This window comes from Ohessyouella blattaphilus (assembly GCF_024721265.1).
In the GTDB taxonomy this organism is placed as follows: domain Bacteria; phylum Bacillota; class Clostridia; order Lachnospirales; family Lachnospiraceae; genus Aequitasia; species Aequitasia blattaphilus_A.
Genome location: NZ_JAMXOC010000019.1, coordinates 1 through 57,671, shown reverse-complemented (window position 1 = coordinate 57,671; position 57,671 = coordinate 1). Strand labels below are relative to the sequence as shown.

Below are 57,671 nucleotides of genomic sequence, written 5' to 3'. Positions count from 1 at the left end.
AATTAAATGTATATCACTACTCTTATCTTCCATTACACCTTTGCCTGACTGTCCGTAATTAATTATGCTTATTACGAGGGGGTGCCGCTATGTTCAAACGCAAATACCACATCCAATATTCCTACGAAGATCTAAAGCGTATTATTGAAGGCCTTATTGAATTCAAAAATCACCTTATTAGTCAGGGGCGCTACACCGATGCCGTTGATGAACTTATCTTGAAACTTTATAAGCAAATGAAATAGCAATACCTTACATAGTCATCGGCAATTACGCCGGTGGCTTTTTCTATGAAAGAAGGTGATTAATTGAAACAAGCAAAAGTAATAGCCGTCTGTAATCAAAAAGGCGGCGTCGGCAAGACCACCACTACTATTAACCTCGGTATCGGTCTTGCAAATCAAGGTAAGAAAGTCCTTATCTGTGACATGGATCCACAATCAGACACGACCGCCTCTCTTGGCTGGAAGCAACCTGATGAACTTGACTCCACTTTAGCAAATCTTCTTATCTCAGATACTTCTCAAGCTACTACGATCGAGTCCGCAATTCTTCATCACGAAGAAGGCATTGATCTCTTACCGGCAAACATTGACTTAAGTGCTACAGAGCTACACTTAGTAAATGCTATGTGCCGGGAGGCTATCCTAAAGAATACGATTGCTGATGTTAAAGACAATTATGACTATGTCTTAATTGACTGCCCTCCGGCTCTTGGAATGCTGACCATCAATTCACTTGTAGCCGCTGACAGCGTCATTATCCCAGTACAGGCTCAATACTTGCCGGCCAAAGGAATGACTCAGCTCCTACGAACCATTCATGATGTAAAACGAAACATTAAACCTAACTTATCCATCGAAGGAGTGGTCCTAACATTAGTAGACGGGCGTACTAATCTTTCGCGTCAAGTAATCGGATTCTTGCGTGAGAATTACGGAACGCATATTCATATCTTTAATTCCCAAATTCCAATGGGCGTAAAAGTTGCTGAAAGCGTCAGCCAAGGTAAAAGCATCTACGCTTACAAAGCTTATAGCCCCGTCGCTATAGCTTATGAATCTTTGACAAAGGAGGTCCTTCATGGCAGAGAAAGAAGCAAAGAACAAGAACGATGATTCCTTAGGACTCCCTTCCTTCAATGACCTCTTCAGTTCTCAGGAACAACGCGACGATGACAAGCTCAGTAAAATAAAGGATATCCCTCTCGAGCTAATCGATGACTTTCCAAAGCATCCCTATAAAGTAAAGGACGATGAGGACATGCTAAACCTTGTTGAAAGTGTCAAGGAGCATGGCGTTCTTACTCCTGCTACTATCCGGCCGAAAGAAAATGGGCGGTTTGAGATCATCTCCGGGCATCGAAGAAAAAGAGCCTGTGAACTTGCTGGCTTTAGCTCATTACGTTCAGAAGTGGTAGAACTTGATAAAGACGCTGCTACGGTTCTTATGGTAGAAAGCAATTTTCAGCGCACCACTATTCTCCCAAGTGAAAAGGCCTTTGCTTATAAGATGCGTCTTGACGCTATGAAAAGACAGGGTAAGCGAGTGGATTTAACTTGTGCAACAGTGTTGCACAAGTTAGAAAACAAAAAATCTCGGCAAATACTCGCTGAACAAACCGGCGAAAGCCATGAACAAGTCAGAAAGTATATCCGCCTTACAGAACTCATCCCCGAGCTTCTAAACCTTGTTGACGAAGGCCAGATTGCTCTTCGCCCGGCAGTAGAGCTGTCTTATCTCCCTATGTTTCGGCAACAAGATCTTCACCAGTGTATTGACATCTACCAATGCACCCCGTCTCACGCACAAGCTCTCAAGATGCGTTCTTTATCCACAGAAGAAAAGCTCACACCGGAAGTTATCAACTTAATTATGTCGGAAGAAAAACCCAATCAAAAGGAAAAACTTATTCTGCGAGATGAACGGATTGCCAAACTCCTTCCGCCGGCTCTCACTGCGTCCAAACGAGAGGAGTATATCATCCAGGCTCTCGAGCATTATGCAAAACATCGAGCTCGCAGTTCTCCGGATCGAGAACGATAAGGTTAAGAGCTGCTTTTTTAGCTTTCCCTTCCCCACACCCCAACCCTTAAAGATTACCAGCTAACTTAGCCGAAGAAGAAAACTTCGGCTGGTATATAGGTATCTACAACTTTAATAAGCAACGTAACTGTCCTCACTATTAGTGAAGGGCTTTTTTCATGTCCAAAAATGGAGGTAACTCAATGAATCAAGTATTATCAACGAGAAAAAGACGCATCCTCTCAGTTCTACTGATTATGGCGATCTTCTTCTCCATCTTTTCAACTACTAGTATTGATACAAAGGCTGCTAATACGGTAAGTATTTCTTTCACCTATGTACCAAAAACAGGTGGCGGTAACATCAAGTGGATTCGAGGCTTTAGTGTTAACGGTTATCATGACGCTTATGGTGACGCTGCCGGCAAACAGATTATGCGAATGTATGCCAGTGGCTCTACTGCCTTTTGCATTCAACCGGGAACTCCCGTTAATCCCGGTGATCAGCTAACCCTTAATTCCTCAGAAGCTTGGAACAATTTAAGCGAAGGACAAAAGCAAGGTATTCGCCTCGCTCTTCTTTATGGCTACCAAGGCAACTATGGTGCCCTTACTGGTACCGATGGTGAACGCTGGGTTGCCACTCAATTCATTATATGGGAACTTGTTGCCGGTTGTCGCTATACCAGTGGTAACTATGCTTGTCATAACGGCACCATTATTGATGCCATCTGTTCCAACAACTATAATCCGGAAATCAGGGAAAACTACAACCGCATTTCCGGCTATATGGCAAATTACGGTCGCACACCTTCGTTTACCGGCAGCGTCCAAGAACTCACTTGGGATGGCAGCAAATATTCTAAAACCATTAGTGATACCAATACTTGCCTTAATAACTTTAATGTCACTAGCACTGATAATCGCATCGCAATAACAAAATCAGGGAACAACTTAACCTTAGCTTCGACGGAAGGCTTTAACGGTGAGATTGCTATCAATATGACGAAACACAACATCCCTAAAGTTACTGAAAGCTCCAAGTTGATTGCTTGCGGTAGTCCCTATGTACAAGACGTCGTAATCGGTGTTGAGAATGTTGCAGGTATCAGTGCTGGCTTAAAAGTAAAAGCTCCTTACGGAAAGCTCAAACTTCTAAAGACTTCCGAAGATGGCATTGTCTCCGGTCTACGTTTTAAACTCACCGGTAACGGTATAGATAAGATTGTTACTACAGATAAAAACGGCCAAATCTTTTTAGCCGACTTAAAACCGGGAGCCTATACCATTACCGAACAGATGGAAGAACGCTACGCGAATAACGAAGCAAAAACCATTCAGATTGTCGCCGGTAAAACCACTACTGTTTCTTTTGAAAATCGCTTGAAAAAATTCCGCGTAGAAGTAGCGAAAAAAGATAGTGTAACCGGTTCTTCACAAGGCGATGCCACTTTAGAAGGTGCTATATACGGAATCTACCAAGGCGAAAAGCTAATAGATACCTACACTACCGATAAGAACGGTAACTTCACAACAAAATATTATATCTGTGGTGAGAATTGGAGCATTAAGGAAATTACTCCTAGTGAGGGTTATCTCTTAAATTCCACCAGTTATAAGATCGGTTCCGAGGCAAAGCTTTATACCATAGAATATAACAATACTAAAAACACCGTCGTCGAAGAAGTCATTCTTGGTCGCGTCGCCATTGTCAAGCATGCCGATGATGGTAAGACGGGAATCGACACTCCAGAATCTAACGCCGAATTTGAGGTGTTCCTTAAAAAATCCGGCTCCTATAAAGATGCTAGAGACAGGGAGCGTGATCATCTTACCACTGATGAAAACGGCTATGCTATCACCAAAGACTTGCCTTACGGCATCTATACGGTTCATCAGATCAAGGGGCTTGAAGGACACGAATTTGTCCCTGACTTCGATGTTTTTATCTCTGCCAACGGAAAAGTATATCCGTATATCTTAAATAATGCCCTTTTCAAAAGCTATGTAAAGATTATTAAGCAAGATGCTGAAACCGGTAAGCCGATACCTTATGCCGGTGCTGGCTTTAAGCTTTATGATAGCGACGGTAATCTCATCACTATGAAAACCACCTATCCAAACCTTACTATAATTGACACCTTTTATACCGATAGCACCGGACAACTTTTAACCCCGGAAGAATTACCATATGGCTCTTACACGCTTGTAGAAGAACAAGCTCCTTACGGTTATGTTCTTGACCAGACACCGGTTCCGTTTACTATCACAGAGGACGGAAAAGAAAGTGAAGGCGATCTGACTATCACTAAAGTTGTTAAAGAAAATGCCCCACAAAAAGGCAAAATCAAGATTACTAAAATCGGCGAGCTCTTTGCTGGTGTATCGAATGATAACGACATCTATCAGCCCATCTATAACCTTGACCTCCTTGAAGGTGCGACTTTTAATATCTTTGCCGATGAAGATATCATCACTCCAGATGGAACAACGAGATCCGGGAAAGATGAACTTGTTGATACTGTTACCGTTCCTAAGGGTGGCTGTATACACACTAAAGAACTCTATCTCGGTGCTTATCGCCTCGAAGAAGTAACTGCCCCTAGTGGCTTTGTCCTACAAAACGAACCAATCCACGTGACTCTTTCGTATGCCGGACAAGAAGTTGCTGTTACCGAAACTGCCAAACTTGTTGAAAATATAAGGCAAAAAGTCGAAGTGTCTCTTAAAAAGATTCTTGAGAAAAATGAGGACTTTGGCATCGGCATAAATGAAGAATTACAAAATGTTTCTTTCGGCTTGTACGCTGATGAAGATCTTGTCGCCGCCGACGGAAATATAATTCCAGCAGATGGACTCCTCGAAATTGCATATGTTGAGATCAACGGCCTCGCCACCTTTAAAACAGACATTCCTTTTGGCAAATACTATGTAAAAGAAGTGGCTACTGATAACCACTATGTTATTTCCGAAGATGAATATCCCTTCGAATTCGCTTATGGCGAGCCGACACAAGATGTAATAAAGATTTCCCTTAACGATGATAAAGAGATCGAAAACAAACTAATATACGGATCTGTAAAAGGACTAAAAGTCGATGCCAAAGATAAGCCTCTAGCTGGTACTCTATTTGGCCTTTTTAAACCGTCCGAAGAAGAACTGACAAAAGAGAATGCTATCCTCCTGTCAACATCCGGAAAGGATGGCCGTTTTGGCTTTGAAAACGTTCCTTATGGAACCTGGGTTATTAAAGAGCTAGAGGCTCCGGAAGGCTATGTGCTTCTAAAGGATCCTGTTTCTATTATCATTGATAAAAACGAGCAAGTCTTCGAAATAACCATTGATAACACCATGATTATCGGTATCGTTCAGCTCCACAAAGTATCGGCAAGTAATCCAAAAACATCTCTTGGTGGTGCTATCTTTGAAGTCTATCGCGATACCAATAAAGATAAGATACACAATCAAGATGATGAGCTAATTGGCACTATGCAAGAACTAAACGATGGCCTTTACGAAATGAAGAGCCTTGAATATGGCGGCTACTTTGTTGTTGAAAAGAAAGCTCCAGATGGTTATAAACGGGACACCAGCTCTTATTATTTTGAAGTCATAAAAGACGGGGAAACAATTACCGTCGAGAATTCAGCCGGAGTCGGTTTTACCAATGAAGAGTTACCGGAGACACCAAAGACAAAGAAAAAGGTTGAAACCGGTGATAGCAACAATCCACTCCCGGCAATCCTACTGCTCCTTTCGTTCGGAGCTATTGCCGGCACGATCATCTATAAAAAGCGAACAAAAAAGAAAACTGAAACCAAAGATTAATTCTACTGAGAAGGGCGGCTACTTTATGGCCGCTCTTCTCTTTGAGGTAAACCCAGATGACGAAAAAATATGATTGTAAAACCTGTTGCTACCGAAATCGCTATGTACCTTTTTGCGGGTTCTGCATGCGAAAAATCTTAGATGAGCAAAAAAAGAAAGGAGAAACCTTTGATGAAACGCGGAAAAATAAATCAAAAAGCCATTAGAGCTTTATCACTTCTTTTCGAGGCTGGTTATTCCAATGAAAAAGATATTTTGGCTTTAACACTTGATCAAATCCTTCAGATTACCGGTCAGAAAATGACTGAGGTCTGCACGATTAACGAGCTACAAAAAGCTTTAAGAGAACGGCGGTTTTTTGCTTACTTAATGCTGGAAAGTAAAGCCGATACCCTAAAGGAGGATCATTCATGAGCGAAGTAATCGAAATGACCTTAGAAGAATTAAAAGAATATATTGAGGCGATGCCACCGGAAACAATCCTAAATATCGAGATTGGAGGTGGTGAAAATGGGAGCGAATGAATTAGAAATCGTCAATATAAGACTTATTAAAGAACCGTCTCTTTATAGCGAAGAGCTCCTTACAACCCCCGAAGCTGTTCTTCGACTAATGTCAAAAGAACTTTCAACCTATGATAGAGAAGTCCTCTGCGTCCTTAATATGAAAACGAATAACCAGGTCATCAATATGAATGTAGTTAGTGTCGGATCCCTAAATGCCGGACTGGTGACGCCAAGGGAAGTCTTTAAAAGCAGTATCCTCTCAAATGCTGCCTCGATTATCGCAATCCATAATCATCCCTCCTCAAATACCCAACCTTCAAGAGAAGATTTCAGGGTAACTGAGCGTTTAGCCAAATGCGGCGACCTCCTCGGGATAGAGCTACTCGACCACATCATTATTGCCGGCGAAACTGGACAGATGTACAGCTTTAAACAAGAAGGAAAGCTTGGCAAAAACGGTCGTGTGAACGATGACTTGTGCCGTTAGAATACGTTAAAAGAGCCGGTGCAATAAATCTTGCACCGGCCATTACATTCGTCTTATTCTAAATGACTATTAGCCTCTTCATATGTCTGATAAAGCCTCGCCTTACTTAAACGAATGCTCTGATCATCATCGTAAAGCACGGTATAGTTCTCACCGTATCTGGCTAACACCTTACCTTCAACAACTTTCTCTTGATAAGTAAAAAAAAACAATATCACTTTTCTTGTACTTCATAATATAGACCACCTCTCACAATCATTATTATAGCTAATATCCTTTGCTCTTACCACCATTTCAGGTATAAAATTGACCCAATTTTTTTCGAAATATTTAGCACAGATCCTCTAAAATGCATTTCAGTACATCTTTAATGCCTCTCGCTACATACTCTATTGCAACCCCCTTTGGAACACCATATAATTACATCATAAGGAGGGCAGGCCAATGGAAATAAGGATTTTCGAAAATGTAAATGGCGAAGAGCATATAGACATCTATTGTCACCAGTCGAATTCTCCAGAAGTAACTCATCTTCTACACTTTTTAAAAGAGAACAAAAGACTACCCGCAAAAGATGGCAATGACCTCGTTTATATTAATTCGTTAGATATAATGTATGCTGAATATATTGACCGAAAGGTGTTCATATATACTTCTGAGAGCGAATTAATAACAAACCAATCCTTAGGATCTCTAGAGGACAATATCCCCCACTTATTTCGTTGCTCAAAAAATACACTACTTAATATTAACTATATTAAAAGGCTACAAAGCTTTGGGGGCGGACGAATACTTGTTACTTTAGTAAATGGTGAACAGTTGGTAATTTCCAGACGATATGCGGCTGAGTTTCGCAAACTCTTAAATGAAAGTGAGGTGTAAAACATGAACGAATTCAAATCTACTTATCTTTGGGGTATTAATTTTAAAGCAAACTGGGGTCTATATTTTTTAGCAACAACTTTTTTTCAGGGAGTTTTTAGATATTTTTCAGGAGATGTTTCCATTCCATTATTGGAGATATTGCAAGGGCTAATTCTTGCACTTATAATGGCAATTGGGCAAGCAATAATATTGCCTGAACATAAAGATCTCTCAACAAAGTCATTATGGTTACGAACTTTATTATGGGGTTCTATCACTGTAATGGCAATCGTATTCATTGCTTTGATTGGAAACTGGTTTCAAGGTCTTCCAAGTTTCTGCTTGCCACTTTTCTGCCTACTAATGTTTTGTGGTTGCTTTTCAATTATGATTGGAAGACGCTTTGAAAATGATAAAGATACTTTATGGCTTAACAAAAATCTTGATAACTTTAAGAAAACCAAATAATACTTTTCCACTAACCTTTACTAGGCGGTCCCTTTGGGGCCGCCTTTTTCATTTCCTAAAGGAGGTCTTACTTATGCCCTATATCCCGCCAGAACTTATTATTAAAGCCAAAGAGCTTGACCTATTATCTTTCCTTCAAGCTCACGATCCAGGCGAGCTTGTTCGCTTTTCTGGAAACACTTATACCACCAAAACGCATGACAGTCTGAAAATCTCCAACGGTAAGTGGATGTGGTGGTCAAAAGGAATCGGCGGCAAATCCGCCTTAGACTACTTAATAAAAGTAAAGGGACTTAGCTTCCTTGATGCCGTAGAAACTATTTTAGGGAATAATATCACCACTGTTCCTCCGATAGCAAATATTCAAGAAACCGAGCCAAAGAAATTGCTTCTTCCTCAGCGAGCAGATAATAACAAACGTGTAGTGGATTATCTATATAATCGTGGCATCGACCTCGAGATCATCTGCCACTGTATTGACAAAGGACTCCTTTACGAGAGCCTCCCATATCATAATTTGGTGTTGCTTGGACTTGATGAGCAAAAAATTCCTCGTTATGCATTTTATAGATCAATAAATAAAAACCGACTACTTGGAGAAGCAACCGGCAGTAACAAACAATATTCTTTTCGGCTGGTAACGGATTCATCTGCTGACTTACACGTATTCGAAAGTGGTATAGATTTGCTTTCATTTGCCACTTTGGTCAAACGCTCCGGTAGGGATTGGCACTGTCTCAATTTATTATCTTTAGCCGGTGTTTACTCTCCAAAAAATGATGAAAAGTTACGTCTTCCTGTCGCGCTCTCTCACTTCTTAAAGCAAAAACGCGATATCAAAGAAATCCATTTACACCTTGATAATGACAACACTGGCAGAAGTGCTACCTTGGCACTAATCAAGTTATTAGAAACAGATTTCACAATCATAAATTCACCGGCTCCTTACGGAAAAGACTTCAATGATTATCTACGTTCTGAGATGAAGCTATCACATTATGAGCGTTAGCAATTACTTACTTTTAAAGAATTGCACTTTCTTAACCTGCTCTTTTCTTAGCTCCCAAAATACTGCTTGAATATAATCTCCGTCGGAATTAACGTGCTTGGTTCCCGGCACCACATCAAAGATATTTGACCATGAATCTCTAGTAACTCGATCTCTTGTATCGGTATCTAAACTCTCTAACCATGCATCTTCTTTATCATAATCCTCATCCGTTTCAAGCGGAAGTTCACTTATATAGTGTTTTCCAAGAACCAGGTGCCAGAGATCAAAATCACTTAGCAAAACTTGCTCATCCGGAATCTCAATTGTAAGACAAACACATTCCGTACCTGGAGCTGTTTGTCTTTGACGAAGGTCTGGTTTCTTATGTTTCCCATCCCATGTGTGATAGGCCCATATCGGATATTTGACACCCTTCGGTGCCGGTCCGATCCATTTCATCATCTCTTCAGCTATCCACTCATATGCATCAAGGAACTGTTCGTAACGGTCAATACCTATTTCCGGGTGATCACTATCACACCGAAATACCCCATCAACAAATCCTTTTTCCCAGACTTCTTTTGGCTGAATTGTCCATAACATCATTGACTCATTTTCCTCCGCAATTAATCACTATTGAGTTAATTATAGCCCTAAAAGATTACAAAAACCACACCCACTTATGCTGCGTCTACAAATCTGCATAAGTATAACAAGCAGTGCATTTATACTCCTCCGAGTATAAACACAAGTTTTAGGGGCCTCCCCTAATACCCCTGAAAGAACTGGTATCATCTTATGATAATATAATTATGGTTACTTGATTTTTTGTCCCGAATATTATATAATAAACGGGACAAAAGGAGGTGGCTAATATGGAGCTTTCCTACGCTAGAAAAATCGAAGAACGAATTGAGAATGTTGATGACGGGACTATCCTTAAAAATGCTGACTTTATAGACATCGCTAACCAAGAAACCATACGCAGAACTTTAAATCGATTGGTTCAGGCCGGTCGCATACGTCGCGTACTAAACGGTCTATACGAAAAACCAAAGTACAGCAAGCTGCTCGATGAATATGTGGCTACCGATCCTAATGCGGTTGCTCATACCTTGGCGAAAATGTATCGTTGGACCATTGTTCCGAGTGGAGATACCGCTTTAAATATGCTTGGCTTATCTACACAAGTAACATCTTCTTGGTCCTATATTAGCGATGGACCTTATCGTAACTTTGAATGGGATAACACCAAACTAGAATTTAAGCATCGAACAAATAAAGAAGTAAGCGGCCTTTCGTATAAGACGGCTTTAATTATTCAAGCACTAAAGGCACTAGGCAAGGACAATATCACTACAGAAGTAATTAACAAGATTGCTTCAAAACTTACCGAAAATGAGAAACAAGCTTTACTCGATGAAGGGATAACCTCAACTCGCTGGGTTTATGATGTTATACGTAAGATCTGTGGAGAATAATGAAATGAAACGAATTGTAAAGCTAACAAATGAAGAAAAGAGAGAATTATTTAGAAATACGGCTAACCGCATGGGACTAACAGACGCTATAATTGAAAAGGATTTTTGGGTTTGTTATGTTCTCGACTATTTATTTAGTCGTAGCCCTTGGAAGGACGCTCTCGTTTTTAAAGGTGGAACTAGTCTTTCTAAAGTTTATCACATAATAAGTCGCTTTTCTGAGGATATTGACTTGATGATCGATTGGCGACTTCTTGGTTACACTACCGATGAGCCCTGGGAAAATCGGAGCAAAACAAAGCAGGATAAATATAGTAAACAAATGCGAGCAGATACCAACACGTTCCTAGAAGAAGTTCTCGTCCCCCATTTAAGAAAAGGCTTTCACGAAGAAATGGGAACTATCCCGGAAATCTATATAGAAAAGGACGGATTAGAAAGTATTGTAAACTTTGCATATCCACATCTTTATGACGATATCTATTTACGTCCCGAGGTTCGGCTCGAAATAGGTGCCCTTGCTGAGTGGTCTCCTAGCCATTATGAGGAAATTATCTCTTATAGTGCTGAGCAATACCCTGAACTCTTTGAAGAAACCATTTCAAAGGTTAGAACAACGGATGTAGAGCGTACCTTTTGGGAAAAACTTACAATCTTACATAAAGTTGCAACCCAAGAAGGAAAATCCTTGATCCCGCGCTACGCCAGACATTATTATGACGTCTATTGTATGGTAAACACTGATGTAAAAGGAAAGGCTCTAAAACGAAATGATCTTCTAAAAAAAGATATCAATTTTAAAAGCAAGTTCTACTATGCCAAGAGTGCTGGGTATGAAACTGCAAAAATTGGATCCTTAAAATTGGTTCCTTCAGAAAGTACTATTTCTCAACTTGCAGACGACTATGAACATATGAAAAATATGATTTATGGAGACATTCCAGAATTTAATGAGATCATTAGGGAAATAGCTATCTTAGAAAAGGAAATAAACACACTTTAATTACACCCACATATGCATTGTTACTAAGGGCTATCGTATTGACGATGGCCTTTTTATTATGCAAAGAAAGGAGCTCCACATGAAGCGAACAATCAAAAAACAGTTCTGGCTCAATCAAGAGGAGGATATTGAATTAAAACGCAAGGCAAAGTCTACTTGCCTTACCGAAGCCGCACTTATGCGGCTTTTGCTTCGTAATTATGAACCTAGAGCAAAACCTGACGAAACTTTTTATAAATGCATGAGGGAGTTCAATACCGTCTGTGATTCTATGGAAGAGTTTTGCAATCTGATTTATTTAAACGGTACAGTTAGTCCGACACTAATTGAAGATGAGCTGAAGCGTATGCGGAAAATGCAAATGGATATTGAACGAAAATTCCTTCAACCGGAAAAGAGCGAGAAAAAATGGCAGTAACTAAAATATGGCCAATTAAAGGTCAGCTTCATCACTCCATTAACTATATCGAAAATCAAGATAAAACTAGTAGCGCTCTCGTAAGCTTTGAAGATCAATCTCTTTTAGCTGTCATGCATTATGCTGCCGATAATGCCAAAACCGAAAAACGTTTTTATGTTTCCGGAATTAATTGCAATCCCGATTATGCCAACGATCAGTTTATTACTGTTAAAAAGCAGTTTGACAAAGAAGGAGGCATCGTCGCCTATCATGCCTATCAGAGTTTTGCCCCAGGCGAAGTCACCCCGGCTCAAGCACACGCTATTGGCTTAGAGCTTGCCAAAGAACTATGGGGAGACAATTTTCAAGTAGTAGTCGCTACGCACCTCAATACCGACTGCTACCACAATCACCTCGTAGTAAATTCTATTTCCTTTAAAGATGGGCACAGGTGTCGTCAAGCAAAGTGGTATGAACTGCAAGCATTCTCCGACAGAATATGTTTGGCTCACGATCTCAGTACGGTTGAAAATAAAATCAGAAAATCACGCTCTCAGCATGAGACTTCACTCTCTGAAGCCGGAATGCCTACCCGCTACAATTTGGCAAAGACAGCGATTGATGAGGCCATAAGTAAAAGTTGTAATCTTCAAGAATTCAATTCTCACCTTAAAGCACTTGGCTACTCCACTCAATTCAATCCTAAGAGGAAATATTGGACCGTAACCTTACCCGGTTGGGAAAAGTCAATCCGCCTCGCCCGCCTTGGTGATGAGTATACTAATGAGCGTATTCTGGAGCGCATAACAGAAAACTCTCCCCTTGTTCGCATAAAAGCTTTTCAAGAACGAAAGACCAAGAGTCAACTTTCTCACTATCACGTCAAGAAACCTAGGCCTTTAATCTATGGCTCTCTTTACAAGCTTTATCTCCACTATTGCTACCGACTTGGAATCATTTCGAAAAGACGACAAAATCCAAATCGTCTTTACTATTTACTCCGTGATGACTTAATTAAAGTCGGCCAATTAAGCGCCGAATTTCGTTATCTCGGTCAAAACAAAATCGGTACCATCGGGGAACTTGGAATTAGAAAAAATAAGTCTCAGCAAAGTCTCGAAGTTCTTATTATTAACCGAGATAACTTACGTAAGAAGTTACGAAGAAAAGTTCCTGATAATCAAAAGGAGCGTATTAAAGCTCAGATATCTGCTACTAGTAACCAGATTAAATCTTTGCGGAGGGAGGTGAAACTCTGTGAACGAATTGAAGAACGCTCGATTAAAATGCGGGAGAATCTACAGACAATTAACAAAGAAGAACGAAGAAAGGAGTACTACAAATCATGAATAATGGCGGAGATGCTGCTGAACAAATTGTCCACATGTCTCTTGAAGGTGTGGAAGTGGCTGCAAAGATTACCGGTACCGGTGCAAAAAATATTGCCGTGCTATTAATTGCAGCTTTAAATGAAACCCAAAAAACAAAAGGTAAATCAAGACTAAGCAACATGCTTAAGTCCGGCAAGGAATTAAAAGTCTTTTCCATTCAAAATCAGGATCAGAAAAAATTTGTAGCTGAGGCTAAGCGCTACGGGGTTTTGTACTGTGTCTTACGAGACAAGAATAAAAAAGAGCCTACTGCAGAAGTTGATATCATTGCCAGAGCAGAAGACGCCTCAAAGATTCAGAGAATTATGGAACGTTTCTCTCTTGCTACCGTCGATAAAGCTTCGGTTGTACAAGAACTAGAACGCGACCCTTTTGTCAAAAGGGCAGACGAAAAACCTCTGTCCGAGAAAAACTCCGCGTCAACAAAGGATTCTAGAAAGCCCTCTGTGAGAGAAAAGCTTAAGTCCTACGATCAGACCAAGACAAAGAATGGACCTACTCCGGAAAAAACCAAAGCGCCCAAGGTACCGGTCAGAAAGGAGCGTTAATTTATGTTTAAGGAATCCTATCAATTAAAGCTTAAACCAGAAGAAGTAAATATCCTGATAAACAGTCTTCTGGAACTACGTAATCTGTACCGGGATAAAAATCGTCCCTTTGAAGATCTCGACTCCATTATTTTAAAAGCGGCAAAGGCGCAAAAACGAGGCTTGATGATCCGGGAAGAAAGCAATGCCTATGAACGATAATACTAAAGCCACCTCTATTCTTATCTTCCTTGGCATCATTCCCATTCTCTGGCTTGCACTTCTTTTTGCTCCATATATGGAGCAAGGGTTACCTTCTCTATTGCAAAATATCGATAAGGTTATTGCCGATCCATTTACCATCACTCTATGTAAAGACAGCCTCCGTAGCGTCATGCTCTTTCTCCTCCTATATGCTTTTGGTATCGGTATATACTTTTCTACAAAACGTAATTACCGAAAGGGTGTTGAGTATGGATCTGCCCTGTGGGGCGTTGCTAAGACTATCAACCGGAAATATGAACAAAAGCCACCAGACAATAATAAACTCTTAACCGATAATGTCCGCCTAGGATTTAACGGAAAGAAACATCGTCGCAACCTTCATGTGCTTGTCTGCGGTGGCTCCGGTGCCGGTAAAACGAGATTTTATTGTAAACCCAATATCATGCAAGGCAACACCTCTTTTGTCGTCCTAGACCCCAAAGGAGAGATCCTTAGAGACACCGGACACTTGCTAGAGAAGAAGGGTTATAAAATTCGGGTCGTTGATCTCATCAATATGGACAAAAGCCATTGTTATAATCCCTTCGCTTATCTGCAAACGGATAACGATGTGCAAAAGCTAGTAACAAATCTTTTTAAAAGCACCACCCCAAAGGGCGCAGTCTCCAATGACCCTTTTTGGGATACGGCCGCTTCTATGCTCCTTCTAGCTCTCGTCTTTTACCTAAAGTACGAAGCTCCGGAAGAGGAACAAAACTTCCAGATGGTAATGGAGATGTTAAGGGCCGGTGCCGTTAACGAAGAAGATTCTTATGCCCTCAGTCCTCTTGATAATCTCTTCTATGATTTGGAAATGGTTAACCCTGAGCATATCGCACTAAAGTATTACAAAGATTACCACTCTGGCTCAGCTAAAACCCTAAAGAGTATCCAAATCACTTTAGCCTCTAGGCTTGAGAAATTCAATTTAAGTACCCTCGCTGCTCTTACTGCTACAGATGAGCTGGAGCTCCCACGACTTGGTGAGGAAAAGATTGCACTCTTTGCTCTCATCCCGGATAACGATAGCTCCTTTAATTTCCTTGTCAGTATCCTTTATACACAAGTATTCCAACAACTTTTTTATCTGGCCGATCATAAATATCAAGGACCTCTCCCCGTTCACTGTCATTTTGTAATGGATGAATTTGCAAACGTCGCTCTCCCGGAGGAATTTGAAAAAACTCTTTCAACCATGCGAAGTCGTGGAATCTCTGTAAGTATTATTCTTCAAAACCTTGCTCAGTTAAAAGCACTCTTTGAAAAGCAGTGGGAATCCATTATTGGTAACTGTGACTCCTTTCTCTATCTTGGCGGAAATGAGCAGTCCACCCACAAATATGTAAGCGAACTACTTGGTAAGGCCACCATCGACACTAACACCTATGGTAAATCTACAGGGCGTAGCGGAAATTATTCTACCAACTACCAACTAGCCGGTAGGGAGCTTCTAACCCCTGACGAGGTACGCGTCCTTGATAACGAATATGCGCTACTTTTAATCCGTGGGGAAAGGCCTATCTATGATAAAAAATATAACTTGCTCAAGCACCCAAGTCTTTCTCTCACTGCCGATGGCAAGGCCCCGGCTTATGAGCACGGAAAAGACAGTGCTTCCGTTGCCACAATTTCCTTTTCAACCGAAGATGCAAATCTTTCCACTTCGGAAAATATACCTAGTTCCTATGAATTACTCACCGAAACAGAACTTGAAACTATTGTCAGCAACTCCAAGGAGGAAATCACAAATGAATCGATTCAAGAAAACTAAGTCAAAAATCATCTTCTCGCTTTACGCAACCATTGTTATGGTACTTACCGTTTTCACAATCCCAGTTATGGCTTCCGGTGATCCTATCGCGGTTGTAAATAACCTCTCTACTTTTATCTTCGGACTTATCCGGGCTCTTGGCCTAATCCTACTAGGCTTTGGCATCGTACAGGTCGGATTATCCCTTAAATCTCACGACCCTTCGCAAAGAGCTAATGGGTTCTTAACCCTTGCCGGCGGCATTATCATTACCTTTGCGAAGGAGATTTTGACACTGATTGCTGGATAAGTTTTTGCTGAGGGACAATATCTTTATGATATCCTTCAGCTACATTAGGAGCTCGTAAATGGCTATTCCACGAATGTAACAAATCATATACTTGACTTTCTCTCTGAATTGCCATATAATCAGATTATCTGAATTGCCATATTTTCAGAATAAAGTTAACAGTCTTATTTTTAAAAGGAGAGGCCTTTTACTAGGCGAAAACAAATATGAGTAAATCTATTTCCGTAACACTTACTAATGATGAATACGAAAACTTCAAAAAGGAAGCAGATGGACTGGGTCTTACGCTCGGCAAATTAGCCCGAATGCGCTTGATGTCAGACACTAGCTTTGAAGAGACTTATGACCGTCTAAAGCACCTCGCAAGTATTGCTCCACCGTCTATCCCTTTTACTGTAATGTCACTATTTGATGAAGACGATTGGCGAAACAACTTTGATACTGGATTAAAACTTTCTTTAGGACGAACCTTTTATAATTACGTGCGCGGAAACAAAATGACTTCTGTAGTTATCACTAAAAAAAATAGCTCCAATGTACAACAATATCAACGTGACGTATTACGACCAATTCGCTTTAAAATAAAACAGTGGATTAATTATAAGGACACTGAGCCGAAAATAGATTATTTAGGAAACCAATCTATTTTCGACGATTTCCGAAAGCAAAATGATTGGGATTGCGTTTTAACTGATGGGGATTTACACGCAGACACCATTGTTAGTATGAAATTCCTTTTACGGCAGGTCATTTATTATCTGGCCGATGGAAAAATCATTTGGAACAATACTAGCTATATTCCTAGCATGAAAGATAAAGATTTCTGGCCGTTTTTAAACTACTTACTTGATAACATCGAAATTCTTCTTCCACCTAATAATCCCATTGTTGATAAACTCAGCCAATTGTTTGAATTATCACTAACTAGAGCAAATGTCATGATTTTGCCAGCTCGAAGTTTGCAAGAGAGAGGAGCTGCTCCTTGGTATGATTATATTCCCGCGTTTCTATCTGAAATTCTTAAACTAAATAAATCGCGTTTCAGATACAAGTTTGATTCAACTGAAGAAGTTATAGATTTCATTAAAAATCAACACCTAGAAACTTTTTTCATAGGGGAAGAAATATCGTATGATAATATAATTGATATTCATGAGACACAAGACGTAGAAAAGAATTTTGAGCAAGGCAAAGCTCTTAATCTCTCTAAAATAATTGATTCTTATATTGATATACTAAAAGTTAGATCGAAGTATTTTTAGTTAGTTAACGCTCAAAATGCTGGAGCTCGTCAGAATATCTGACAAGCTCCAGCATTTAAATTTCAATATTCAACTTTTCCAGTTCATCTTCAAAATTTTTATTTACTTCTGCCTCGATAAATTCTTGCTTTATCTTTGTTATGAAGCGAATGTCCAAAAATAATCTCGATATGGTCACAAGTAATCCGCCTATATCCAAACTCTTAGGATTCTGTGTGATTCCGGCATAAATAATATTACTTGCAGATCCTATAGTATTGGATATCAAAAGTATCTTCTTCGTGCGAACTTTATATAAATCCAAAGAGTGGTCCTTCTTCTCATCATAAAATAAGCTGTGAGTAAGACTAATTATTAAATTAAAAAAAATGGATATTGCAGCCGATCCAGCAATTACACCGGCATCTCTTGCTAAACAATTGAAGTCATATCCGTATTCTTTGTATAATTTGCCCGCAAATTCTTTTATTTTCTCATTGCTAAGAGCCTGAATAATTGGAACTGGTAATCCTAATTTAGTATCCTTGTCTGATTTAATATGCATTGCTTGAGCAAAAAGGGCCGCGATCAAATAAAATGGGTCATCCTTTACAATATTTATGCTATCCCCAAACATATTTAATGTGCTAATTGGCCTTTCTTGATTAACTTTAAGTACAGGTATTCGGTCAACTTCAAATGATCTAAAGTCATCCAAAGTCATAACATCTGTTAATATATTTGCCGTTCCAAATACCCATCCTAATATCGGATCATGCCCCAATGTATGGAGCCTATGATACTTACCTTCTAGACCTAAATTAGCCGTACCATTCATCGCATCATAAGCTGGTGTTTTAAAAATCAATTCTATCCAGTCACCAGTTCCGCGTTTTTCTTTATTCTTATCTCTAAATTTCTCTTTCTCCTTTTTTACGCTGTTTTGCATTGACTTATCGTCATGATCTACTCGAGCACCTTTATCTGCTCCTTCTCCATAGCCAACTTTTTCTGCAACAATAGGAAAAATAAGGCCTTTAGCAACGTGTAAAGCAATTGCAATTGCTAAAAAGGAAAGATCCTTTTTATTTGTTATGCCTGTCTTCTTTTTAAACTGATCATCAATCTCCTTTTTCCTACGGTCTATCTCTGCTATTTCTTCTGATGATAGAATATCTTCAACTCTGACGTATGTGCTGTACCCTTTGCTTTCTGCTAAGTTTGCTAGCTCCTCAAAATTAGCAATCAGCTCACGCTCAGGTAATATATACTCTGTTTTCTTTCCTACTTTCATGTCCTTGACGATTTTACCGGCTTCTTCTAAGGAACTAATTGATTCATCCTGTAGCATCTTTTGAGCCATGAGCAGTTGTTTTTCTCTGTATGAAATCATAAATCATTCTCCTTTCGAAACAATTGCCATAGATACATTCGCTAACTCCATCAATTCCTCAGCTTCTCCTAGGTTTTTAATCAGTGTTTCGTTTTCATTAAGAAGCTCATTGTATCTTGTTACCATCCTATCCATTAGGCCTTCTAGTTCCGCTTGCCGATTATATTGATTTAAACATATTTGTTGGTATTGCATAATTCTTTTGTTGGTGTCTTTATTAGCAAAGTCATCAATATTTATTTTTATCTTTTTGCCAGTTTTTTTCATTTTTTCAAGCGACTCTGCTAAATCGACACCAAACAAAGCAGCTGTTTCCTCGGCATTCTTTTTAAGTTTATCTGTACACTTATTAATAAAATCTTTGCAGTTGTTGATTGTTTCTTCTGCGTATCCAAGGGTTTCTCCCTTTGTTTTATCCTTTCCATTTTTCAACTTTTTAAATAGCTTTATGGCTGCAGGAGCTCCAAGCAAACCAATTCCAAGTGGCCCCAATAAGGGCATTACTCCAATCCCGCCAGCAAAAAGTGCTGGTGCACCTAGACTTGTTGCTGCCAGAGCACCTAGGCCCATACCTGAGCTACCAAGTGTCATTGCCAATGGAGCGGTTGCTCCCGCCACAAACGATGCTTTCTTATATTCATCACTTTCTAATATTTTCTTATATCTACTTTTTGTTTCCGTATCAAATTTCTTTATTTTATCTGTGTTTTTTGTTAACACACTATAGAGAACAGGTTCTTCTTTTACCTTTTTATTCGTCGTAACCGTCAGTTCTGTCTTTACATCCGACTGTTTGATTTTTTTGCTCCTATCTCTTACCCACTTAGATAATTCTAAAGCATCCTGGTCCAGTTTCTTTTCGTTTTTTCCCATGTTGATTTCTCCTCATCCTTGTTATGATTTCTTCTTTTAATTTTCAGACAATTGCCTGTTAATTATATCATTATTTTTCAACTTAGTCTCCACTTTTACATACACCACCAACCAGCATCATCTACTGGTCGGTGGTGTTTTATTATAAAGAAACTCTCAAAGAAAGGAGGATTTTCATGTCTGACAACTGGGTTGTCCAGAACCTACAAAACGCACTCAACACTTGGAACGATAAGCTTTCGCAAGTCTGGCATCTGATAACACAGACGCCGGAAGGATTCAAAGGTGGCGGTATCTGGGGCGTCATTCTCAATATCCACGATGCTCTAAGAGCAATCGGTTTCGCCTTATTAGTACTCTTCTTTGTAATGAATGTCGTAAAGACTTGCTCAAGTTTTACCGATGTAAAGAAACCAGAGATGGCTGTAAAGCTCTTTGTCCGCTTTGCTATTGCCAAGGGTATTATCACTTATGGGCTTGAGCTGATGCTCGCCCTCTTTAATATCATTCAGGGTATTGGTAAAAAGATTATGGCTACCGCTGGCTTTAACCAGCAAAATGACCTAACGCTCCCCGGAGAAGTCGTGACCGCCATCGAGGACTGCGGCTTTTTCGAAAGTATTCCCTTATGGGCCGTTACCCTAATTGGCTCGCTCTTTATCACCGTTCTCTCGTTCATCATTATCACGTCCGTCTATGGCCGCTTCTTTAAGCTCTATATGTACACGGCCATTGCTCCTATTCCACTTTCTACCTTTGCCGGCGAACCTACTCAGCGTATTGGTATCAGCTTTATGAAATCATACGCTGCCGTTTGTCTTGAAGGAGCCATTATTATTCTCGCTTGTATCATCTTTTCTCTCTTTGCTACGACGCCACCCGCCGTTGATACCTCACTAAAAGCCGCCACAATGGTCTGGCGATACGTTGGGGAACTGATCTTCAACATGCTTGTCCTAGTCGGCACCGTCAAACTAGCCGATCGCATTGTCCGAGAAATGATGGGACTGTAACCAGATAACCACTTTCAAACAATGGAGGAACTCACATGACAAATCAAGAATTTTACTCACAGGTAAAAGAAAACATCTTAAGCCACTTGCCGGATAACTTAAAAAATGTCAATGCCGAGCTAGTCACCGTCACTAAGCATAATGATACCAAGCAAGTCGGCCTAAAACTCATTCAGGAAGGAGAAAAAGCCTCACCACTTCTTTATCTCGAACCCTATTTTGAGCGTTACGAAAACGGCGAAAGTATGGAATCGTTAATGAACGATATTTCCGAAGCTTATCAGCACACTAGAGAAACCACTATTTCGACTCCCGAGATGGACTACGACAAAATCAAAGATCGTCTTGCGGTTCAGCTTGTTAGTATCGACCACAATAAAGAGCGCTTAAAAGATCTTCTCTATAAGCCCCTTGGCAATGGTTTTGCCTTCACCTATTCCATTATCCAAAATGTTATTAGTGGTAATGATGCCAGGCTTTATATCACTAGAGCAATGGCAACTAATCATCACTATGATTTACAGTCTCTTAGCGTGGATGCATTAGAGGCGACTGCCAAACGCTCTCCGGCCGTCTTTGCTGACATGGAAAGCATAATGGAAGAAATGACCGGGGAAAGAGAAAAAGATTCTTTACCGGAACTTAGTGATGACTTGAGCTTTGGCGATAATACCGAGCCGATGTTCGTCCTAAGTAATCCCGAACGCGTTCATGGTGCTACTTGCCTTTATTATCCCGAAGCTCAAGAACAGATTGCTCGGGCAATTGGCGATAGTTTCTATGTATTACCTTCGAGCGTCCATGAGCAAATAATTGTCCCTGAGGGAAAAGCTCTTTCACCAGAAGATTTAAAGCAGATGGTGAAAGAAGTAAATGACTCTCAGCTATCTCCTGACGAACTTCTTTCCTACGATGTTTTGCATTACGACAAGAATTCGAAAGAATTAACTATTGCCGGAGCAAAAGAGAAAAGCTTAGGTACAAAAGATATGGAGGTGCGCTAGCTTTATGGAAGTAAAAATCAACCGAGAAATCCGAGAATATACGGAATCCATGTTCTTTGGGCTGTCGCTTAGACAGCTTCTTTTTTCGGTGGTGGCAATCGGTGTCGCAGTAGGGTTATATTTCCTACTGCGTCCCTTTTTCGGGCTGGAGACACTTAGCTGGCTTTGCATTTTAGCTGCCGCTCCTTTTGCCGCCATTGGCTTTATTAAATATCATGGAATGACTGCAGAAAAATTCACCCTGGCTTTTATCCGGTCAGAATTTGTCATTCCTAAAAGGCTTTTATTCAAACAACAAAATATCTACCATCAGTTACTCGTTACTTTTCTAAACACTAAAGAAAGTGAGGCAGTGCATACCCATGATTAAAACACTCCAAGCAATCCTTAAACAAGATAAAGAAAAGTTTGCTATTCCTAGAGGCGTGCAAGATATTATCCCCATCAAAGCTATTTATAGTGATGGTATCTTTATGGTCGGCCGGAATAAATTCTGCAAAAGCTTTCGCTTCGAAGATATTAACTATGCCGTTGCCTCCAAAGAGGATAAGGAAGGAATGTTCCTTGAATACTCCGAACTTCTTAATTCCTTGGATAGCGGAGCCACTACGAAGATTACAATTAACAATCGGCGTCTTAACAAGCGAGATTTTGAAGATAAGATTCTCATTGAAGAAAAAGAGGATCATCTAAATGGTTATCGTACAGAATATAATGCCATGCTCCTTGAAAAAGCAACCAGTGCCAATGCCATTGTCCAGGATAAATACCTTACTATTTCCATCAGCAAAAAGAACGTCGAAGAAGCAAGGACTTATTTTTCCCGCGTCGGTGCTGATCTTATCAGCCACTTTAATCATCTGGGTTCTCGTTGCTCAGAGATGGAACTTGATGAGCGTCTCCGTATTATTCACGACTTTTTCCGCACCGGCGAAGAGATTTCTTTTCGCTTTGATATTAAAGACTTCATGAAAAAAGGTCATCACTTCAAAGACTATATTGCTCCCGATACTTTTGAAAATGAAAAAGATCATTTCCGTATCGGCAATCGCTTTGGTCGCGTTCTTTTCCTACGAGACTATGCTGCCTATATCAAAGACAGTATGGTTGCCGAGCTAATGGATCTTAACCGCAATATGATGCTCTCTCTTGACGTCATTCCCGTTCCCACTGACGAGGCCGTTAGAGAAGTGGAAAACCGCCTCCTCGGTGTGGAAACCAATATCACCAATTGGCAACGCAAGCAGAATCAGAATAACAACTTCTCTGCGGTTATCCCCTACGATATGGAGCAACAACGAAAAGAAAGTAAAGAATTCTTAGATGATCTGACTACTAGAGATCAGCGAATGATGTTTGCTGTTATAACCCTCGTTCATACAGCGGATACTAAAGAAGAGCTTGATAACGATACCGAAACTCTATTAACCACCGCCAGAAAACACCTCTGTCAGTTCGCTACTCTCAAATACCAGCAACTAGATGGCCTTAATACAGCGCTCCCTTTTGGTGTTAGAAAAATCGATGCTTTTAGAACCTTAACGACGGAAAGCCTCGCGGTACTTATTCCTTTTAGAGTACAAGAGATCACTGATGAAGGCGGCATTTATTATGGGCAAAACGTTATTAGCAAAAATATGATTATCGCTGATAGACGAAGGCTCCTTAACGGCAACTCTTTTATCCTTGGTGTCTCCGGCAGTGGTAAATCTTTTGCCGGTAAAAACGAAATCACCAATCTCGCTCTTTCTTCTGATGCCGATATTATTATCATCGACCCGGAACGAGAATACTCTCCTCTTGTAAAAGCGATGGGCGGTGAAGTCGTGACCATCTCTGCTACTAGCAATAACCATATCAATGCGATGGATATGAACAAAGAATATGGTGACGGTGCCAATCCGATAATCCTAAAATCGCAGTTTCTTTTGTCTCTTTGTGAGCACGTTATTGGTGGCAAAAATCTTGGTCCCAAACAAAAATCTATTATTGACCGCTGTACCGAGTCGGTCTATCGCCATTACCAGCAAGGAAATTATCAGGGCACACCGCCAACACTTCAGGACTTTCGCGAAGAACTTTTAAAACAAGATGAGGCTGAAGCCAAAGCTCTTGCTCTAGACTTGGAACTCTTTACTCGTGGTTCTCTTAACACCTTTGCCAAGCAAACCAATGTTAATACCGATAATCGCCTGACTTGTTATGACATCCTGGATCTTGGTGAGCAGTTAATGCCAATTGGTATGCTAGTTGTTCTCGATAGTATCCTAAACCGCATAACCGCTAACCGTAGTATTGGCAAACAGACTTTTATCTTCATTGATGAAATCTATCTGTTATTCATGCACGAGTACTCTGCTAACTTCCTCTTTAAGCTTTGGAAGCGGGTAAGAAAATACGGTGCTTTTTGTACCGGCATTACGCAAAACGTCGATGACCTTCTACACTCTCATACGGCCAGAACTATGCTCGCCAACTCCGAGTTTATCGTTATGCTTAATCAAGCATCTACTGACCGAACAGAACTAGCAAAGCTCCTAAATATCTCTGACCTTCAACTCTCCTATATCACCAATGTAGATGCCGGCCACGGACTCATAAAAGTCGGCAGTGCCTTGGTGCCATTTTCTAATAAATTTCCAAAGAATACCAAACTCTATCAACTAATGACCACCAAACCGGGAGAAGGGGCCTCATAAGCCTCTTTTCCTTTTTCGAAAGGAGGTTTTCCCTTGAGTAAAATCAAGACTCGTGATGTTAAAAAAGACATTAAGTCCTTAAATAAAAGTCCCCAAACTATTAACCGGATGCAAAGTCTCTATGATAAATCTAGGCGTTACCAAAAGGAATTTGATACACCTACAGAACAATCCTCTGATGAATATGCTACTAATCACTTAAGCGAACTAGGAAATGACCTTGCCTCTCAAGGCAAACAAGGTGCTGAAACACTACTGCGACGAGCTTCTGACCACCGACAAAGAGTTAAGAGCCGGAAAGATGCCCAGACCATCGACTTCCAAGAATATAGCAAAAAGGGTGCAAAACAGAGGCACGCGAAGGATCAATTTCGCCGCTCCAAAGTAAAGCACGGGAAATTGGACAGTCGTTTTCATAATATGGGAATCGGTAGCGAGAGTAACCATAATAAGTCGCCTCTTTCCAAGGCTCAAAAACGACGTTTTAAGGTGGTTCGCAAATCCACCGTCAAAACCTCTGCTCACGCAGCCAAAACCGCCTACAAGACCAAACAAGCCACTCAACAGGCAGCCAAACAAAGTGCAAGAGCTGTAAAAGCTGCCGCTAAGACCGTTACGGAAGTTGCAAAGAAGATTGCTCAGGTGGCTTATGCCGGAGCTAAACTTGCCGTTGCCGCTATAAAGTCATTGGTGTCTCTTCTTATAGCTGGCGGTTGGGTGTCAGTAATTGTCATCCTTATTATTTGTCTCTTTGGATCCGCGCTTTATGTCTTTGGTGATTCAAGTAGCAATTCTTATACTCCGATTAGCGCCGAAGTTGAGGCTTACACACCGATAATCAGGATCTATGCGAAAAATCATGGAATACCGGATTATACCGAACTGATTAAAGCCGTGATGATGCAAGAATCCGGTGGCAAGGGAAACGACCCCATGCAAGCTTCTGAAAGTGGCTTTAATACTAAATATCCTAGGACTCCTAATGGCATTACTGATCCGGAATATTCTATCGATATCGGCATTCAGAATCTCGCCAGTTGTCTTTCTTCGGCTGGTGTTACTAACCCGGTTGACATGGATCATATCCGCCTTGCCCTTCAGGGCTACAATTTTGGCAATGGTTATATCTCATGGGCACAAAAAAACCACGGTGGCTATTCCGTGGCTAATGCTGCTGAATTCTCCGATATGATGGCAACTAAAAATGGTTGGACCGGTTATGGTGATAAGCAATACGTCGCTCATGTCCTTCGCTATTACCCTTACGGACATATCAACCAAGGCATTGGTAATACAGTTATCACACAAGTTGCCCTCTCCCAACTAGGAAATGCCGGCGGCCAACCTTTTTGGAGCTGGTATGGATTTAACGGTCGCGTAGAATGGTGTGCCTGCTTCGTCTCTTGGTGTGCCGACCAAGGCGGATATATCGAAAGTGGCATTATCCCTAAGTTCGCCGGCTGCGTTAACGGTGCGAATTGGTTTAAGGACAGAGGCCAATGGCAAGAGCGGTCCTACACGCCTTCTCCTGGAGACATTATCTTCTTCGACTGGCAAGGTGACGGCGTCACCGACCATGTCGGCATCGTTGAGAAGTGTGAAAATGGCATGGTCTACACCGTCGAGGGTAATAATAATAATTCAGTTAGGCAAGCGACATATTCTGTTGGGAGCGGAATCATATATGGATATGGAGTGCCGAAGTATTAAATCTTATTCATCTCCTTATATCCACTTCTCCTGGCATGTTGCCATATTTCACCTAATTCCCTTACTCTATATGATGTAAACTCCTCTATAAATGGGCTCTCTTTTTGCTTTCTTCGCAACTCGTTTCTTTTTATGATTTTTTTTATATATTCATGAGGTGGTAACTTATCCCGCTTCATGATATTACATCTTGGACATGCCAATACAAGGTTCCATATTTTATCATCTTTTATAAAAGACCAAGGAATAAAATGATCTACGTGAGCTGTCTTAGAAAGCTCTTTCTCACAATAAAAACAGTCTTTTTCTCCTTGAATATCTCTTAAATATTCCCTATATTTCGCTAAATTATTTCGTTTAGGTGTTGCCAGTTCCAACTTCGCTAGTAGACGTATTGTAGCTTCATCACTATTGATCTTCTCTAGAAATTTTGCCCAAGAATAATAATTTAACTTCTCTAGCTCTACCTTGTGACTGGTTATATATATATAAGCAGATGGTGAAATCGTAATACCGGTTCCCTTAATGTCAAAGCCATACACCAGCCCTTCAAAATCTTCATAAAGTGCTCCTAGTACAGTACGGCTGCACTCTTTCATAACTTGCTTTATCATTTCATCCTTTAAAGATTTTTCTAAAGAATGAAATTCTATTTGCGAAAGTTCACTAGATCCCTTGACCATATTGTTTATAATCACTTCTATTCTTGAATACTCCGACTTATTATCTCTTCTCATTTGCTTTATTGAGTACTTTGCAACTAGATTCCAATAGTTTTCTGCGAATTTAGAAAACAGCTCTAAGTAAGAAATATAAAATCCTTCTGGGATTTCTTTGCTATTAAATATATTATCTAGAATAGCTTTGATAAAACCATATTTATATGTATTCCTTTTCATACTAGACTCTGAAAACACAAAATTAAATATAGACCATAGTTTGCTTTCACTTACATTGGACTCTCTGATATTTCCATTTTTAAGCTTTCATCCTGCCATAGTTAATTCCTTATTCCCTCTAAAAGACCAATCCTTTAGCTACTTCCAATGTTTTTTTAAATTGCTTTTCTACTTTTCGAGAATCAATATTTGGCCCCCAACTTATGCGTATCGAGCTTTCAATTTCATCTATTGGCACCTTCATTGCCTTTAAAACATAACTTGGCTCATACGATTTAGTATTGCATGCAGAACCGTTAGATATACTACAATATTCCTTAGTGGCTAGCATCAGGGCCTCTGCAGAAACTCCACTAATAACAACATTAATTGTATTATGTATACATTTTTCAGGATCACCATTTATTTTGTACTCAAGTCCTGATTCTTCCAAGCAGTTCATTAATATTTTCTTTAATTCTGCACACCTTCCATTATTGCCTATGTATTCTACCGCTGCTATTTTACACGCTTCCCCTAGGCCGGCAACAAGTGCAACAGGAATTGTCCCTGGTCGAATTCCATGTTCTTGTTGTCCGCCATACATTATTCCTTTAATTGGTGGTAACGTATAGTTTTGTTTCCGCAACACTAAAGCTCCGACGCCCTGCGGTCCATTAAGCTTATGAGCACTTAACGATAACATATCGTAATCTAGTTCCTGTAGTTCTTCAACTAATTTTCCAGCACTTTGAGTTGCATCTACATGAAAAAAAACATCAGTTTCACTTAACTCTTTGCCAATTTCTTTTACTGGTTGAATAATACCTGTTTCGTTATTGACATGCATTACACTAACAAGCAACGTCTCTTTTCTTACTAAGCCAATAATCTCCTCTGCACTTACTGAACCGTCTTCTCCAGGGGCAACAAAATCAACTTCAAATCCTTCTTTCTCCATTTCTTTGATTGTTTCTAAAATTGCCTTGTGCTCTATAGTTGTTGTAATTATATGATTTCTCTTATTTTTTTTCGCATAAGCTTTCATACCTTGAATAGCAATATTATTACTTTCTGTTGCACCGCTTGTAAAAAAAATCTCTCCACTTTCAACATTAAGCAATTCCGCCACTTGACGCCTTGCGTTCTCTACTATTTTGCGCGCATTGTCTCCATAATTATGAGTTCTGCTATCTGCATTCCCATAACCATCTTTATATATTTCAATCATGAACTCCAATACTCTTTCGTCAATAGGAGCTGATGAATTTACGTCTAAATATACACTCATCCTAAGCCTCCATAACTAACCCAAGTAGGTCATCCAGACTTTTTATAAAATTTGTGCCTGTTAAGTAAGAAATCCCGCGTTCTAAATGTAGCTTAAAATATTTGCTCAAATTATCTTCGGTTGTTTCTATCTCCTTGTTGATACACCACTGTTTAATCAAAGCATCATACAATTCACTATATTCGCCTGCAAAAGTATACCACGACATTTCTACATTACTATCAGAATTAATTGGGATATCTGTTGGGACTGTATCTTCACGTAAAGAAAAACACAAAGCCCAGCGACATAGCACATTCCAATTCTTAATGCCGGTTTTTCCCTTAAGTCTTGATAACTTCTCCTTAGCTTGGCTCGATAACTTTATTTGTTTAATAATCATCTAGTATCCTCCAAAAAATACCCTTTGCGAATAGTCGTCGCTTTTGTGTCTTCATCATACTCTAGTATAAACTCGTCGCCGATATTATCCTTCATTATTGAATAATGTAGCTCATCTATTTCCGAATCTGTTGATAATATTATTGTTTGTTCGCTTGCATTCGGGAAATATATTTTGCATAGGGCCGCCCTGTGCGCAGAATCAAGTCTAGACAGAGGAGTATCAATTATCACTGGTAATTTCTTTTTTGAACATAGTGCCAATGCCCATAAGAGAGCAATTACCATTAACTGCTTCTCTCCTGCGGATAAAGACGACTTCTCCACTTCTATTCCATCACTATTCAAGTATCTTAAATCTAGGGTCACCGGATCCATACTAATTTTATCAATCAGATTTTTCTTACTTGCAAGCCTTTTATAACAATCTGTCATGGTTTTAGCTACCACATCGATTTTAGCTTTTTGTAGCTCTAGCTTATACTCTTCTAAAATTGTCTCCGCCATGTGTGAGTATTGTATAATGCGATCACTATCGTCATTAATTTCAACTTTTTTTAGGAAATGTTCTACCCTTTTATTAAAATTAGATGTTGACGAAATTACTTCTCCATTATACGTTTGCCTAATACTAGTTTTATGCGCTATTTGAACATCAATTTCTATTATCTCCTGTTCTATTTCCTTTATTCTTTTATAAATTCGCGCAATTACTTTTTCGTCAATATCAATAGCTAAATAATTATCCAGTTGTTCTATTTCCTTTTCAACTTTTCTCAACTCTATCTGCTTATTTATAATATCCCCCTGAGTCTGATTCAGCTTTGTGTCTAATAAATCCTGCAACTTTAATAGTTCCGAATCAGAAAACCCAAATGAAACAACCGGACTCTTCTCTACGGTCTGATTCCCAACAAAATTCATAAATTGTTTTACAGTGGAAGTGTCTTCGATAGATTTTTCAAAATCTGCATATAAACCTTTCATTTTATCCAGTGCTATCTTAAGCATTTTTTCTTCATGCTCTATCTCCGCATTTTGTCTTACTGACTCCAAGAGATCCTTCACTAGAATAAGTGGCAAGTCAGATGCTGCATCCTGAACAAGTCGCTCCTTGCCGGCATGTATTTTTTCCGCTAGCACCGCCTTCTTTTGAAATAGTGCTTGTCTTTGAGTGACTATATCTCCGCCTTTAGCGATATACTCTTGCTCTTTTTTTTCTAACTTTTGCTCTGCACCGATTTTTCTATCAACCAACTCATCTATTTCTATATCGAGGTCCTCTAACCTTTGGATGGCTTCATCTTTTTCCATACGAAGCTTTTCAATTTCTTCTGTTTCCGAACTGTTTATCTGATTTTTTGCTGTTCTGCCTACAATTCTTTTCAAGTCGCTTTTTAACAGGTCTAATACCGAAATACCAAGTAAAAGCTTAATCGACTCTTTCATTTGCTTACTTGTTTTTTCAACCGCTAGTTCCGCAATCTTTTCACCATCAAAAAAGAAAAAGCTTGAGAGTGCGCTGGGTAAAATATTTTCCATAAACATTGCCCAATTGTCAGTTAGAAACTGATTAAACACATTGTTTTTGAAAACTTTTATTTTTTCTGTTACTCTTTTCTTGTCTCCATGCCACTCTCTTTTTACACGATATGTCTCTTCACTATTTCCCTCTAAGACAAAATCAATTTCCACATACGTGAACAACGTGTTATCAGCGGTATTCACAAAAGACTTCAAATACTGTCCGTAGGAAGTATAGTAACTCTCGCTGTATGCAAATGAATTAGATCCGTACAATACTAATAAAACAGCTTCCAAAAATGTGGTTTTCCCTCGTCCATTCATCCCACCTATTAATACAATAGGTGCTGAGCCATCAAATTTAAAAATATTTGTATCCGCATAAATACCAAAATTATGTAATTCTAGTTTCCTTATTATCATCTATTTATTGCCTCTGCCTCTTCCGGAACATCCTCAAACTCTCCGCCTTCTTCTTGAATATGAGCAAAAAATTTCTCATTATATTTGCCGCCCATGGTTTTCTTTCTTTCCAACTGGCGAGTATAATATTCTGTTGCATCATCTTCGTTTTTATAAAAGTTATGCTTAATACACGTTTCCAGCGAATCCAAAATGCCTTTCCTTTGGTTCAAACTATTTGACTGATTTTCAATATCTATTAAACTATAAAGTAGCTCAAACGCTTGCTCCTCATTCTTGTGTTCTTTCTTAGAGCAAATTTTGCTTAACAAATTCCACTCTTCTTGTCCATACGCCTCAGAGCCTATCCATTCTGCATCTTCAAACGCCACTCCCATTACTCTTTCATATATTTTAGGCAAAGCATCGTCGAATTCATGTTTATCTCGTACCCAGATCCTTCGAATATTTCTTAACTCTGGAATAGTTATTAACTCTAAATCTCTAAATTCCTCCGGTCCATTTTCGTTTATATTCTTTTGAATTTCAAGCAATTCTTCGAGCCATTCCTCGCGTACTTTTTTCTTATACGGTCCATGATGTAAGCGGCCGTATGTCCCTTGAAGATAGCCTTGCATTTTCTTAAAGCTTCTACGGTCACGGTCGTTTTCCTCATCCCCAAATTTATTTCGGAATTCAAGCAGCGGTGTCATCCATGCTTTTTCACCGTCATTGGCAATCATTGCCTCCATCGATTTATCTTTTTCGACCATCGTACACACCCAGCAACCAAACCTACTCTTTCCACAACTGGGCAAATCTTTTTCAACCATCATAGGGCACTCATTGTCTGCAGTCGCGCCTCTATATAGAGTCAATAACTCGTTATTAGAAAATCCCCATGGATTTTTGTATTGCATGAGGAAAACCCAAACATCATTGTCCGTCCATTCCTCCAATGGCGAAAACACTAGCTCGTTTGCCATTGTCGGGTTTGGGCTTAGCAACTCTCTAACCCTCTTTTTTTCATAATTTGCCATGGTTTTTGCTCTGTTGGAACTCTCTGCTTTACGGGTTCCTAAAACAAGAATAATTTCACCATGCTCTGCAATTTTTCTTTTTACAAATGTATTCACTGGCTGAATCTTTAATCTATCTGTACACCATCTTAATTTTTTTCTAGGAAATGGGTAACCACGACCCAAAAAGTTAACCCAAAAAGTATTGTTTAGGTCTGGTGTTAATTTATGTGTTACAAATGGGAGGCCTTCCTTTTCCGCTGCCTCATCCATAATTTTCAAAGACCTTTCAACCCACTTTTCAATTACAGGTGATTCAACCATTGTATCTGTATTGATAATATGTATAGTCTTTGTACGTTGTTCCTCTGGGATTTCTCTTAGTGATAACCATACCAACTGTAATGTCGCAGTACTATCCTTGCCTCCAGAGTATCCAATAACCCAAGGAATGTCGTCTGCTAGATATAAATTTCTTACAGTAGACATTAGACCCTCAACCGTATCTCTTGTTAAAGTAGTGGTTTGCTTTGCTTTGCTTAATGTTGATTTCTTCTCATTTCCCATTTATGACCTCTTCATCGTATTTAAAAATTTTTCCTCAGCCGCCTTCTCTTCTTTACATAATGGTAACCCTATCTTTTTCTTAATATAATTGTTCGCCAAAAGAATAGCATCTGCGTTATTTAGAATACGTCCATTACTCCTTATTACTCTAAGCAACCAATCATCTGCGTTTCTTTTCCAGTCAATTTCCGTGATTTTAGGTATATAACTCTCAATCTTAAACTCCGGATTATCATATAAAAATGAACCAACTCGGCCAAGTGCATATAATATTACCGCTTGTGTCGCTATGTACTTTTCCCTTAACTCTCTTTTGCTAATTTCCTTTGCTCTAAATTCACGCCACGGGGGCATATACTCAACCACCGCTTCCCAAAAACTCAAAAGAAATCCTTTAAATCTTTGTTCACACGAATTCCTGCTTAACATTTTTTTATTTGTGTTATAAATTGTATTGAGCGTAAAAAGCGATGAAGAAAACTTACCTAGATTATCTTTTTCCTTATCTACATATTCGTTTAAAAATGGAACTCGAGAAATAACCTCTCGCGTAATAACCGCTAGCTCATCTCTTGAATCATATAACTCTGCTATCGAATTAGATGTTTTTACCGCATGCTTATTTAGGTCTGTGAACATTTGCTGGCTGCGCGACAACCCTCTGTCTTCATAAAAAACAACTGAGATTGTCTCTGTACCCAACTCCTCATTTTCTTCAAGAGCCGCTTGTATAGCCGCCTTCCTGTGCTGGCCGTCATTTATTAGAAATTTCGCATCCATATCAACTTCCAAAATACCTGTATCTTCTTGCTCTCCCGGTATATATGTAAAATTTCCATCAATTGATGCCGCTAATGCAGAAAACACATACGAATCCATATTTTCTATAATATATTTTTTTATTTGAGGAATTCGTGATTCATTAAGCCTTCTCTGAGCTCTATATTCCGGTAATACATACTCGTCTTCAGGGAATAAGCGAGTTAGCATTCTCAATGGAACCATAGCAATATAATACTCTTTTTTTGCTTGCACACCTTTTACTACCGGGAATTTTAGACTATAATTCATGGGACCTCCACATATAATTCGCACCTACTTAAGTAGTATACTTAAGTAGGTGCTTCGTGTCAATCAGATCGACTATAAATCATCTTCTGATATTTCCATTTCCTCCAACATTAATTCATCAATCTCAAAGTTATTACCCTCTATGGAGGTAACTAAAAAATTCTTTATCTTTTCCATCGTTTCTAAAGGTGTATCCCCGATCAACTCAACTAACTTTGTGACCCCATAATTTGCAAACTGAAGAAGAAAATTAACTTTGTTAAACTCTGTTTTTTCATCACCAAAGGCAAGCTCTAACCTCTCATCCTCTTTCTTATCTTCTGTTGTTGTTGATAATATTGCAGCTTGGAAGAAAAAATCCAATTTGCCGTTATCATGAGTGTTAATTACATTCCTTGGCACGCTTCTGTTTTCATCTCCATCTTCGTCGAGAGAAGGTATTCTCTTATCATACATTATGCCTATCGCTAAGCTGAGCATAAAAAGGCTATAATTTGTTCTTGTGACAAATATATCCGACAACTCAGAAATCGCCTGTTCCCAGGCTTTACCCTTTAATCTTATATCTGACGTTATGTCCACAGTTTTCCCTCCTCAACTTGTGCTATGTTTTTTTCTTCATTACTAGTGATGGTATAGATATTGCCAACATAATCTTCTTTAAGTACGTCATGTAAATCATCCTTAGAAAAAACAATAACTTGTGACGCTAGCTCCGGCAACATATCCACCACGTTTTGACGCTGATCTGCATCTAATTTCGAAAAGGGGCCATCTAACACCAGCGGAAATTCTTTTTCTTTCAAATCTTCGTTTTCTCTAATCATCTTAAGGATTCCGCCTATATACGCAAAAGAAACCACTGCGAACTGCCCTTCTGATTTCGATTCGTCATTATAACTATCTGTAACTCTTACAGTGAAGTCTGAAGAAACAGAGACTTTACGTTTACTAGTTAGCATTACATCCAACAAATTCTGAATTGTCCCCTGTAGTTTTTTGCTGTACTCCTCTGCCGCAATATTAAGCTTATTCGTAAACACCTGTGCAACTAATTCCATTATCTCTATTTTTGCAGATGCCTTTTGGCTTGCTTCATTTTTTTCTGTTAGTTCATCAAACTTTTTCATTTCCTGTTTGAGAAATAGATTTAGTTTATCCAATAGACCTTTTCTTGCTGATAAGGACTCATCTAATTCAGTTACTTTATCCGTAGCCTCCTGACGCGCAATAATTAAATCTTCGATATCACCAGATTTTTTTTCTTCCTCATCTAAATTAATAATGTCCCTATCCCTGTTATGTGCAAATTCCTGATCCGAAATAACGGCCCTTATTTTACTTTCTAATTCATCTTTATCATAGTCTGTTTTCCACCGCTCTACAGTTTTTTTAAAGTCTTGATATGTGCTCGAATATGATAATGGAGGTAGCATTTCTTGATAGCGCTTTATACGACTTCTTTCAGCCACTCCCAGCGTGTTACCACATATACATTTTTTGGTATTCATACTAGATAGATATGTGATTAGTCGCTTGTTTACCCCTTCTGGAAGCCTCTCGCTATCTACTTTTAACTTAAGCTTATTTTTTGCATCATTGACTACTTTGGAAATAATTATTTGAGGATACTTTTCAATAATGGTATTTCCAAACGCTTGCATATCTTCTTTTGTCTTTTCTATAAAAGCGTCTCTTTCCTTTACATATTTTTGTCTTTTTTCCTCATACTCCTCTTTTGATTTGGTACTTCCTATCTTTTCAGATATCTCGTTAATTGTCTGTTTTTGTTTCTTTCTTTCATTTTCTTCTTTTGCGATATCTTCTTTTGCCTTTTCTATTTTGTTTTGAGACATCTCAATATTCGTCATTTTAGATGAAATATCGCTTCCACTTGAAACAGTTGTTCCCTTACTAATATATAATTTTCCAATAACAGTAGACTTTAAGTCCGCCTTTCCTATATGCCCTAACGCGGACTCAACTATATCTAAATCAAACATTGAGTAGATTGCTTTTCTCAACTTACTAGCTGAATCTCGTCCCTTTACCCTAAGATCTGCAATCATGCTTTCTCCATCAAAAAAGAAATATTCTGCTAATCCGCTAGGTAACATTCTTTCAACTGCTTCGTTTGGCCTATCCACTCTCTTCCAGTTAAATTCATTATCCTCCTTTTGAAGTGAAAAGTCCTCGGAGATTTTATCTGTACTGTCAATTCCCTTTTTGTATGTGTGCGTACGTGTCAAAGAATAATTTGATCCATCATGTTCAAATTCAATTCTCCCCCAAACGTCAAACCTGTCCTCATAATTTTTTTCATCGTTAAGAGCTAGATTATACAGAGTATCTGTCGTAGTTTTATTAAATTTTATTTGTCCGTAAAAAACCCACTGGAATAGCTGATGAAGCGTTGTCTTTCCATCTCCATTTTTCCCGTATACTACTGTAAGCCTTCCGTCAGTTGAACATTTTATTTTCCCATAATCTTTAAAATTTCGAAAGTTCTCGTATTCAATAGTTTTAATTTTCATCGCCCATCTCCGTATCAAGTTTTTGTAATATTCTATTTACTATGTCTGTGCGTGTGCCTTTCTCATTTGCTCGCTTAGCAGCTTGCAGATCTTTCTCTTCTTTTTCGATAAACACAATCATCTCATCTACAATTTCGTCACTACTCTTACTCATCTTCTTCAACCTCCGTTTCCTCATAATCATAGACATCTACTTCATTTTCCGTTATACCATATCTCATTAATAACGACTTAAAGTCCACTTCTAACTCATCCCAGTTAAGGGACAGTCGCCCATACTCTAGAAACCTTCTAAGTTCAATAGCGGCCCATTGTGTCGACGCCTCGCTAGGTAATACAACAACGTCATATATTTTTGCATATTCTTTTCCCTCATATAGTCTTAGAATTCTACCTCTCCTTTGCACAAATTCTCTATAGTCATCATTGCTTGAAAGAATAAGTGCGCTCTTAATTGACGGAATATTAATACCTTCATCTAAACATCTAATTGCTGCCAATGCTGATATTTCTCCTTTGTTAAATGAATCTACTAAATCCATACGCTCCTGGATATTCTCCCTTGCCGTAAACTGACTTGGTTTAAACTCGTGACGAGATAAAACTTGCTTAACTGCATTTATATGTCTAATTTCTTCACCTGTTGATTCGTTAAATAATTTACCATCACCACAATATACAACAAAGTGATCTCTTTCTGATACGTCACCAATAATTTCATCAATTCTTGTTTGTTTCTCCTCAGCCATAGATATTATCCTTAGTCTATTTCTTAATGCAATAACTAATTTATCTGGATCAATACACTTACCTCCTCTAAAACAGGAGGCGATAACTCTTGACTGATAATTAAATTTGTTTTCTTCTTCGGCATTTGAATTAACATATATAGGATAATAGTAGTAAGGAACTAAATACTTCCTCTCGAGCGCATCCTCAATTGGCAAGTCGAAAACTTGCCCTCCAAAAAACTCCATCAGCTCTTTCCCTTTTTCCGCGGAGCTTCCGCTAAAGGGAGTTGCGCTTAGTCCAAGCATATATTTGTATAATGTTTTTAATTCCTCTGATCTCTTTGTAAAGCGATGCGCTTCATCAACAATTAACAGTCTTTCACCCTCATATTTTTTTATGGAATTCACAAACTTTTCCATATTGAAAGACATTATCGTCGATATAATAATTATCTGTTGTTTACTATCATATTTAGCTTTTATCACAGCGTCTGATATTTGCTTATTCCATCCTGGATTCTCTGAAGACACCAATATTATAGTTGATTCCGGGAACGCACTATCCACATCCTCTGACCATTGCTTAACCAAGTGTTTATATGGTGCACATATCACTATCATACATGGATGTTCTTTTACTAATTCTTTTGCTGAATATATTGCGGTCCATGTTTTCCCGGTACCTGTAGCCATAACATAAAATCCATGATAATTATTGGCTTTCCATGCTGCAATCGCCTGTTCTTGATAGTCTCTTAGCTTTATAGGTGAAAGTATAGCACCTCTGCGCTTTTCAATTACTTTAATTATGCTTTCTTTCGCTGTTTCCGTATACTCGAGTACTTCAACGAACTTATTATTATTTTCCCAAAGGTTATCAAACTCGGCCTCCTCTTCTTCAACAACCTCCCGAGATCCCTCTTCCCATCCTTTTGAAATCCTAATTTTCTCATAATTTGATCTATATCCACTATAACTAGAATTAGGTGATCCAAAAAAGGCGATTTTATTATCGTCTATATCTTTCATTATCCCCAGCTTGTCGTGGTAAATTCCGGTAGTGGAAACTATGGCAATTTTGATGTCCAACACTCCATCTTTAATCAACTCATATAGCATTTTTAATCTAACATCGCTTAACCCTTCTAGCTGCTCGACAAAGTCTTTGCTAAACAAATCCTCCACTAGTTGATTTCTATGCTCATATCCTAAATTAATTGCTTTGGCATCCTCTTCCGATAACTGAGGACTAGCAATCAATTTCATTGAACCATGATTTTTAGCGAGACCAATAATTCCATCTGCAATTGCCTCGAATACTCCTGATGAAAAAAAACCAACACTTCGCTTATATTCTTTTGTATATTTTAATACTGGATTAAGAAAAGCATCGACTATATTATTATCGCCCTGGCTAATATAACTATGTGCTATATTTAGATCCTTATAATTCATCAATATCTCCTAACTCTTCTGCAATGTACTCACCAATTAAGTCATCAATATTATTTAAATCATCTGCTATTACCAGCGCACCAACATTTTCAGGTGAATACTTTTCTGCTTCTGTGGTATCGAATTCACCAATACGTGAAACCATTGGAACTGCGTTGCGAAATTGCGTTGCTGATGGTCTTGTTTCCAATTTTTCCGACCACTTCTTTATGACACTATAAACAAGCCAGTCCGTCCATTTTATGTTTATCTTAGGCAATGCGCTATCAAACCTAAGTTCAGAAATCGGCATAGTACCATCCAAAGATTTTAATATATTATCTTCCAAGTCGTGAACATCTTTTTCTTCAATACCAACATCACTGATTCGCATTATCTTCTCTCTGTTTACAAGTAAATGAGTCTCATTGCAAGAATCAATAAAATCCAATATGCTCGTGAGCTGAAAGTGCTGTTCCCTTGCAAATGAACTAATTTCCGAAATCTCTAGCTCGTCCGACTCTACTACCATTTCTCGCATTAATTCGCCAGTTCTCTCTATTTTAGTATTTTTCCAAGCAATAAAAGGTCTTGAAAAATTGTAGTCCTCTTCAAAATAATATTCTAGAAGACTGTATAGCGAGAAGGCCGTCTTTATATTATTATTAGACAGAAGTGAAGGATAATCTCTGTTAATATACCCAAAAATTTCTTTACAATGACATACTGACTTTATGAGTAGATGCTGTTCAACTACGCTCTTTAGATATTGCTTATCGTTTTCTGATATTATTAAATAGCTGCTATGCCAATACTCTCCAAACAAGTTAATAATCTCTTTATCGTTAGTAGCCATATTTAATACTATTTCTGTCAATCCCGGAAAAGCAGCAAATATATCCCTCTTACTGACTGGATATTTTGAGTCCTTTATAAATTGTATTATTCCTACATAAAAAGATGTAAACTCGGTGTCTCTCGAAACATAGTCTCGCCTAAATTGCCATTTGTCTCCATACAACTCATGTAAAATACCTTGCAAGTAATATTTATTATCAATGCCCTCACGTATTAGGTCATCTTCAAAAATACTGAAAAGAACATTCATCATGTATACTGGATATTCTCCGCCTTCCACATAGTTATATATTCTTTTAGCGAGCCCCTTGGAGATATATGACTGTTCCTTTGCTCTATATGTTCCCCTATCACAAAGTATACCCACTTCCCCTAATATCGCGCTAACCGCTCTATTGCTCTGTGTTATTTCTACTCCACATTCTTCAAAAACATATTGCCTAAACTTAGTCAGTTCCATCTCGTCGTATACATGCATTCCCAGAGGATAATATTTACTTAATACCAGTGCATACATTTTTCTTAACGTTAGCCTAGACCTATGGAACATATCTCCTGTCTTTTTATAACGCGTGTCAATAACTGATAAAACCATATCTTCTGGAAAAGCAAAGAGTTCTACAGCTTCCTTTAAAAACGTCTCTAGTTTTCTTTCATTAAATGTCTCAGGCAATTCGTCAACAAAATCCTGTACACGCTCTACCAATGAGCTGTCATTAAGCACAAACATATCCAATTCTTTATCATGAATAACATCATCCACCTTATTAGCCTTTAGAAGATAGATAAACTCTTCTCCATACATATTAATACTGCTTTTTAGAAGTTCTGATGATATTGACAACTCTGATTTTGCATCGATAAACAGCTTACTTACAATTTTGTTACCTATTACCCACGGGACAAATTTCTTGCTTCCCTTTTTTTCTATTTGTCTCACACGTTCCCTTGTAACCTGCATGTCTAGGCCAACCTGCTCAAGCGTCTCTCCTCTCGCTCTTTTCCCTAAAATATATTTAAGTCTATCATTTTCAAACAACTGTGAAAAAAACTTATCTATTTCATTTTGCACATTATATTTACACCAATTGACAAAAGATAAGAGTATGTTGTTGCCTTCAATTAATTTCTTATTATTGCTTCTAATATAGTTTTGTAGTGTATCCTCATCCTCATTTAGCAATCCTATTAAGGCATCATGAGTTTCAGCTGATCTTGAAAATGCTTTTATGAGTATGTGCGCTTTAACCTGCAATCTTTCCTTTGGTAAAGACATAATATACTTATCTGCTAAATGATCCGCTTCATACTTCTTATAATGTAACTCAAGTGCTTCAATAATGTGTAATATATTCTCTTTATCGCCCTCTACTTTATCTACTAGCTCCCTATCAACTTGTTTTATTCCCTCTACTAAATAAGAAATTGTTGGTTCTAGTCTAGCCGATGATAAATCCTTAAAAGAAAAAGTTCCCTTTTTAATATTATCCCAAGCCAGAATAACTTCGTTGTTAATAACAAACTTATTATCTCCTTGGTCAAAGCCGTCTTTTGTTAGTTTCTTAAAAAGGCTGTCAAGTTCATCAAAACACCCTTGCCCAAACCCCCTTATTTCAGAAAGTTCCTTCGGGGAACATTCTAGTAGCTCAGCAAGGTTTGACACACCCTTTTCTTGTAGGCGTCTAGATAGCCGAACAGAAAAATTCAAACTCAAGAGATCGATATGTTCATACTGAGCAGGATTAACTTTATGTATTTTATAAAACGGATCTTTCATCAGAGTATCCATTTCCTAAAACCTCTTTTCCATCGTTATGTTCTAATCATAATTCATGCCCCAACCATAGTCAATGGAGCATTATCATCAGCAACATCTCTCATTGTTACTGCATATATAGCATCTTCAAGCATCGATTTTTCTTGACTAATAAAGCAATTATTTTACAAAATGTTACTTCTACTTCAAATTATACATTCTATTGACATATACGTCAAGTCATGTATAATATAGTTATAAAGATTTTAGTTTAAGCGGAGGCAAAATCATGTTTGATAAAGATCGATTATTAAAAAATATAAATATTCTAATAAAGGAACGTGGTTTGAAAATTGGAGAACTCGAGACGTCTGTAGGGGTTAGCACAGGTTATTTGTCCAGACTTCATAGAGCTGAAACAAATGTGATTCCTGGGATAGATTTTGTAAGCAATATCGCCGATGCATTAGATGTGAGTATTGACGCACTTATAAACAGTGAATTTGATAGACCAAATGACAATACAATGTATATGGCAAATTTTCTGAAGGAGTTAATTTCGGACACAAACCAGCTTGTATACGACTGGGAGCTTTCCATATCTACTGAGGCAACTGATAATGCTTATGGTACAGGAGTAACCTCCGAGCTGAAAGGGAATAAAATTCCTTCTGATTATAATTCTGAATCAACTTATTTTAACTATAGAAGTCGTTTTAACCCTGGCGCTAACCTTGTTTTCGATGGGAAGCACTATTTCACAGAAATAGATGGTATGGGCGTAATATTACTATTTGCAGCAGAAGATCCTAAAAACAGAATTGGTGGAAATGTTTTCGAATTGTATTCTTTAGATTATTACAAAAACATGCTCATTCCTATATGCTCAACGCTTGACAACGATGGAGTGGTCGACGCTTCCTTGAAAGATCTTTACGCTAGTGTGCTTGCACGCGACAAAGATCTTAAAATATCAAACGACGCCAAAGAACTTATTGAAAAGTATTTAAAGAAAAAAAGCCATGATCAATAGAAAGGGGGTGCTTCACTATGAAAGGAAAGATCAAGGGAACTATATATTGTCCTGTCTGTAATAAAGACAAAATTGTCGTTTATGAAGGAGCCTCAGGACTTAGCTCGTACAAATGTAGTAACTGTAGGCGCCTCCGGCTTGTTGATTACGACACGATGTCTGCCGAATTAGGGGAGCCTGAGAAAGGACTTTTTAGCAACAAATAGATATTGACATACTGACTGAGTAATAGGGGCATAAATAAGCCACCACGAAACCAGAGTATATTTTTATCGGAAACGTAATTGTTTTCATTAAAAATGTGCCCTGGTTTTTTTTGCGCATTTTTATGGACATTAACCGTTATAAGCTTTAAATAAATATAATTCAAAAGCCTGATTTGCAATAAGGGCTAAGGATACAAATATTGGACAACACTGAATTTTTAGTGTTAGTGCGATTAAGTACCCTTTATTCCTTATGCAATTTTGGCCCAAGGGATCGGTGTGCTTTCGCACCGGTCTCTTATTTGTTTCCTTCCACTTTGATTGGAGGATAACAAATGACTTATTGGTGGCAACCCTACATAGCTAAATATCCGTGATTCCTAGTTTTGAAACTAATTAACCTTTCAAAATTTAGGAGGAAACGAATATGAAATTTAACTATGCAATTGAGAGGAGGAAATTTGAAGCAGAGCAAACCAAGAAACGCTCAGAGTATCTCGCGGCCGGTATGACTGCTAGGCAATGCGACGAGATGTATGAGTTCGACTTGGAGTTATTTAGAAAAGAACGAACCTTCTGTCGGCACAATCAGTATTTTCCGGCCGGCAACTTTGAGGATAATGACGATGCTGAAAAGTCACCATTACTTAAGAAGTTTCAGGAGCGGCTGTCTACATCAGACAACTACGACGAGCTCTTTGATGAAGAACTACTTCAAAGTATTGATGACATCAGCCTACTTAAAGGACTTCAGGCTTTAAGCACCGAACAATTAGGGCTTTTAAAGCTTTGGGCGATTGATGGGTTTACCCACGAAGAAATTGCTCTTCGTCTCGGTATTACTCGCTCATCGGTTACTGACCGGATTACACGAATTAAAAATAAAATAAAGAAATTGTATTAGACCACGTCTTTTTGCCCTCCATCGGTGCCTACCACCTAGGAGGGCTTTTTCTTTTTATCTTTTACCCCTCTCCCGCTCCTTGATAACTTCATACTCATGCATTAGATACATTCTCCCGGATATCGTGATGAGCGATAGCCACATTAGCGGGTACGCCATGACCTATTCAAGCGATAATTGCCCGGCTATAAGTTACGGTTGCTACCGTATGGCCAAGACCCATCCGGGAGGATAATGATACTCCCGTCTAGTCACAGCCCCATTAAGAAATGGGAACACACAATGAAGGCGGCCTCTGGCGAACCTAGGGGAGGTAGAATTCCTGTGGAGTCAGCTCGCAACTGACCGTCTGATGTATCCGCCTATCCGGAAGTTGGGAACAAATAGATAGCTACAACTAAATATTGAAACCTTACCACCGGGCATGGCTCGAGTCGCGATAACCTCCTTCTCCAGCTATGTCCAGTTTTACATCAATGAAAATGGAGGAACTTTAATGAATTCGAAAAATATTAAACGCGGAGATATCCTCTTCGCCAACCTAAATCCTGTAATCGGGAGTGAGCAAGGCGGCATGCGTCCGGTCCTTGTTATTCAAAATAATATCCAAAATCGTAATAGTCCGACTGTCATCGTAGCGGCGATTACCAGTAAAAAGAAACCCGCGCTTAATACCCACGTCAGCTTAAAAGATTGCTCTTTCCTGACTTCAACTTCTATTGTTATGCTGGAGCAACTTCGCACCATCGATAAAAGCCGTTTAAAGGAATATCTCGGCTCGTTGGACGAAACACTCATGCGTCGTGTAAACGTCGCTCTAATGAAGAGTACGGCACTTACAAAGCACAAACAAAAGCCCGTTATTGCTAAAAGTGATCCCGGGATGGAGTTAACCCTTTGTAATGCTTGTGCTAGTGCCTTTTATTATTCACCGGAGCACTTTATTAAGAGAGTGGATCCGGCTCAGTATATTAAGGAGCATTGTTGCATCTGCAATACCCGTACCGGTTACGATTTTATCATCTTTAAGAAGTCAATCTTCTAACCTTATAATTCGCACAATTGTCCTGATTTTTCTTTTCCCGTATACTTCTCGTACCCGGGTAAATAAGAAAGGTTGGGACTTTTGTATTAAATGAAAGGAATACTTATGTCAAATACAAATATTAGTCCTACCAAAGAACAAAAAATATATTCTGCTGAAGAAATCAGCAAGATACTTCATATCAGTATGGGCAAGACTTATGAGTTATGTAATAGCGGTCAATTTCGTGTTATTCGTATTGGCAGAATTATCCGCGTCTCAAAAGAGTCCTTTGACCACTGGCTGAACCATCAAGAAGGAGGAATTTAATATGGCTTCAATTATTAAACGCGGCAACACCTATGCCGTTGTCTATTATGAGGGTCACGGTGATAAGAAGAAACAACGCTGGGAATCCGGACTCTCCTATTCCGCTGCCCAAATACGTAAGGCAGAATTAGAATACGAAACTGCCAAAGGAATTCACGTCGAATACGACGATAGAACTATTGCCGGTTTCCTTAGTGAATTTGTCGAAACCTACGGCAGAAAAAAATGGGGTGCCGCTACTTATTCCAGCAATATCGGCATGATGAATAATTACATTCTCCCTCATCTTGGCGAGATTGAAATTCAGAAACTAACAACTAAGCAGGTCGACGAATATTATAACTTCCTAGAATACGACGCTGAACCTGTTGCCAATCTAGGTACGCCCAAACGTAAACGCGTCTCGGCAAGTGTAATTCGCGATATCCATAAGTTTATGCGCTGTGCCTTTAATCAGGCCCTTAGATGGGAACTAATCATGAAAAATCCTTTTGTAAATGCCAACGTCCCTGAGTACAAGCCAAAGGTTCGGGATATATTAACACCAGCCCAGATTATGAATTTGTTGGAGTTTACTGATCGACCAAATTGCTATGAATTATACACTCTCCACTGCGCCATTAACCTTTCCTTTGCTTGTTGTATGCGAAGCGGCGAAATCACTGGCTCCCAGTGGGAACGCTTTGACTTACAAGGACAGAGCCTTTATATAGACCGCGTGCTAGATCGCATCGACCGAAAGTGTCGCAGTCTGTCAAAAATGACTATTCATTACGAATATCCGCTCCTTTATCCCGCAGCCAGAACGGTTATTGTCCTAAAGCAACCCAAAACCGAAGGCAGTATCAGACAGGTCTATACTCCGAGCACGGTTACGGATAAGCTGCGGACTTTAAAGCATCTGCAAGACCAACTTAAGGCAACCCTTGGAGATGAAGAGTATTTTGACACCGGTCTTATTATCTGTCAGCCTAATGGTAGGCCGATGGTTTCTGAGACTTTGAATAAACTTTTTAAACGTACTTTAAGAGAGATGAATGATCCGAATATTGACCCGGATAGCATTGTCTTTCATAGTATCCGGCATACTTCGGCCACCGTCAAACTTAAAATATCTAAGGGTAATCTAAAAGCCGTTCAAGGAGATGGCGGCTGGGCTGGGCCGGAAATGATAACAAAACGTTATGCTCACATTCTTGACGAGGATAGGATTCGACTTGCTCAGCAAATGGATGCTGAATTCTATGGTAAGCCAGCGCCACCTGCTTATGAGCCACCGCTTGTCGAGCCACCATTTGTTGAGACAGAAACCGTAGAAGTGCAATTTAAACCTCTTATCGAAAATATGGTGCCGGCCTTTAAAGCTGAGACGCCAACGGTAATGCCATCTCTACCGACGGAAGAAGATATAATTGATGTGGAGCCAGACGATCTGGAAGATGACAAGGCAAAGCTCCTGCAATTGTTAAAGAAGAACCCCGATTTAATTGATGAACTTTTCAAATCTCGTTAAGTCAGAAGCGGACGTAGACTACTTCTAACCCACTTATTAGCTGATTAGCAAATCGGGGAACTCGCGAAAAGCTATTAGCAAAATCCATTTTTTATTAGCAAATCTTCATTTTTTCAGAAAATATTATTAGCAAAAAAGATGACAAGTGCCAAGCGTAAAATTAACGCTTGGCACTACTGCTTTCCCGTCCCTGAGAGGATTCGAACCTCCGCTAGACGCGCCTTAGGAGGGCACCGCTCTATCCAGCTGAGCTACAGGGACATCTATATCAAATTGTAAGTAATTGGTAATGTTATTAGCAAAGTGGTAACAAGTTCCATCTGCTTAGGAGGCGAATGCTCTATCCACTGAGCTACGGAGACATCTATTAAAATTTTTACTTGTAACCATTTCCCTTTTTCCCTCAGGGTTATGTTAGAACACAGCCTTAGGAGACGGTTCAGGCGGTAACCATATATCAGCGTAAAACACAGCTGAACGCCGTAATATTCTAGCTTTTTTCAGGCTTTAAACATTACCATAAACCGTCGTTTTCCGGCTAACATTACCCGTTATAACCGGCTAGTTTTAGCCGAAGATTAGCGAGTATGATGAAAAAAGTGTTAGTTAGCATTAAATCATTCTAGTCCTGCTTCCGATTCCAGTCGTTGTAATATACTCTTAATAATTTCGTCATCTTGAATGCGATTAATACCAAAACACTTTTTTCCTGCATCCTTTAAGGAAGCCCCCACGTGATAGGCTTTTTCTCGGTCTATAATTAAGAAACGATCATGGAACACTTTTGTGTATTTCACTTCTAATACTGGATACTGTGCATTGAAATTCTCCACATCCGATTCAGTAAGTCTTGTACGCTCCTGTGTATAAATTACCACGGATACATTCTCTTTTTTCTTTGAAACAAGGTTCAATGTTCCTACATCGACATATCCGTCTATTAGCATGATTTCCCTTTTTGCCTTTTGTATCAAGCTAACTATCAAACTAAACGCATCGTAAATCTGTCCATCAAAAAATACTTTTTGACTTGCTTCTTCATGATCGGATATATACTCAAATACCTGCTTCAATTTTTCATCAGTCTTCTTCTGGAATTCCAACTGTTTTAGCTCTACATTACTGATGCGCTCGAAGAGTAGAGCATTATTTGCTATGAAGCTCCGCATCTCCACAAAAGTTCTCATAATACCAACACTTACATTTACTGCAACTTCGCTGTGAAGTACACTGGCAAGCATTGAAATACCCTGTTCCGTAAAAACATAAGGTAATGTTCTTCGTCCGCCATATCCTCTATCTTTCGTACTTGAAATTCCAGATTGGCATTTCAAGTTCTCGTATTCTTCCGCTGTAAGTTGAAATCTGAAATCCTCTGGAAATCTCTGCACATTTCTTTTAACTGCCCTATTTAATGCTCCCGTTTCAACTTGATACAGAACAGCCAAATCACTGTCTACCATCACTTGTTTGTCCCGAATAACACATATCAATCTTTCAATTCTAGGTTGCACAACTTCTATGCTAGATATTTCTTCATTTTTTTGTGACAAAACGTCCTTTTCATTTCTTTCCATCTCATCCTCCTGAACTTGAAATGCCAAATTGGCATTTCAAGTATTGTATATCTAGTATCATTATTTCCTTCTATTTATCAATTTCCTTCTTATATTGTCTATAACGCTTATTTCTTCTTCTAATAAGTCTTGACAAATTGTTTTTTTATTAACAAACCTGATAATTTCATCCAATGGCCTTTCATCATGAAACATCCTTCCTAAAATATCAACATCCTCTGCCGAAATTTTTCTGTATGGCACTGCAATTGATCTGAATTCCGTTGGTGTCAATTCGGAAACTCCACCTGCATAATATCTTCCAGCAAATTCACATTGAGCGAGAGATAGCGAATTATAAAAACAGAATACCAAGCTACTCGCTTCAACATCGTCATTTAACTGAAGATTATACGCAATATCGGTTGTATGAATCATATCTGGGTTTATGGATATTCTCGGGCAAGTATCATAGCGCTTGAAGAAAATCACACTACCACTTCTAACTACCGGGATCGCATACCATGGAGTCCGTCTTGAACATTTGAAACTTTCTTTAATTTTTATTTCTCCTCTTTTAACCTCTCCAGTCTCATCTAAATATCTCTTAAGCGACTCCGGCAATTCATCCTCAACAATACCCGCTAGATTTAGCATATATACTTTTTTACCATCCAGCGCCAATTGGTTCACTAATTCTTGGTTAGCTACAAGTCTATTTCTTACCATCATGCCTTTTGAGATAATCGGTATAACATAATCTCGGCACTCATATTGTTCCACTTCCTCATTTGTAAGAATAAATTTATTATTTGCGGCCGTCACTATGCCTGGCGCACTCGTTGCCATTTCGCCGATGCTCCTATAACGATCAGTGATATTATTCATTATGTCAATGTCCCTATCTGATAACACCGCATTTGACCACTTCTTTAAAGGTTTATTCCTTTCAATTCTCGACTCATAAATAGGCACTATAGCGTCCAATTTCTCATATTGTTTATATGCAATGTATGGAAGTTCTTCCTGTTCGTTTGTTAAATAGACCAGGCATGCCTCTTGCTCTATTTTAGGAAACATTCTCTCTGTAAAGGTAATTATGTGTATTGTATTGAACTTATTTTCAAGAAATTCTCTAAGAATCTCTGCATATTGTACCTGCAAAAATTCTGTTGGTAATACAAAAAAAATAACACCATTTGCTTCAATGATTTTAATTGATGCCAGCACAAACGCAACCCATGAGTTTTGAAGCAATTTTTTAGGAAGCCCAAATCCTTCACAGATCGACCTTCCCAAATTTAAAAAGGATTTATCCATATTTTTTATACTAATGTATGGCGGATTTCCCAATATGACTTGATAGTTTTTCGCACCTCTATTAACATATTCTAAATAATCTGATTCTATAATTGTAACTTTATCCGGATATCCTTTGTTCCTTAATTCCTCTACTTTTTTCTTGTCTAATTCAACACCTACAACCTCATTGACTGTAACATTATTTGAAATTCTCTCAATAAAGCGACCATCTCCCACACTCGGCTCAAGAACTCGTTGCGATAGCTTATTTCGCTCTAATAGATATTCGTACATAAAATCAACAGTCTCATAAGGGGTATAATAGGACCCAGAAAGCTTATCTTCCATACTTTTTAATCCTCAATTTCCACCCTGTTTTATAAAGGTACCGTTTTTCTTTTCTTGTAGTTTACTTTTAATCTCCTGTAATCGTCTTGCAAAATCTTCGTCCTTTTCTTTAACGTCTTGAATAAAATCATCTACCTCTAATAGCAAATAGTCTAAACGACGAAATTCGCTACCAAATAACAATTCATCATAGAATTTACTTACAAACTCATCATCTGTGAACTTACTGCTCTTTTTAATATAAAAATTCTGTTCTCTGTAGAACACCTTGCTAATCGAGTTGTCATCTGGATTCAATTTATTTACATACGAATCCTTTATATGCAGGCTTCCTTTTCCTCTATTGCATGAATAGCAAGAAAAAGATAAATTCCCGATTTTACCCGCTTCAGCTCGACCCGCAGTATCTTTAGTATATGCCGATTCACATATAAAATGATCAATTTCAAATAACCTTCCATCCGTAAATTTTAGAGATGTGCCACAATAAGCACACTTGTAATTATAAATCTTTGCAAACATATCGAAATATTTTTTATCTTTATTCTTAATCTGATTGTATATAATTTTAGTTCGCCTATGTTCTTTAATCACTAAATCCTTTAGCTTCTCTTTTTTATCTTTTATGCCTTCAAGAGATGGACATTTATCCGCATTTCTATAATCTGAATTAGTATGCACAGCTTTCTTTCAACTCCTTAAAGCTTAATATTAATTGATCGATATCTTCCTTTGTCATTTCGTCATACGAATCATTTCCTTGTAATGATTGCAGAATCTTATCAACAAGAGCTTTTTCAACATCTTTACTTTTCTTTAAATCTTCTGCTAAGGCCTCAAATTCAATAACTTCTCTGATTGCTCCATCAAGTATACTGTCAAGGTTATTTTTATAATACTCATCTGTATCTTCACCATTTCTACCTGCAAATTTATGAATAATGTTATCGCCGTTAAGATGTTGATCTTGAGTGATAATAATCACTTCAACAAAAGGAAACAACTTCCTCAAAATAACTTTAAATTGCTTACCCGAAAATTTCCCTGAGCCTGCTGTTTGTTCCTCAAAAAGATGGTTATCAATTAGTATTACATTTGCTGAGCGCACATCGGTATCTTGAAGCAAGCATTCATAACCTAGGTTGCCTATAAACTTTACTTCTTTGTATATTTTCGTCACATGCTCCGCTCCACTCGGACTGTCTAACTTAGCATTGCAATATACTTCATCAAGATATGCTGTTAGAATTTCATCTGGCTTGTCATCAATATATACAATTTTTATCTCTGCCATTATAGTTTGTCTCCCAATTCAAGGTATATTTTGAAACCATCTATACCATCAATATTTTTAATTGTTCCACCAGTCATTTGTACGGTATTATTTACAATCCACATCCCAAGCCCATGTCCTTTTTTTCTAGAAGTTTCATGCACTGCTAAAATTCTCATTGGATCATGGATAAATTTTGGGGGTAACCCTTGACCATTGTCAGAATAAGTAACATCCAAATAATCACCTTTCTTATCAATGAATATTTTAATATCAATCTTATTTTGATGTTCATTTTGTTGTATACTGTTAAGAATTAAATTGTCAAAAATTACCGGAAAAATATCCTCTGCCGTTTCAAAGCGAAGGTCTTCATCAATCTTAAGATCTATATTTAAACTAGCATAATCTCTTACCCAATTAGACTTAATCACTTTCATGATATCTGAAATACTAAGATCCTTTGTAGCAAATTTTTGCTTTTCTACTTCATCAAGCATTGTATCCATAAAAACTAATATTTTCTCGCTTATTGATCGATTTCTCTCTAACAATTGCGGCACGTTCTTATGACTTTTTTCCGTGTACTCTAGTGAATTTAGCTCCTCCCAGAAATCATATTCTTTAAGTGCCTTAACAATATAATTATAGTTTACACTTACGCTGTTTCTATCATTTTGCAACTCATGTGCAATGGATGTCGCCTTAAGGCCTGATGTAGCTAGAACATTCAAGATACGAACATCATATCTGTATCTTTCTTCTGTAGTTCTTTTTTCTTCTCTATTGGTCTTTGATTCTTTTTCGATAGTAGAAAGTTCTATAGCTAAGGATTTCACATCTTCTGGAGATAAATCTTTAACCTTGCTCGGAGTCTTAATTATGTCCTGAATAATCGCTGGTTTAGGCGCTTTCGAAATATTATTTTTTTTATTGATATTCCTAATAATATCTTGTCTATATCTCTCAAATATAGCGACTCCAACATCAATAATCTTTACAAATAAAACAAAGAACTCATTCTCATCTAGACCTTGTCTATTTGACAAGTCTTTTAAATTTGCATTGTTTTTTTTATCTATATTAACCATACCCGATATCTGGTTTTCCCTTACCCGCCAGGCACCAGATGGATGAGTAGCTGCTGCCGGAGACTTTCTAGAACGTTTTCCAAATCCTAGCCAATCTTTTTTTCCATCATATGAAGACAGACTAAATGCATTACGATAAAGTACGACTCCTTTATCATATCTCTTATTTAACTTATCGTATTTATACAAAAAACTTTCGTAATCCTTGGTCGTAGAGGATTTTAAAGAGAAGAACAAGTTTGCATTAAAATCTCCTACTCTCTCCAAAAATTCTTTTAACTCCTTCTTGCTAAAATCTATTTCTCTGTCATCATATAATTCTTCTACACAGTTTACAGTTTTCTTATATAACCGCAAATCTATATCTTTACAATACTTTTCTGCTTCCTGTCTAAATTCATCACTAATAACAAGACACTCTAAAGTATTACTTTCACTTTTATAAATAAGTTTGATGTCTGTAACAAAATTCTTTCCCAATTGAGGTTTTTCATAGTAATGTGATACATTATAAATATTGGTTTCAGAGACAATCTCTATTGCCATCTTATCGTCTTTATACGTTACAGATAAGTAATCTACTAGCTTAGCAATTCCTGTTTCTGTCCAACGATCTCTTAACATTGAAATCTCAATATAAGTCCCATAAAAGTCTTCCTCGCTTGCGTCAGATAAGGTGCTTTCATTCCAGTCTGTTTCCCACCTTAATGGCTGTGAATGTCTTTTTCGACTTTTCACAACAACATATGCTCCTAAACGAGCCAGCGCAAAACGTCCAATTCCTTTGGAGCCTGCAAGAATACGCTCATCACCAATTTGACTTTCTTTATATCCCTTATTGCTTTTACCCACATGCATCCAATTATTTTTAATAATTTCTCGGTCCATACCTATACCGTCATCTTGAATAACTATCATAAGAGGTTTAATTGTGACAGTTACTTTTCTTGCATGTGCATCATAAGCATTTTTAACTAATTCTAAGATGGCAGATTCTTTATTTGTAAAGTTCTCGACGCCTAAAAGCTCAGCAATAGTACTATCCTCGACAATATAATTCAATCTTTCCATAATCTCTCTCCAATCCAAGTTACTCCCCTCTATTATAAGGTATTGCTGGTCTATTCGCAAATGCAATGAATAGCTATAGAAAACTAATAATAAAAACAGGACCTGTCAACAAACAAGCCCTGCCACAATTTTCTCTATAAACTCTTCGCCAATGTCTTCAATAAAGATGCCATCTCAGGATTTGCCAACAATTTTGTTAGCAACTCCTTATCCTCGTCACTCGCTACCGGAAGCTCTAATGATTCTTTTTTCTCTGGAATTATTTTCTCGCCTGGTTTTGAATAGAACGTTTCTTCCAAGCGCTGGGCATTAATTCGCCGATCATCATCAATGATATGAGAATAAACATCTGCTACCATCTTTAACTGAGCATGCCCTGAATCCCCTTGTACCGATTTCATATCTCCGCCATTAAGCTTCAACTTATAAGTAACACTGGAATGCCGAAGACTGTGAAATACAACTTTGGGCAAATTGTTGTCCCTAATTAGCTTACTAAACGCTCTGTTAATAATCTGTCCTTCAATGGGTCTGCCCGTCGGATTACAAAACACCATGCTATAGTCCGTATATTCCTCACCAAAAAAATCCTTTAATTCTTCAATCTCTTGCTTTTTATTCACCAACATTGCCGCAACCGTCTTTGGTAAGAAAACTTTCCTAACGCTAGTCCTTGTCTTTGGCTTCTTAAGCACTAATACTGTATGCTTGCTTGACAAAACCGCCGGGAATATTCTTATAACATCCTTATTGTTTAATAGCTGCATTGACTCCTTTGTTACCCGCTGTAATTCCTTTTCAATAAATATACTCGCGGTGCCACTATTTATACTTTCCTCAGATATATCAACACAGTCCCAAGTAAGTCCTAAAAGTTCTCCCATTCTAAGTGTTCCCGCAAAGGTTAAATGCAATGCCAATGCTAATAGGTCATCATCGCATAATTCCAGCGCTTTAAATAATATGTCTGATGTCCATATTTCTCTTTTTTTCGCTTCATGTTTTGGTATTGTTGCATTAAGAACCGGATTACGCGTCATCATCTCCCACTTCACAGCCTGATTAAATGCATTGCGAAGTAACTTGTGAATTTCTTGCACTCTTCTTGCATTTAGATATTCGTTCTTTGGGGTTTGATAAGGTCTGGGAACCGCCTTTACTGTCAATAAATCCCGATAATACTTATCCATTAGCCTAGGTGTTATATCGTCCAATTTCAAATCCCCTATTAACGGGTTTATGTAATTATCTATAAGTCCCTTCCTTGAATCATAAGTAGAGAGTGCCCAAGTATTTACTCCGTAAATAGAAACATATTCCTCAAGCAGTTCTTTTAATGTTTTTGCTGACGGAACAATAAAATCTCCTGTACTAAGCTGATACTCTACCTGTGCTTTTCTTTTTTTTGCATCAGCATTAGTTGCAAAGCTCTCCCATTTTTGTCGTTTTACACCATTTTCGTCTGTAACTGTATAAACGACGGCATATTTACTTTTTCTTTTAACTATCGATGCCATTTAAGTCACCTACCTTTTTTATAATGGCTCTGGTTCTTGTACCACTTCTCGAAGCTCTTAATATCAATGCGCAATTTGCTATTGATACGCTCAGTTTTAAATGGCTCCTTTTTTAGCAGATCATACAATGTTGATGTCGTAATGCCTATCAAGTCAGCCGTTTCTTGAACTGACATATTAATATTTTCCCATCTTGCTCCTGGTGGCTCACCACAGACTTTTTTATAATGAAATTGTCCCGCGTACCATTCTTCAAAGCTATCAATCATTACTCGCATTTTCCCTGCCACTACGACGGTTTTAAAATATTTTTTTTGCACCAGCCAATATGAATCTGTCTTCCCTAATCCTAAAAGGCGGCGCATCTCCGTTATTGACATGCTTGTCTTCCTTTTTAGGGTATAAGGTATTTCTGTATGTATATCCATACCCACCTCCTACTATTAAATATCATTACTTTCCAACTACACATCAACCTAATCGCTCCCCTCTAGCCAACTATCAAAGCTTCGTTTTGCAATTCGGATATGCCGCCCAACCTTAATGCTGTGAAATAGATTTTGCTTAATCAAGCTGTATGCAGTTGGCTGACTAATACCTAAAATATCCTGAATCTCATCAACTGTATACGTACGTTTTTCGTACATTGGCATTACTTGCGCGTCTTTTTGAGCGTTCAATTTCTTAATTATTTCATCATACACAAGCTTTACCTCCTTCTATTTTTTTGCTAGCGCTTAGCATGATTGCATTGTAGAAAAAGAGTTGAAAAAACACAAAGGTGCAAATCCGAGTATTTTCTTAGATTTGCACCCTTGACAATTTATTCTTGTCCTTCTAGCCATTGATCAAAGCTTTTTTTGGAAATCCTGATATGTCGACCAACCTTAACGCTATGGAACAATTTTTGCTTTATTAGAATATAAGCTGTAGTTTGGCTAATACCCAAGATGTCTTGTATCTCATCAACCGTATAAGTGCGTTTTACATAGCTTGAATTTTGTGCCTCGATTTCCTTATTTATTTCACTAATTTTCTCTTCAAACATTTACAAATCCTCCTTTTTATTTCCCCTTTTAGTGTCCTTAGCAACAAACTCATACTCATAACCCTAACGAACATTGCCGTAAGCACAAGTATCTTTTAAATCATCAAGATATGCCCTGCTTAAATAAGCAGCCAACTCTAAATATAATTTCGAATACAGACCTTTATAAATAAAGGTGATATCTGTTCGTTTTAATGTGAATTCCATGGGCTTTCAATTTTTCTATCTGTTCATCGAAAGTTAGCGGTTTTTTCAACTCCATAAACACTTCGCCTTAACGTAAAAAAGCTGAGCACAAGACTCAGCCTGGTCCCCAACGTCATATTGACTTCGGGCAACTCTGTTACATATAGTGTATGTTATTTTTTGAAAAAACTCAACCTTTTTTGAACTTTCACAAACTTTACATATGTACGTTCGAAATAGAAATTAAACACCACTAGGTAAAATCAAGTTTTGCTATCCTCTCCTTTCCGCTCCCACAAATATGTAAGCACAGACACGGGAAAACAAACTCTAAATGAAACTGGTAGCAGCGCTTTTCCTACATTTTCAATTAACAACTCTGCTATAGTTACTCCTTCGGGTCTACAATCAACCACTTGCCGCTTCAACAGGATCCCTGTCTTTGAATTTTTCCACGCTTCTACAAATTAGACATGAGCCTCTTTATTGTCGCCAGCGCCCCCATCTTCTCTTTCATTTCTTTCTGAGTGATTGCTGGATTTTTATCTGTCAGTCTCATTGGTCTCATTTTGGTATCACTGATACCTTTCGCGCCAGAAGTGGTTTGCCAGAACATATTCACCCGGAAATCTCCATCAAACTCAAGAAAACTCCGGTTCCAGAAGCCCGTATTCTTTGCATTGTTGTAATAATGACTTTATATTAATTCATCCAATATTCAATTTCAGGTCAATTTCGGGTCAATCACCCAACCTATTCTTGATAAAATATAACACAATATAACACAAATTCCATTTTAGGAATCTCCATTTTAAGCGCTGTAACACGCTATAACACTAGGTAAAATCAAATTTTGCGTTTCTCATTCCTTTAGATAACTATAAACAGTAACCCTGTGAACCCTTGTGTTTACGGGGTTTTCTGTTGTCTACACATTCTGCAAAACCCATCTGGGGCAACTTTGGGGCACCCTCTTTTTTCCGGTTATGCACTATCCATTTATAAATATTCATTTTTAGCCGATTCCCAGGTACAATGCTTCTAGCTTTTGCATCTCGATTATTGCTTTCTCTTCAGTAACATGTGTGTACAAATCTAAAGTTATCGAGATTGAAAAGTGCCCTAGATACCCCTGTACCGTCTTTGCATCAATCCCTGCTTCAAAACACCGAGTAGCAAAAGTATGTCTTAGCGCATGGGGATAAAAATGCGGGATTGCTACATAAGGTATCCCTTCCTTTTCTGCAAATGCTTTCCTCGATCTGTTAATCGATTTTTCTGCCGTATTAAGGGTATTGCGAATAATACAATTCGCTACCGGCTTTCCAGAACGTGTAAGAAACACCAGATTCTCAAATCCCTTCACATGCTCCCAATGACTTGCGCTCATTTGCATTTCCCGAATACGCACGTATTGCTTTTTTAACACTTCATAAGAAGCATCTAGCATAGGAATCGTTCTCGTACTATTTTTTGTCTTTGGTTCTTGAAAGGCAAAGTAATACTTTCCTGTTTCCAAACTTTTTATCTGTACTAAGGTTTTTGTAACGTGAATCTTACGGTTTTCAAAATCAATGTTATCCCAGGTAAGACCACACATTTCACCGCAACGCATACCTGTATTTAAGGCCAGAATAATCAGATTCTCATACATACGCCCTTTAACATGCTCCAATACTTCTAGCTGTTCTTTTACCGTCAATACCCGAATATCCTTTTCTTTGGTCTTTGGCAGTTCCACTCCATCGCAGGGATTATATACAATAATCCGATTGTGCAGAGCATACCGAAAAATCGCTCTCATCAAATCAAAGACTTCGCCAATGGTCGATGTACTATACTCCTTATCTGCCATGTCTTGCAATAGGCTCTCAATGAGAATGGGACTAAAATCGACTATTCGCTTTCTACCAAACCGTGGCTTAATATACCAGGAATAAAAGTTATGATAGCGGACTCTCGTTCTCTCCTTTATCGTTCGTTTCTTATGTATGTTAAGCCACAAATCAAACCACTCATCCATCAAGCTTTTCTTTGTACTCTCTTTTAAACCTCGACGTACATGGTAGCGGAGCTCATCGAGCGCAACTATCAAATCTTCTAGATTTTCATTCTGTACACTGTATGAATCACCATTGTATTTAAATCTGCCTCTATAGATACCATTTGGTCGCTGCATTACACCAGCTGGCAACTTTTTTCCATTCAAATCCTTACCCATAAAATCTTCTCCTTTCTACTGGTAAGGATTGCTTAATTTGATTTGTCTTCATTATACCGCCTCCTTCTTGGTGACTGCAATGATGTCAGCTCTATTCGACAAATCTTTTCCCTCATTTAAAGCTATAAATCGATCTAATGTTTCTACACGAATTAAAATCTTTCTTCCTATGTATATAACCGGCATGGCTTCCCATTCCAATAATTTTCTTAAAGCATTTCTACCAATACCGGTATACTCCGCCGCCTCATGCACGGTTAACGAGACTTTAATGTTTCTCTCCATAAACTCCTTTTTTATTTCTGTACATGTATTCAATGAGATCCCCCCTATCTAATTGACCATATAAATAGGACATTCTCTTTTGACGGAGAA

Annotated in this window: 56 protein-coding genes and 1 tRNA gene (1 of these 57 running past the window's edge); 29 read left to right on the top strand and 28 right to left on the bottom strand. The window is 38.4% G+C overall.

Annotation, left to right across the window (positions count from 1 at the left end; all coding sequences use genetic code 11):
• The 7 genes from NHH16_RS11765 to NHH16_RS11735 all read left to right on the top strand — a co-directional run.
• A protein-coding gene (locus NHH16_RS11765; protein ID WP_262069801.1) for a hypothetical protein crosses the window boundary here: on the top strand, positions 1-6 show its end. 168 nt of this gene lie to the left of the window's left edge; 6 of the gene's 174 nt are visible here — the last part of the coding sequence; its start codon lies beyond the left edge, outside the window; its stop codon occupies positions 4-6.
• An 83-nt stretch (positions 7-89) separates the two neighbouring features.
• Entirely contained in the window at positions 90-245 is a 156-nt protein-coding gene (locus NHH16_RS11760) for a hypothetical protein (RefSeq protein WP_262069800.1), read from the top strand.
• 63 nt (positions 246-308) lie between these two features.
• Positions 309-1,118, top strand: a complete 810-nt coding sequence (locus tag NHH16_RS11755) for a ParA family protein (protein ID WP_262069799.1) — start codon at positions 309-311, stop codon at positions 1,116-1,118.
• On the top strand, positions 1,084-2,046 hold the full coding sequence (locus NHH16_RS11750) for a ParB/RepB/Spo0J family partition protein (protein ID WP_262069798.1): 963 nt from the start codon (positions 1,084-1,086) through the stop codon (positions 2,044-2,046). Before NHH16_RS11755 ends, NHH16_RS11750 begins: the two co-directional genes overlap by 35 nt.
• A 182-nt stretch (positions 2,047-2,228) precedes the next feature.
• Positions 2,229-5,852, top strand: a complete 3,624-nt coding sequence (locus NHH16_RS11745; protein ID WP_262069797.1) for a SpaA isopeptide-forming pilin-related protein — start codon at positions 2,229-2,231, stop codon at positions 5,850-5,852.
• 171 nt (positions 5,853-6,023) lie between these two features.
• Positions 6,024-6,266: a hypothetical protein gene (locus tag NHH16_RS11740; RefSeq protein ID WP_262069796.1), complete on the top strand. Its 243-nt coding sequence runs from the start codon at positions 6,024-6,026 to the stop codon at positions 6,264-6,266.
• 96 nt (positions 6,267-6,362) lie between these two features.
• Positions 6,363-6,845, top strand: a complete 483-nt coding sequence (locus tag NHH16_RS11735) for a JAB domain-containing protein (RefSeq protein ID WP_262069795.1) — start codon at positions 6,363-6,365, stop codon at positions 6,843-6,845.
• A gap of 53 nt (positions 6,846-6,898) precedes the next feature.
• Here NHH16_RS11735 and NHH16_RS11730 read toward each other — a convergent pair whose 3' ends face one another.
• Positions 6,899-7,057, bottom strand: a complete 159-nt coding sequence (locus NHH16_RS11730) for a hypothetical protein (protein ID WP_262069794.1) — start codon at positions 7,055-7,057, stop codon at positions 6,899-6,901.
• A gap of 232 nt (positions 7,058-7,289) precedes the next feature.
• Between NHH16_RS11730 and NHH16_RS11725 the strand changes: the two genes are divergently transcribed.
• From NHH16_RS11725 to NHH16_RS11715, 3 genes are all read left to right on the top strand, one after another.
• Positions 7,290-7,727, top strand: a complete 438-nt coding sequence (locus tag NHH16_RS11725) for a LytR/AlgR family response regulator transcription factor (protein WP_262069793.1) — start codon at positions 7,290-7,292, stop codon at positions 7,725-7,727.
• Positions 7,728-7,730: 3 nt separating this feature from the next.
• Positions 7,731-8,177, top strand: coding sequence for a hypothetical protein (locus tag NHH16_RS11720; RefSeq protein ID WP_262069792.1), 447 nt, complete (start codon positions 7,731-7,733; stop codon positions 8,175-8,177).
• A 73-nt stretch (positions 8,178-8,250) separates the two neighbouring features.
• Positions 8,251-9,186, top strand: a complete 936-nt coding sequence (locus NHH16_RS11715) for a DUF3991 and toprim domain-containing protein (RefSeq protein ID WP_262069791.1) — start codon at positions 8,251-8,253, stop codon at positions 9,184-9,186.
• A 3-nt stretch (positions 9,187-9,189) separates the two neighbouring features.
• On the opposite strand, the gene NHH16_RS11710 is transcribed toward NHH16_RS11715, so the two are convergent.
• Positions 9,190-9,774, bottom strand: coding sequence for a DUF3841 domain-containing protein (locus NHH16_RS11710; RefSeq protein ID WP_262069790.1), 585 nt, complete (start codon positions 9,772-9,774; stop codon positions 9,190-9,192).
• 269 nt (positions 9,775-10,043) lie between these two features.
• Between NHH16_RS11710 and NHH16_RS11705 the strand changes: the two genes are divergently transcribed.
• The 9 genes from NHH16_RS11705 to NHH16_RS11665 all read left to right on the top strand — a co-directional run bounded on the left by NHH16_RS11705 (position 10,044) and on the right by NHH16_RS11665 (position 17,556).
• Positions 10,044-10,649 (top strand): DUF6088 family protein, encoded by a 606-nt coding sequence (locus tag NHH16_RS11705; protein WP_262069789.1) that lies wholly within the window; start codon positions 10,044-10,046, stop codon positions 10,647-10,649.
• Positions 10,650-10,653: 4 nt separating this feature from the next.
• On the top strand, positions 10,654-11,652 hold the full coding sequence (locus tag NHH16_RS11700) for a nucleotidyl transferase AbiEii/AbiGii toxin family protein (protein WP_262069788.1): 999 nt from the start codon (positions 10,654-10,656) through the stop codon (positions 11,650-11,652).
• Positions 11,653-11,731: 79 nt separating this feature from the next.
• Positions 11,732-12,070, top strand: a complete 339-nt coding sequence (locus NHH16_RS11695) for a plasmid mobilization relaxosome protein MobC (protein ID WP_262069787.1) — start codon at positions 11,732-11,734, stop codon at positions 12,068-12,070.
• A complete protein-coding gene (locus tag NHH16_RS11690) occupies positions 12,061-13,401 on the top strand; it encodes a relaxase/mobilization nuclease domain-containing protein (protein ID WP_262069786.1) in 1,341 nt (446 codons plus the stop codon). The genes NHH16_RS11695 and NHH16_RS11690 overlap by 10 nt, the downstream gene beginning before the upstream one ends.
• Positions 13,398-13,991 (top strand): PcfB family protein, encoded by a 594-nt coding sequence (locus NHH16_RS11685; protein WP_330643524.1) that lies wholly within the window; start codon positions 13,398-13,400, stop codon positions 13,989-13,991. The genes NHH16_RS11690 and NHH16_RS11685 overlap by 4 nt, the downstream gene beginning before the upstream one ends.
• 3 nt (positions 13,992-13,994) lie before the next feature.
• Positions 13,995-14,192 (top strand): hypothetical protein, encoded by a 198-nt coding sequence (locus NHH16_RS11680; RefSeq protein ID WP_262069785.1) that lies wholly within the window; start codon positions 13,995-13,997, stop codon positions 14,190-14,192.
• Positions 14,176-16,005 carry a VirD4-like conjugal transfer protein, CD1115 family gene (locus NHH16_RS11675; RefSeq protein WP_416389390.1) on the top strand — a complete coding sequence of 610 codons (1,830 nt, stop codon included), beginning with the start codon at positions 14,176-14,178 and terminating at the stop codon, positions 16,003-16,005. Before NHH16_RS11680 ends, NHH16_RS11675 begins: the two co-directional genes overlap by 17 nt.
• A 37-nt stretch (positions 16,006-16,042) precedes the next feature.
• Entirely contained in the window at positions 16,043-16,294 is a 252-nt protein-coding gene (locus NHH16_RS11670; protein ID WP_262069807.1) for a glutamyl-tRNA amidotransferase, read from the top strand.
• A gap of 206 nt (positions 16,295-16,500) precedes the next feature.
• Positions 16,501-17,556, top strand: a complete 1,056-nt coding sequence (locus NHH16_RS11665) for a single-stranded DNA-binding protein (protein ID WP_262069783.1) — start codon at positions 16,501-16,503, stop codon at positions 17,554-17,556.
• 55 nt (positions 17,557-17,611) lie between these two features.
• Here NHH16_RS11665 and NHH16_RS11660 read toward each other — a convergent pair whose 3' ends face one another.
• Positions 17,612-18,928, bottom strand: coding sequence for a hypothetical protein (locus NHH16_RS11660; protein WP_262069782.1), 1,317 nt, complete (start codon positions 18,926-18,928; stop codon positions 17,612-17,614).
• 3 nt (positions 18,929-18,931) lie between these two features.
• Positions 18,932-19,801 (bottom strand): hypothetical protein, encoded by an 870-nt coding sequence (locus NHH16_RS11655; RefSeq protein ID WP_262069781.1) that lies wholly within the window; start codon positions 19,799-19,801, stop codon positions 18,932-18,934.
• Between the two features lie 176 nt (positions 19,802-19,977).
• Here NHH16_RS11655 and NHH16_RS11650 point away from each other — a divergent pair, with 176 nt between their 5' ends.
• The 5 genes from NHH16_RS11650 to NHH16_RS11630 are packed head-to-tail and all read left to right on the top strand — an operon-like array spanning position 19,978 to position 26,227.
• Positions 19,978-20,814, top strand: coding sequence for a VirB6/TrbL-like conjugal transfer protein, CD1112 family (locus tag NHH16_RS11650; protein ID WP_262069780.1), 837 nt, complete (start codon positions 19,978-19,980; stop codon positions 20,812-20,814).
• A 35-nt stretch (positions 20,815-20,849) separates the two neighbouring features.
• Entirely contained in the window at positions 20,850-21,818 is a 969-nt protein-coding gene (locus NHH16_RS11645) for a DUF5688 family protein (RefSeq protein ID WP_262069779.1), read from the top strand.
• A gap of 4 nt (positions 21,819-21,822) precedes the next feature.
• Complete coding sequence (locus NHH16_RS11640; RefSeq protein ID WP_262069778.1) at positions 21,823-22,188, top strand: PrgI family protein; 366 nt, start codon at positions 21,823-21,825, stop codon at positions 22,186-22,188.
• The gene (locus NHH16_RS11635; RefSeq protein WP_262069777.1) at positions 22,181-24,517 is read left to right on the top strand and encodes a VirB4-like conjugal transfer ATPase, CD1110 family; all 2,337 of its coding nucleotides are present in this window, start codon (positions 22,181-22,183) and stop codon (positions 24,515-24,517) included. The genes NHH16_RS11640 and NHH16_RS11635 overlap by 8 nt, the downstream gene beginning before the upstream one ends.
• A gap of 33 nt (positions 24,518-24,550) precedes the next feature.
• Positions 24,551-26,227 carry a lysozyme family protein gene (locus NHH16_RS11630; RefSeq protein ID WP_262069776.1) on the top strand — a complete coding sequence of 559 codons (1,677 nt, stop codon included), beginning with the start codon at positions 24,551-24,553 and terminating at the stop codon, positions 26,225-26,227.
• Here NHH16_RS11630 and NHH16_RS11625 read toward each other — a convergent pair.
• The 11 genes from NHH16_RS11625 to NHH16_RS11575 form a co-directional block, all read right to left on the bottom strand.
• Positions 26,224-27,126, bottom strand: a complete 903-nt coding sequence (locus tag NHH16_RS11625; RefSeq protein WP_262069775.1) for an HNH endonuclease domain-containing protein — start codon at positions 27,124-27,126, stop codon at positions 26,224-26,226. The genes NHH16_RS11630 and NHH16_RS11625 overlap by 4 nt on opposite strands.
• A gap of 118 nt (positions 27,127-27,244) precedes the next feature.
• Positions 27,245-28,396, bottom strand: coding sequence for a cysteine desulfurase family protein (locus NHH16_RS11620; protein ID WP_262069774.1), 1,152 nt, complete (start codon positions 28,394-28,396; stop codon positions 27,245-27,247).
• Position 28,397: 1 nt separating this feature from the next.
• Positions 28,398-28,778 (bottom strand): DNA sulfur modification protein DndE, encoded by a 381-nt coding sequence (gene dndE, locus NHH16_RS11615; RefSeq protein ID WP_262069773.1) that lies wholly within the window; start codon positions 28,776-28,778, stop codon positions 28,398-28,400.
• The gene (gene dndD / locus NHH16_RS11610) at positions 28,775-30,724 is read right to left on the bottom strand and encodes a DNA sulfur modification protein DndD (protein ID WP_262069772.1); all 1,950 of its coding nucleotides are present in this window, start codon (positions 30,722-30,724) and stop codon (positions 28,775-28,777) included. The genes dndE and dndD overlap by 4 nt, the downstream gene beginning before the upstream one ends.
• Complete coding sequence (gene dndC, locus NHH16_RS11605; RefSeq protein ID WP_262069771.1) at positions 30,721-32,289, bottom strand: DNA phosphorothioation system sulfurtransferase DndC; 1,569 nt, start codon at positions 32,287-32,289, stop codon at positions 30,721-30,723. Before dndC ends, dndD begins: the two co-directional genes overlap by 4 nt.
• Entirely contained in the window at positions 32,290-33,360 is a 1,071-nt protein-coding gene (dndB, locus tag NHH16_RS11600; RefSeq protein WP_262069770.1) for a DNA sulfur modification protein DndB, read from the bottom strand.
• Between the two features lie 72 nt (positions 33,361-33,432).
• The gene (locus NHH16_RS11595) at positions 33,433-33,942 is read right to left on the bottom strand and encodes a hypothetical protein (RefSeq protein ID WP_262069769.1); all 510 of its coding nucleotides are present in this window, start codon (positions 33,940-33,942) and stop codon (positions 33,433-33,435) included.
• Positions 33,933-35,894, bottom strand: coding sequence for an AAA family ATPase (locus NHH16_RS11590; protein WP_262069768.1), 1,962 nt, complete (start codon positions 35,892-35,894; stop codon positions 33,933-33,935). Before NHH16_RS11590 ends, NHH16_RS11595 begins: the two co-directional genes overlap by 10 nt.
• Positions 35,884-36,048, bottom strand: a complete 165-nt coding sequence (locus NHH16_RS11585) for a hypothetical protein (RefSeq protein ID WP_262069767.1) — start codon at positions 36,046-36,048, stop codon at positions 35,884-35,886. Before NHH16_RS11585 ends, NHH16_RS11590 begins: the two co-directional genes overlap by 11 nt.
• The gene (locus tag NHH16_RS11580) at positions 36,041-38,080 is read right to left on the bottom strand and encodes a DEAD/DEAH box helicase family protein (RefSeq protein ID WP_262069766.1); all 2,040 of its coding nucleotides are present in this window, start codon (positions 38,078-38,080) and stop codon (positions 36,041-36,043) included. The genes NHH16_RS11585 and NHH16_RS11580 overlap by 8 nt, the downstream gene beginning before the upstream one ends.
• Complete coding sequence (locus NHH16_RS11575; RefSeq protein WP_262069765.1) at positions 38,070-40,706, bottom strand: DNA-directed RNA polymerase subunit alpha C-terminal domain-containing protein; 2,637 nt, start codon at positions 40,704-40,706, stop codon at positions 38,070-38,072. The genes NHH16_RS11580 and NHH16_RS11575 overlap by 11 nt, the downstream gene beginning before the upstream one ends.
• Before the next feature lie 256 nt (positions 40,707-40,962).
• Here NHH16_RS11575 and NHH16_RS11570 point away from each other — a divergent pair, with 256 nt between their 5' ends.
• From NHH16_RS11570 to NHH16_RS11550, 5 genes are all read left to right on the top strand, one after another.
• Entirely contained in the window at positions 40,963-41,706 is a 744-nt protein-coding gene (locus NHH16_RS11570; protein WP_262069764.1) for a helix-turn-helix domain-containing protein, read from the top strand.
• Positions 41,707-42,339: 633 nt separating this feature from the next.
• On the top strand, positions 42,340-42,816 hold the full coding sequence (locus NHH16_RS11565) for a sigma factor-like helix-turn-helix DNA-binding protein (RefSeq protein WP_262069763.1): 477 nt from the start codon (positions 42,340-42,342) through the stop codon (positions 42,814-42,816).
• Between the two features lie 496 nt (positions 42,817-43,312).
• Entirely contained in the window at positions 43,313-43,861 is a 549-nt protein-coding gene (locus NHH16_RS15730; RefSeq protein ID WP_275982212.1) for a type II toxin-antitoxin system PemK/MazF family toxin, read from the top strand.
• 105 nt (positions 43,862-43,966) lie between these two features.
• Positions 43,967-44,170 (top strand): helix-turn-helix domain-containing protein, encoded by a 204-nt coding sequence (locus NHH16_RS11555; RefSeq protein WP_262069762.1) that lies wholly within the window; start codon positions 43,967-43,969, stop codon positions 44,168-44,170.
• Between the two features lies 1 nt (position 44,171).
• A complete protein-coding gene (locus NHH16_RS11550) occupies positions 44,172-45,683 on the top strand; it encodes a tyrosine-type recombinase/integrase (protein WP_262069761.1) in 1,512 nt (503 codons plus the stop codon).
• 185 nt (positions 45,684-45,868) lie between these two features.
• On the opposite strand, the gene NHH16_RS11545 is transcribed toward NHH16_RS11550, so the two are convergent.
• The 13 genes from NHH16_RS11545 to NHH16_RS11485 form a co-directional block, all read right to left on the bottom strand.
• A tRNA-Arg gene (locus NHH16_RS11545) sits at positions 45,869-45,944 on the bottom strand.
• Between the two features lie 356 nt (positions 45,945-46,300).
• Positions 46,301-47,260, bottom strand: coding sequence for an ORF6N domain-containing protein (locus tag NHH16_RS11540; RefSeq protein WP_262069760.1), 960 nt, complete (start codon positions 47,258-47,260; stop codon positions 46,301-46,303).
• A gap of 60 nt (positions 47,261-47,320) precedes the next feature.
• Positions 47,321-48,889, bottom strand: coding sequence for an Eco57I restriction-modification methylase domain-containing protein (locus NHH16_RS11535; protein WP_262069759.1), 1,569 nt, complete (start codon positions 48,887-48,889; stop codon positions 47,321-47,323).
• Positions 48,890-48,901: 12 nt separating this feature from the next.
• Positions 48,902-49,570 (bottom strand): HNH endonuclease, encoded by a 669-nt coding sequence (locus tag NHH16_RS11530; protein ID WP_262069758.1) that lies wholly within the window; start codon positions 49,568-49,570, stop codon positions 48,902-48,904.
• A complete protein-coding gene (locus NHH16_RS11525; protein WP_262069757.1) occupies positions 49,560-50,183 on the bottom strand; it encodes a hypothetical protein in 624 nt (207 codons plus the stop codon). The genes NHH16_RS11530 and NHH16_RS11525 overlap by 11 nt, the downstream gene beginning before the upstream one ends.
• Positions 50,183-52,324, bottom strand: a complete 2,142-nt coding sequence (locus NHH16_RS11520; protein WP_262069756.1) for a sensor histidine kinase — start codon at positions 52,322-52,324, stop codon at positions 50,183-50,185. Before NHH16_RS11520 ends, NHH16_RS11525 begins: the two co-directional genes overlap by 1 nt.
• Before the next feature lie 134 nt (positions 52,325-52,458).
• Positions 52,459-53,841, bottom strand: coding sequence for a tyrosine-type recombinase/integrase (locus NHH16_RS11515; RefSeq protein ID WP_262069755.1), 1,383 nt, complete (start codon positions 53,839-53,841; stop codon positions 52,459-52,461).
• 5 nt (positions 53,842-53,846) lie between these two features.
• Positions 53,847-54,269, bottom strand: a complete 423-nt coding sequence (locus tag NHH16_RS11510) for a helix-turn-helix domain-containing protein (protein WP_262069754.1) — start codon at positions 54,267-54,269, stop codon at positions 53,847-53,849.
• Positions 54,270-54,317: 48 nt separating this feature from the next.
• Positions 54,318-54,545 carry a helix-turn-helix domain-containing protein gene (locus NHH16_RS11505; protein WP_262069753.1) on the bottom strand — a complete coding sequence of 76 codons (228 nt, stop codon included), beginning with the start codon at positions 54,543-54,545 and terminating at the stop codon, positions 54,318-54,320.
• Positions 54,546-54,664: 119 nt separating this feature from the next.
• Positions 54,665-54,889, bottom strand: coding sequence for a helix-turn-helix domain-containing protein (locus NHH16_RS11500; protein WP_262069752.1), 225 nt, complete (start codon positions 54,887-54,889; stop codon positions 54,665-54,667).
• 646 nt (positions 54,890-55,535) lie between these two features.
• Positions 55,536-55,697 carry a hypothetical protein gene (locus NHH16_RS11495; protein WP_262069751.1) on the bottom strand — a complete coding sequence of 54 codons (162 nt, stop codon included), beginning with the start codon at positions 55,695-55,697 and terminating at the stop codon, positions 55,536-55,538.
• 393 nt (positions 55,698-56,090) lie between these two features.
• Positions 56,091-57,296 carry a tyrosine-type recombinase/integrase gene (locus NHH16_RS11490; RefSeq protein WP_262069750.1) on the bottom strand — a complete coding sequence of 402 codons (1,206 nt, stop codon included), beginning with the start codon at positions 57,294-57,296 and terminating at the stop codon, positions 56,091-56,093.
• A 51-nt stretch (positions 57,297-57,347) separates the two neighbouring features.
• The gene (locus NHH16_RS11485) at positions 57,348-57,614 is read right to left on the bottom strand and encodes a helix-turn-helix domain-containing protein (protein WP_465223425.1); all 267 of its coding nucleotides are present in this window, start codon (positions 57,612-57,614) and stop codon (positions 57,348-57,350) included.
• Positions 57,615-57,671 lie beyond the last annotated feature (57 nt).

What these genes read in the sequence shown, in the direction of transcription:
- NHH16_RS11750 (WP_262069798.1), top strand. Translation starts at nt 1,084, where the DNA reads ATGGCAGAGAAAGAAGCAAAGAACAAGAACGATGATTCCTTAGGACTC.
- NHH16_RS11570 (WP_262069764.1), top strand. Translation starts at nt 40,963, where the DNA reads ATGTTTGATAAAGATCGATTATTAAAAAATATAAATATTCTAATAAAG.
- NHH16_RS11680 (WP_262069785.1), top strand. Translation starts at nt 13,995, where the DNA reads ATGTTTAAGGAATCCTATCAATTAAAGCTTAAACCAGAAGAAGTAAAT.
- NHH16_RS11585 (WP_262069767.1), bottom strand. Translation starts at nt 36,048, where the DNA reads ATGAGTAAGAGTAGTGACGAAATTGTAGATGAGATGATTGTGTTTATC.
- NHH16_RS11695 (WP_262069787.1), top strand. Translation starts at nt 11,732, where the DNA reads ATGAAGCGAACAATCAAAAAACAGTTCTGGCTCAATCAAGAGGAGGAT.
- NHH16_RS11565 (WP_262069763.1), top strand. Translation starts at nt 42,340, where the DNA reads ATGAAATTTAACTATGCAATTGAGAGGAGGAAATTTGAAGCAGAGCAA.
- NHH16_RS11720 (WP_262069792.1), top strand. Translation starts at nt 7,731, where the DNA reads ATGAACGAATTCAAATCTACTTATCTTTGGGGTATTAATTTTAAAGCA.
- NHH16_RS11540 (WP_262069760.1), bottom strand. Translation starts at nt 47,260, where the DNA reads ATGGAAAGAAATGAAAAGGACGTTTTGTCACAAAAAAATGAAGAAATA.
- NHH16_RS11715 (WP_262069791.1), top strand. Translation starts at nt 8,251, where the DNA reads ATGCCCTATATCCCGCCAGAACTTATTATTAAAGCCAAAGAGCTTGAC.
- NHH16_RS11660 (WP_262069782.1), bottom strand. Translation starts at nt 18,928, where the DNA reads ATGATTTCATACAGAGAAAAACAACTGCTCATGGCTCAAAAGATGCTA.
- NHH16_RS11535 (WP_262069759.1), bottom strand. Translation starts at nt 48,889, where the DNA reads ATGGAAGATAAGCTTTCTGGGTCCTATTATACCCCTTATGAGACTGTT.
- NHH16_RS11525 (WP_262069757.1), bottom strand. Translation starts at nt 50,183, where the DNA reads ATGGCAGAGATAAAAATTGTATATATTGATGACAAGCCAGATGAAATT.
- NHH16_RS11735 (WP_262069795.1), top strand. Translation starts at nt 6,363, where the DNA reads ATGGGAGCGAATGAATTAGAAATCGTCAATATAAGACTTATTAAAGAA.
- NHH16_RS11760 (WP_262069800.1), top strand. Translation starts at nt 90, where the DNA reads ATGTTCAAACGCAAATACCACATCCAATATTCCTACGAAGATCTAAAG.
- NHH16_RS11670 (WP_262069807.1), top strand. Translation starts at nt 16,043, where the DNA reads ATGGTACTTACCGTTTTCACAATCCCAGTTATGGCTTCCGGTGATCCT.
- NHH16_RS11640 (WP_262069778.1), top strand. Translation starts at nt 21,823, where the DNA reads ATGGAAGTAAAAATCAACCGAGAAATCCGAGAATATACGGAATCCATG.
- dndC (WP_262069771.1), bottom strand. Translation starts at nt 32,289, where the DNA reads ATGGGAAATGAGAAGAAATCAACATTAAGCAAAGCAAAGCAAACCACT.
- NHH16_RS11685 (WP_330643524.1), top strand. Translation starts at nt 13,398, where the DNA reads ATGAATAATGGCGGAGATGCTGCTGAACAAATTGTCCACATGTCTCTT.
- NHH16_RS11510 (WP_262069754.1), bottom strand. Translation starts at nt 54,269, where the DNA reads ATGGATATACATACAGAAATACCTTATACCCTAAAAAGGAAGACAAGC.
- dndE (WP_262069773.1), bottom strand. Translation starts at nt 28,778, where the DNA reads ATGATTATTAAACAAATAAAGTTATCGAGCCAAGCTAAGGAGAAGTTA.
- NHH16_RS11665 (WP_262069783.1), top strand. Translation starts at nt 16,501, where the DNA reads ATGAGTAAATCTATTTCCGTAACACTTACTAATGATGAATACGAAAAC.
- NHH16_RS11555 (WP_262069762.1), top strand. Translation starts at nt 43,967, where the DNA reads ATGTCAAATACAAATATTAGTCCTACCAAAGAACAAAAAATATATTCT.
- NHH16_RS11645 (WP_262069779.1), top strand. Translation starts at nt 20,850, where the DNA reads ATGACAAATCAAGAATTTTACTCACAGGTAAAAGAAAACATCTTAAGC.
- NHH16_RS11725 (WP_262069793.1), top strand. Translation starts at nt 7,290, where the DNA reads ATGGAAATAAGGATTTTCGAAAATGTAAATGGCGAAGAGCATATAGAC.
- dndB (WP_262069770.1), bottom strand. Translation starts at nt 33,360, where the DNA reads ATGAATTATAGTCTAAAATTCCCGGTAGTAAAAGGTGTGCAAGCAAAA.
- NHH16_RS11580 (WP_262069766.1), bottom strand. Translation starts at nt 38,080, where the DNA reads ATGAATTATAAGGATCTAAATATAGCACATAGTTATATTAGCCAGGGC.
- NHH16_RS11655 (WP_262069781.1), bottom strand. Translation starts at nt 19,801, where the DNA reads ATGGGAAAAAACGAAAAGAAACTGGACCAGGATGCTTTAGAATTATCT.
- NHH16_RS11635 (WP_262069777.1), top strand. Translation starts at nt 22,181, where the DNA reads ATGATTAAAACACTCCAAGCAATCCTTAAACAAGATAAAGAAAAGTTT.
- NHH16_RS15730 (WP_275982212.1), top strand. Translation starts at nt 43,313, where the DNA reads ATGAATTCGAAAAATATTAAACGCGGAGATATCCTCTTCGCCAACCTA.
- dndD (WP_262069772.1), bottom strand. Translation starts at nt 30,724, where the DNA reads ATGATAATAAGGAAACTAGAATTACATAATTTTGGTATTTATGCGGAT.
- NHH16_RS11520 (WP_262069756.1), bottom strand. Translation starts at nt 52,324, where the DNA reads ATGGAAAGATTGAATTATATTGTCGAGGATAGTACTATTGCTGAGCTT.
- NHH16_RS11590 (WP_262069768.1), bottom strand. Translation starts at nt 35,894, where the DNA reads ATGAAAATTAAAACTATTGAATACGAGAACTTTCGAAATTTTAAAGAT.
- NHH16_RS11705 (WP_262069789.1), top strand. Translation starts at nt 10,044, where the DNA reads ATGGAGCTTTCCTACGCTAGAAAAATCGAAGAACGAATTGAGAATGTT.
- NHH16_RS11575 (WP_262069765.1), bottom strand. Translation starts at nt 40,706, where the DNA reads ATGGATACTCTGATGAAAGATCCGTTTTATAAAATACATAAAGTTAAT.
- NHH16_RS11700 (WP_262069788.1), top strand. Translation starts at nt 10,654, where the DNA reads ATGAAACGAATTGTAAAGCTAACAAATGAAGAAAAGAGAGAATTATTT.
- NHH16_RS11745 (WP_262069797.1), top strand. Translation starts at nt 2,229, where the DNA reads ATGAATCAAGTATTATCAACGAGAAAAAGACGCATCCTCTCAGTTCTA.
- NHH16_RS11710 (WP_262069790.1), bottom strand. Translation starts at nt 9,774, where the DNA reads ATGATGTTATGGACAATTCAGCCAAAAGAAGTCTGGGAAAAAGGATTT.
- NHH16_RS11675 (WP_416389390.1), top strand. Translation starts at nt 14,176, where the DNA reads ATGCCTATGAACGATAATACTAAAGCCACCTCTATTCTTATCTTCCTT.
- NHH16_RS11500 (WP_262069752.1), bottom strand. Translation starts at nt 54,889, where the DNA reads ATGTTTGAAGAGAAAATTAGTGAAATAAATAAGGAAATCGAGGCACAA.
- NHH16_RS11625 (WP_262069775.1), bottom strand. Translation starts at nt 27,126, where the DNA reads ATGAAAAGGAATACATATAAATATGGTTTTATCAAAGCTATTCTAGAT.
- NHH16_RS11550 (WP_262069761.1), top strand. Translation starts at nt 44,172, where the DNA reads ATGGCTTCAATTATTAAACGCGGCAACACCTATGCCGTTGTCTATTAT.
- NHH16_RS11620 (WP_262069774.1), bottom strand. Translation starts at nt 28,396, where the DNA reads ATGAGTGTATATTTAGACGTAAATTCATCAGCTCCTATTGACGAAAGA.
- NHH16_RS11650 (WP_262069780.1), top strand. Translation starts at nt 19,978, where the DNA reads ATGTCTGACAACTGGGTTGTCCAGAACCTACAAAACGCACTCAACACT.
- NHH16_RS11740 (WP_262069796.1), top strand. Translation starts at nt 6,024, where the DNA reads ATGAAACGCGGAAAAATAAATCAAAAAGCCATTAGAGCTTTATCACTT.
- NHH16_RS11515 (WP_262069755.1), bottom strand. Translation starts at nt 53,841, where the DNA reads ATGGCATCGATAGTTAAAAGAAAAAGTAAATATGCCGTCGTTTATACA.
- NHH16_RS11490 (WP_262069750.1), bottom strand. Translation starts at nt 57,296, where the DNA reads ATGGGTAAGGATTTGAATGGAAAAAAGTTGCCAGCTGGTGTAATGCAG.
- NHH16_RS11690 (WP_262069786.1), top strand. Translation starts at nt 12,061, where the DNA reads ATGGCAGTAACTAAAATATGGCCAATTAAAGGTCAGCTTCATCACTCC.